Annotated in this window: 49 protein-coding genes, 3 tRNA genes and 3 pseudogenes (2 of these 55 running past the window's edge); 34 read left to right on the forward strand and 21 right to left on the reverse strand. The window is 71.4% G+C overall.

What is annotated here, in order from left to right; all coding sequences use genetic code 11:
* Together ACFYZJ_RS29550 and ACFYZJ_RS29555 are read left to right on the forward strand one after the other, a co-directional pair.
* Positions 1–133, forward strand: partial view of a GNAT family N-acetyltransferase gene (locus ACFYZJ_RS29550; protein ID WP_388572977.1) — the final stretch only. The gene continues 347 nt to the left of window position 1, outside the view; the window shows 133 of its 480 coding nt (coding positions 348–480); its start codon lies beyond the left edge, outside the window; the stop codon is at positions 131–133.
* Between the two features lie 18 nt (positions 134–151).
* A complete protein-coding gene (locus tag ACFYZJ_RS29555; RefSeq protein ID WP_388572979.1) occupies positions 152–973 on the forward strand; it encodes a serine hydrolase domain-containing protein in 822 nt (273 codons plus the stop codon).
* A gap of 125 nt (positions 974–1,098) precedes the next feature.
* On the opposite strand, the gene ACFYZJ_RS29560 is transcribed toward ACFYZJ_RS29555, so the two are convergent.
* Entirely contained in the window at positions 1,099–1,755 is a 657-nt protein-coding gene (locus ACFYZJ_RS29560) for a pirin family protein (protein ID WP_388573221.1), read from the reverse strand.
* 84 nt (positions 1,756–1,839) lie between these two features.
* Here ACFYZJ_RS29560 and fasR point away from each other — a divergent pair, with 84 nt between their 5' ends.
* The 5 genes from fasR (at position 1,840) to fabF (ending at position 6,841) form a co-directional block, all read left to right on the forward strand.
* A complete protein-coding gene (gene fasR, locus ACFYZJ_RS29565; RefSeq protein WP_388572981.1) occupies positions 1,840–3,045 on the forward strand; it encodes a fatty acid biosynthesis transcriptional regulator FasR in 1,206 nt (401 codons plus the stop codon).
* Positions 3,046–3,134: 89 nt separating this feature from the next.
* Positions 3,135–4,049, forward strand: a complete 915-nt coding sequence (locus tag ACFYZJ_RS29570; RefSeq protein ID WP_388572983.1) for an ACP S-malonyltransferase — start codon at positions 3,135–3,137, stop codon at positions 4,047–4,049.
* Between the two features lie 16 nt (positions 4,050–4,065).
* Positions 4,066–5,097, forward strand: a complete 1,032-nt coding sequence (locus tag ACFYZJ_RS29575; RefSeq protein WP_388572985.1) for a ketoacyl-ACP synthase III — start codon at positions 4,066–4,068, stop codon at positions 5,095–5,097.
* A gap of 103 nt (positions 5,098–5,200) precedes the next feature.
* Positions 5,201–5,449: an acyl carrier protein gene (locus ACFYZJ_RS29580; protein WP_043440034.1), complete on the forward strand. Its 249-nt coding sequence runs from the start codon at positions 5,201–5,203 to the stop codon at positions 5,447–5,449.
* Between the two features lie 120 nt (positions 5,450–5,569).
* Positions 5,570–6,841: a beta-ketoacyl-ACP synthase II gene (gene fabF / locus ACFYZJ_RS29585; RefSeq protein WP_388572987.1), complete on the forward strand. Its 1,272-nt coding sequence runs from the start codon at positions 5,570–5,572 to the stop codon at positions 6,839–6,841.
* A 137-nt stretch (positions 6,842–6,978) separates the two neighbouring features.
* On the opposite strand, the gene ACFYZJ_RS29590 is transcribed toward fabF, so the two are convergent.
* Positions 6,979–7,473, reverse strand: a complete 495-nt coding sequence (locus ACFYZJ_RS29590) for a DUF3145 domain-containing protein (RefSeq protein WP_388572988.1) — start codon at positions 7,471–7,473, stop codon at positions 6,979–6,981.
* A gap of 204 nt (positions 7,474–7,677) precedes the next feature.
* Between ACFYZJ_RS29590 and ACFYZJ_RS29595 the strand changes: the two genes are divergently transcribed.
* A complete protein-coding gene (locus tag ACFYZJ_RS29595; RefSeq protein ID WP_388572990.1) occupies positions 7,678–8,553 on the forward strand; it encodes an SGNH/GDSL hydrolase family protein in 876 nt (291 codons plus the stop codon).
* Positions 8,554–8,562: 9 nt separating this feature from the next.
* Complete coding sequence (locus ACFYZJ_RS29600; RefSeq protein ID WP_388572992.1) at positions 8,563–9,534, forward strand: aldose epimerase family protein; 972 nt, start codon at positions 8,563–8,565, stop codon at positions 9,532–9,534.
* A 247-nt stretch (positions 9,535–9,781) separates the two neighbouring features.
* Here ACFYZJ_RS29600 and ACFYZJ_RS29605 read toward each other — a convergent pair whose 3' ends face one another.
* On the reverse strand, positions 9,782–9,979 hold the full coding sequence (locus ACFYZJ_RS29605; protein WP_388572994.1) for a Rid family hydrolase: 198 nt from the start codon (positions 9,977–9,979) through the stop codon (positions 9,782–9,784).
* Between the two features lie 194 nt (positions 9,980–10,173).
* Here ACFYZJ_RS29605 and ACFYZJ_RS29610 point away from each other — a divergent pair.
* Positions 10,174–10,455, forward strand: a pseudogene (locus tag ACFYZJ_RS29610) (LysR substrate-binding domain-containing protein); the annotation flags it as partial.
* Here the strand turns inward: ACFYZJ_RS29610 and ACFYZJ_RS29615 are convergent.
* The 3 genes from ACFYZJ_RS29615 to ACFYZJ_RS29625 form a co-directional block, all read right to left on the reverse strand.
* The gene (locus ACFYZJ_RS29615) at positions 10,439–11,239 is read right to left on the reverse strand and encodes an EI24 domain-containing protein (RefSeq protein WP_388572996.1); all 801 of its coding nucleotides are present in this window, start codon (positions 11,237–11,239) and stop codon (positions 10,439–10,441) included. The pseudogene ACFYZJ_RS29610 and the gene ACFYZJ_RS29615 overlap by 17 nt on opposite strands.
* 611 nt (positions 11,240–11,850) lie before the next feature.
* Positions 11,851–12,714 carry a hypothetical protein gene (locus tag ACFYZJ_RS29620; protein ID WP_388572998.1) on the reverse strand — a complete coding sequence of 288 codons (864 nt, stop codon included), beginning with the start codon at positions 12,712–12,714 and terminating at the stop codon, positions 11,851–11,853.
* A gap of 225 nt (positions 12,715–12,939) precedes the next feature.
* Complete coding sequence (locus tag ACFYZJ_RS29625) at positions 12,940–13,962, reverse strand: NADP-dependent oxidoreductase (protein WP_388573000.1); 1,023 nt, start codon at positions 13,960–13,962, stop codon at positions 12,940–12,942.
* A gap of 99 nt (positions 13,963–14,061) precedes the next feature.
* Between ACFYZJ_RS29625 and ACFYZJ_RS29630 the strand changes: the two genes are divergently transcribed.
* On the forward strand, positions 14,062–14,514 hold the full coding sequence (locus ACFYZJ_RS29630; RefSeq protein ID WP_388573002.1) for a MarR family winged helix-turn-helix transcriptional regulator: 453 nt from the start codon (positions 14,062–14,064) through the stop codon (positions 14,512–14,514).
* 230 nt (positions 14,515–14,744) lie between these two features.
* On the opposite strand, the gene ACFYZJ_RS29635 is transcribed toward ACFYZJ_RS29630, so the two are convergent.
* Positions 14,745–16,802, reverse strand: a complete 2,058-nt coding sequence (locus tag ACFYZJ_RS29635) for an ABC transporter ATP-binding protein (RefSeq protein ID WP_388573004.1) — start codon at positions 16,800–16,802, stop codon at positions 14,745–14,747.
* A 503-nt stretch (positions 16,803–17,305) separates the two neighbouring features.
* Positions 17,306–18,073 (reverse strand): hypothetical protein, encoded by a 768-nt coding sequence (locus ACFYZJ_RS29640; RefSeq protein ID WP_388573006.1) that lies wholly within the window; start codon positions 18,071–18,073, stop codon positions 17,306–17,308.
* A gap of 282 nt (positions 18,074–18,355) precedes the next feature.
* Between ACFYZJ_RS29640 and ACFYZJ_RS29645 the strand changes: the two genes are divergently transcribed.
* The 10 genes from ACFYZJ_RS29645 to ACFYZJ_RS29690 all read left to right on the forward strand — a co-directional run bounded on the left by ACFYZJ_RS29645 (position 18,356) and on the right by ACFYZJ_RS29690 (position 31,631).
* On the forward strand, positions 18,356–19,519 hold the full coding sequence (locus ACFYZJ_RS29645) for a mandelate racemase/muconate lactonizing enzyme family protein (protein ID WP_388573008.1): 1,164 nt from the start codon (positions 18,356–18,358) through the stop codon (positions 19,517–19,519).
* Positions 19,516–20,520: a zinc-binding dehydrogenase gene (locus ACFYZJ_RS29650; RefSeq protein ID WP_388573010.1), complete on the forward strand. Its 1,005-nt coding sequence runs from the start codon at positions 19,516–19,518 to the stop codon at positions 20,518–20,520. The genes ACFYZJ_RS29645 and ACFYZJ_RS29650 overlap by 4 nt, the downstream gene beginning before the upstream one ends.
* Before the next feature lie 123 nt (positions 20,521–20,643).
* Positions 20,644–21,612: a hypothetical protein gene (locus ACFYZJ_RS29655; RefSeq protein WP_388573012.1), complete on the forward strand. Its 969-nt coding sequence runs from the start codon at positions 20,644–20,646 to the stop codon at positions 21,610–21,612.
* Positions 21,613–21,683: 71 nt separating this feature from the next.
* Positions 21,684–22,793: a multiple monosaccharide ABC transporter substrate-binding protein gene (gene chvE / locus ACFYZJ_RS29660; RefSeq protein ID WP_388573013.1), complete on the forward strand. Its 1,110-nt coding sequence runs from the start codon at positions 21,684–21,686 to the stop codon at positions 22,791–22,793.
* A gap of 45 nt (positions 22,794–22,838) precedes the next feature.
* Positions 22,839–24,389, forward strand: coding sequence for a multiple monosaccharide ABC transporter ATP-binding protein (gene mmsA / locus ACFYZJ_RS29665; RefSeq protein WP_388573015.1), 1,551 nt, complete (start codon positions 22,839–22,841; stop codon positions 24,387–24,389).
* The gene (gene mmsB, locus ACFYZJ_RS29670; protein ID WP_388573017.1) at positions 24,386–25,630 is read left to right on the forward strand and encodes a multiple monosaccharide ABC transporter permease; all 1,245 of its coding nucleotides are present in this window, start codon (positions 24,386–24,388) and stop codon (positions 25,628–25,630) included. Before mmsA ends, mmsB begins: the two co-directional genes overlap by 4 nt.
* Positions 25,631–25,774: 144 nt before the next feature.
* A complete protein-coding gene (locus tag ACFYZJ_RS29675; protein WP_388573019.1) occupies positions 25,775–26,929 on the forward strand; it encodes an aldose epimerase family protein in 1,155 nt (384 codons plus the stop codon).
* 113 nt (positions 26,930–27,042) lie between these two features.
* Positions 27,043–28,689: a pyridoxal phosphate-dependent aminotransferase gene (locus ACFYZJ_RS29680; protein ID WP_388573021.1), complete on the forward strand. Its 1,647-nt coding sequence runs from the start codon at positions 27,043–27,045 to the stop codon at positions 28,687–28,689.
* 392 nt (positions 28,690–29,081) lie between these two features.
* Complete coding sequence (locus ACFYZJ_RS29685; RefSeq protein WP_388573022.1) at positions 29,082–29,798, forward strand: LysM peptidoglycan-binding domain-containing protein; 717 nt, start codon at positions 29,082–29,084, stop codon at positions 29,796–29,798.
* A gap of 252 nt (positions 29,799–30,050) precedes the next feature.
* The gene (locus ACFYZJ_RS29690; RefSeq protein ID WP_388573024.1) at positions 30,051–31,631 is read left to right on the forward strand and encodes a substrate-binding domain-containing protein; all 1,581 of its coding nucleotides are present in this window, start codon (positions 30,051–30,053) and stop codon (positions 31,629–31,631) included.
* 82 nt (positions 31,632–31,713) lie between these two features.
* Here ACFYZJ_RS29690 and ACFYZJ_RS29695 read toward each other — a convergent pair whose 3' ends face one another.
* Positions 31,714–32,172 (reverse strand): RrF2 family transcriptional regulator, encoded by a 459-nt coding sequence (locus tag ACFYZJ_RS29695; RefSeq protein ID WP_388573026.1) that lies wholly within the window; start codon positions 32,170–32,172, stop codon positions 31,714–31,716.
* Positions 32,173–32,211: 39 nt separating this feature from the next.
* On the opposite strand from ACFYZJ_RS29695, the gene ACFYZJ_RS29700 reads away from it, so the two are divergent.
* A complete protein-coding gene (locus ACFYZJ_RS29700) occupies positions 32,212–35,184 on the forward strand; it encodes a beta-galactosidase (RefSeq protein WP_388573028.1) in 2,973 nt (990 codons plus the stop codon).
* 87 nt (positions 35,185–35,271) lie between these two features.
* Here ACFYZJ_RS29700 and ACFYZJ_RS29705 read toward each other — a convergent pair.
* Positions 35,272–35,425, reverse strand: a pseudogene (locus tag ACFYZJ_RS29705) (ABC transporter permease); the annotation flags it as partial.
* Between the two features lie 5 nt (positions 35,426–35,430).
* Between ACFYZJ_RS29705 and ACFYZJ_RS29710 the strand changes: the two are divergent.
* A pseudogene (locus tag ACFYZJ_RS29710) lies at positions 35,431–35,544 on the forward strand (phosphatase); the annotation flags it as partial.
* Positions 35,545–35,592: 48 nt separating this feature from the next.
* Here the strand turns inward: ACFYZJ_RS29710 and ACFYZJ_RS29715 are convergent.
* The 3 genes from ACFYZJ_RS29715 to ACFYZJ_RS29725 all read right to left on the reverse strand — a co-directional run bounded on the left by ACFYZJ_RS29715 (position 35,593) and on the right by ACFYZJ_RS29725 (position 38,892).
* Positions 35,593–37,137 (reverse strand): alpha-N-arabinofuranosidase, encoded by a 1,545-nt coding sequence (locus tag ACFYZJ_RS29715; RefSeq protein WP_388573030.1) that lies wholly within the window; start codon positions 37,135–37,137, stop codon positions 35,593–35,595.
* A gap of 139 nt (positions 37,138–37,276) precedes the next feature.
* The gene (locus ACFYZJ_RS29720) at positions 37,277–38,122 is read right to left on the reverse strand and encodes an SMP-30/gluconolactonase/LRE family protein (RefSeq protein ID WP_388573032.1); all 846 of its coding nucleotides are present in this window, start codon (positions 38,120–38,122) and stop codon (positions 37,277–37,279) included.
* Entirely contained in the window at positions 38,119–38,892 is a 774-nt protein-coding gene (locus tag ACFYZJ_RS29725; RefSeq protein WP_388573034.1) for an IclR family transcriptional regulator, read from the reverse strand. The genes ACFYZJ_RS29720 and ACFYZJ_RS29725 overlap by 4 nt, the downstream gene beginning before the upstream one ends.
* A gap of 154 nt (positions 38,893–39,046) precedes the next feature.
* Here ACFYZJ_RS29725 and ACFYZJ_RS29730 point away from each other — a divergent pair, with 154 nt between their 5' ends.
* A complete protein-coding gene (locus ACFYZJ_RS29730) occupies positions 39,047–39,625 on the forward strand; it encodes a hypothetical protein (RefSeq protein WP_388573035.1) in 579 nt (192 codons plus the stop codon).
* Here the strand turns inward: ACFYZJ_RS29730 and ACFYZJ_RS29735 are convergent.
* Positions 39,609–40,478: a RimK family alpha-L-glutamate ligase gene (locus ACFYZJ_RS29735; RefSeq protein WP_388573037.1), complete on the reverse strand. Its 870-nt coding sequence runs from the start codon at positions 40,476–40,478 to the stop codon at positions 39,609–39,611. The two genes, ACFYZJ_RS29730 and ACFYZJ_RS29735, sit on opposite strands and share 17 nt — an antisense overlap.
* Before the next feature lie 405 nt (positions 40,479–40,883).
* On the opposite strand from ACFYZJ_RS29735, the gene ACFYZJ_RS29740 reads away from it, so the two are divergent.
* The 5 genes from ACFYZJ_RS29740 to ACFYZJ_RS29760 all read left to right on the forward strand — a co-directional run bounded on the left by ACFYZJ_RS29740 (position 40,884) and on the right by ACFYZJ_RS29760 (position 46,200).
* A complete protein-coding gene (locus ACFYZJ_RS29740) occupies positions 40,884–42,371 on the forward strand; it encodes an acyl-CoA synthetase (protein ID WP_388573039.1) in 1,488 nt (495 codons plus the stop codon).
* Positions 42,364–43,716, forward strand: coding sequence for a carboxyl transferase domain-containing protein (locus tag ACFYZJ_RS29745; protein ID WP_388573041.1), 1,353 nt, complete (start codon positions 42,364–42,366; stop codon positions 43,714–43,716). Before ACFYZJ_RS29740 ends, ACFYZJ_RS29745 begins: the two co-directional genes overlap by 8 nt.
* 155 nt (positions 43,717–43,871) lie before the next feature.
* A complete protein-coding gene (locus tag ACFYZJ_RS29750; RefSeq protein WP_388573043.1) occupies positions 43,872–44,909 on the forward strand; it encodes a rod shape-determining protein in 1,038 nt (345 codons plus the stop codon).
* 83 nt (positions 44,910–44,992) lie between these two features.
* Entirely contained in the window at positions 44,993–45,421 is a 429-nt protein-coding gene (locus ACFYZJ_RS29755) for a DUF6153 family protein (RefSeq protein WP_388573045.1), read from the forward strand.
* 107 nt (positions 45,422–45,528) lie between these two features.
* The gene (locus ACFYZJ_RS29760; RefSeq protein WP_388573047.1) at positions 45,529–46,200 is read left to right on the forward strand and encodes a DUF305 domain-containing protein; all 672 of its coding nucleotides are present in this window, start codon (positions 45,529–45,531) and stop codon (positions 46,198–46,200) included.
* Positions 46,201–46,325: 125 nt separating this feature from the next.
* Here the strand turns inward: ACFYZJ_RS29760 and ACFYZJ_RS29765 are convergent, their stop codons facing one another.
* Positions 46,326–47,162, reverse strand: coding sequence for a helix-turn-helix domain-containing protein (locus tag ACFYZJ_RS29765; RefSeq protein ID WP_388573049.1), 837 nt, complete (start codon positions 47,160–47,162; stop codon positions 46,326–46,328).
* A 113-nt stretch (positions 47,163–47,275) separates the two neighbouring features.
* On the opposite strand from ACFYZJ_RS29765, the gene ACFYZJ_RS29770 reads away from it, so the two are divergent.
* On the forward strand, positions 47,276–47,869 hold the full coding sequence (locus tag ACFYZJ_RS29770) for an NADPH-dependent FMN reductase (RefSeq protein WP_388573051.1): 594 nt from the start codon (positions 47,276–47,278) through the stop codon (positions 47,867–47,869).
* Positions 47,870–47,955: 86 nt separating this feature from the next.
* Here ACFYZJ_RS29770 and ACFYZJ_RS29775 read toward each other — a convergent pair whose 3' ends face one another.
* A complete protein-coding gene (locus ACFYZJ_RS29775) occupies positions 47,956–48,165 on the reverse strand; it encodes a hypothetical protein (RefSeq protein WP_388573052.1) in 210 nt (69 codons plus the stop codon).
* Positions 48,166–49,211: 1,046 nt separating this feature from the next.
* On the opposite strand from ACFYZJ_RS29775, the gene ACFYZJ_RS29780 reads away from it, so the two are divergent.
* Positions 49,212–51,629: a helicase C-terminal domain-containing protein gene (locus ACFYZJ_RS29780; protein ID WP_388573054.1), complete on the forward strand. Its 2,418-nt coding sequence runs from the start codon at positions 49,212–49,214 to the stop codon at positions 51,627–51,629.
* A gap of 117 nt (positions 51,630–51,746) precedes the next feature.
* Here the strand turns inward: ACFYZJ_RS29780 and ACFYZJ_RS29785 are convergent, their stop codons facing one another.
* The 5 genes from ACFYZJ_RS29785 to ACFYZJ_RS29805 all read right to left on the reverse strand — a co-directional run bounded on the left by ACFYZJ_RS29785 (position 51,747) and on the right by ACFYZJ_RS29805 (position 53,088).
* Complete coding sequence (locus ACFYZJ_RS29785) at positions 51,747–52,154, reverse strand: PIN domain nuclease (RefSeq protein WP_388573056.1); 408 nt, start codon at positions 52,152–52,154, stop codon at positions 51,747–51,749.
* Positions 52,151–52,384 carry a type II toxin-antitoxin system VapB family antitoxin gene (locus ACFYZJ_RS29790; protein ID WP_388573058.1) on the reverse strand — a complete coding sequence of 78 codons (234 nt, stop codon included), beginning with the start codon at positions 52,382–52,384 and terminating at the stop codon, positions 52,151–52,153. The genes ACFYZJ_RS29785 and ACFYZJ_RS29790 overlap by 4 nt, the downstream gene beginning before the upstream one ends.
* A gap of 299 nt (positions 52,385–52,683) precedes the next feature.
* A tRNA-Ile gene (locus ACFYZJ_RS29795) sits at positions 52,684–52,760 on the reverse strand.
* Between the two features lie 177 nt (positions 52,761–52,937).
* Positions 52,938–53,010: transfer RNA gene (locus ACFYZJ_RS29800), tRNA-Asn, on the reverse strand.
* Positions 53,011–53,015: 5 nt separating this feature from the next.
* Positions 53,016–53,088, reverse strand: a tRNA-Asn gene (locus ACFYZJ_RS29805).
* A gap of 165 nt (positions 53,089–53,253) precedes the next feature.
* Here ACFYZJ_RS29805 and ACFYZJ_RS29810 point away from each other — a divergent pair.
* The 3 genes from ACFYZJ_RS29810 to ACFYZJ_RS29820 all read left to right on the forward strand — a co-directional run.
* Positions 53,254–53,559 (forward strand): YtxH domain-containing protein, encoded by a 306-nt coding sequence (locus ACFYZJ_RS29810; protein WP_388573060.1) that lies wholly within the window; start codon positions 53,254–53,256, stop codon positions 53,557–53,559.
* Between the two features lie 90 nt (positions 53,560–53,649).
* On the forward strand, positions 53,650–55,104 hold the full coding sequence (locus tag ACFYZJ_RS29815; protein WP_388573062.1) for an FGGY-family carbohydrate kinase: 1,455 nt from the start codon (positions 53,650–53,652) through the stop codon (positions 55,102–55,104).
* A 371-nt stretch (positions 55,105–55,475) separates the two neighbouring features.
* A protein-coding gene (locus ACFYZJ_RS29820) for an ABC transporter ATP-binding protein (RefSeq protein ID WP_388573063.1) crosses the window boundary here: on the forward strand, positions 55,476–56,285 show its 5' portion. The gene runs 924 nt beyond the window's last position; only the first 810 of its 1,734 coding nucleotides appear in the window; its start codon is at positions 55,476–55,478; the stop codon falls past the right edge of the window.

Below are 56,285 nucleotides of genomic sequence, written 5' to 3' on the forward strand. Positions count from 1 at the left end.
GGAACTGCTGGACTGGTTCCGTGAGCAGGGTGTCCCCCAGGTCGACCTGAACGCGTCCGCCGAGGCGGAGCCGTTGTACGCGTCGCTGGGCTTCGTCCGCAAGCCGGACCCCTCGATGCGGCTGCAGCTGTGAGCCGCTTAGGCTCGGGTCATGCCCCTGCAGAGCCTGGCCTTGATCGCTGACTGGCCCGTCCCCACCGCCGCCGCGGCGGTCGTCCGGGCGGACGGCACCGTGCTCGGTACGCACGGTCCGGTCGACCACTGCTTCCCGCTGGCCTCGGTCACCAAGCCGCTGGCCGCCTACGCGGTGCTCGTCGCGTACGAGGAGGGGGCGATCGAGCTGGACGAGCCCGCCGGGCCGCCCGGCGCGACGGTGCGTCATCTGCTCGCGCACACCTCCGGGCTGGCCTTCGACGAGCACCGGGTGACGTCGGCGCCCGGGGAGCGGCGGCTGTATTCGAACGCTGGGTTCGAGGTGCTGGGCGACCATGTGGCGAAGGCGACGGACATCCCGTTCGCCGAGTACGCCCGGCAGGCGGTGCTGGAGCCGCTGGGCATGACGTCCACGACGCTCGACGGCTCCCCGGCCAAGGACGGCGTCTCGACGGTGGCGGACCTGGCGCGGTTCGCGGCGGAGGTGCAGGCGCCGCGGCTGCTGGATGCGCGGACGGTGGCGGAGGCGATGACGGTGCAGTACCCCGGGACGAAGGGGGTGCTGCCCGGGTACGGGCACCAGAACCCGAACGACTGGGGGCTGGGGTTCGAGATCCGCGACTCGAAGTCGCCGCACTGGACGGGTACTTCGTCCTCGCCACGGACCTTCGGGCACTTCGGGCAGTCGGGGACGTTCCTGTGGGTCGATCCGGATGCGGGGGCGGCGTGCGTGGCGCTGACGGAGCGCGCCTTCGGCCCGTGGGCGATCGAGGCGTGGACGCCGTTCACGGACGCGGTGCTGGCGGAGCTGCGGGGCTGACGGCGCCCTCGCCCGCGCGCGGCACCGTGGCCGGACACTCGAACCACACCGTCTTGCCGCTCCCGTCCGATCTCGGCGTCACGCCCCACCGATCGGCGACCGCCTCGACGTGGAGCAGACCGCGATCAGCGATCCGTCATCTCCCACACCAGCAGTTCCGCCCCCGTCACCGCCACCGCCTCCAGGTCCTTGGCGTCAGTGATCCGCGCCGCGTCCCCCGGCCCCAACTCCTCCCGGTCCAGCCGCACTTCGCCGCGCACCACGTGCACGTACAGATACGGCGCATCCGGGACCGCCGTCCGCTCCCCCGCCCCCAGGCGTCGTACATGGAGCATCGCGCCCGCCTCCGGGACCGCGTACGGGGTCGAGTCGGCGATGCCGTGGACGACCTCGTAGACGGGGTCGCCCCCCGGTTCGCGGGGGGCCAGCCACATCTGGACGAAGACCAGCGGAGCCTCGGCGTCGTTGCGTTCCACGTGGCGGACGCCCCCACCCGCGCTCAGGCGCTGCACGTCTCCGGGGCCGATCACCGACGTGTGCCCCGTGGAGTCGCGGTGGGTCAGTTCGCCCTCCACCACCCATGTGACGATCTCCGTGTGGCTGTGCCGGTGCTCGTCGAAGCCGGCGCCCGGTGCGAGCCGCTCCTCGTTGCAGGCGATCGCGGAGCCGAAGCGGAGATTGTCCGGGTCGTAGTGCGGGCCGAAGCTGAAGGCGTGCAGGGACTCGATCCCGGCTGCCGGGTCCCCTCCGCGGTAGCGCTCGCCGGCGCGCCGTACGTCCATCACGTCCCCCACGGTAGCCCCGTGCCACCCGCCCTCCGGGACCCCCGCCACACGGTCCCGTCCCGATAAGGCAGTCTTGTCCCCGTGCCCGAACCCGAAGCCCGCCTCACCGAGCCCGCAGCGCATTCCATCCATCCGCACGCCGCGACCCTGAAGCGGCTGGAGAAATCGTCCGGAAGCCTCGCCGCGCAGGCCATCGCGCGCATGGACGAGACGCTGCCGTGGTACCGGGCGATGCCTCCGGAGAACCGTTCCTGGATCGGGCTGGTGGCGCAGGCCGGTATCGCCGCCTTCACCGAGTGGTTCCGGCACCCGGACGCCCCGCAGGCCATCTCCACCGATGTGTTCGGGACCGCTCCGCGCGAACTGACCAGGGCGATCACCCTGCGGCAGACCGTGGAGATGGTGCGCACCACCATCGAGGTCATGGAGTCCGCCATCGACGAGGTGGCCGCGCCCGGTGACGAGTCCCTGTTGCGCGAGGCGCTCCTCGTGTACGCGCGGGAGATCGCCTTCGCCACCGCGCAGGTCTACGCGCAGGCCGCCGAGGCCCGCGGTGCCTGGGACGCACGGCTGGAGTCGCTCGTCGTGAACGCCGTGCTGAGCGGGGAGGCCGACGAGGGCGCCGTGAGCCGGGCCGCCGCACTTGGCTGGAACTCGCCTGAACATGTGTGCGTGGTGCTGGGTACGGCACCCGACGGTGACAGCGAGTTGACCGTCGAGGCCATCCGGCGGGCCGCCCGGCACGCCAAGCTGCAGGTGCTCACCGGGGTGCTCGGGGACCGGCTCGTCGTGATCGCGGGAGGCAGCGACAATCCGCTCGCCGTCGCCAAGTCGCTGATCGGGCCGTTCGCCGCCGGGCCCGTCGTCGCCGGGCCGATCGTGCCCGATCTGCTCGCCGCCACCCGGTCCGCGCAGGCCGCCGCGGCGGGCCTGAAGGCGTGTTCTGCCTGGCAGGACGCACCGCGCCCGGTCCTGGCGGACGATCTGCTGCCGGAGCGCGCGATCGCCGGTGATCCGAGCGCGCGCGAGCAACTGGTGGAGGAGATCTACAGACCGCTGGAGGAGGCGGGCTCCGCGCTCCTGGAAACGCTCAGCGTGTATCTGGAGCAGGCGTCCAGTCTGGAGGGTGCCGCGCGCATGCTCTTCGTTCACCCGAACACCGTCCGCTACCGGCTCCGACGTGTGACTGATGTCACCGGTTGGTCACCCTCTGATGTACGCTCCGCGTTCACGCTGCGGATCGCGCTGATCCTGGGGCGTCTGGCCGAGGGTGATCCCCAGACCTAGTCTTTTGTCGGGGGCCCACAAAACCCCCTGCGGTTCTTCGTCCTTGTCCCCACGGGCGGCCCCGGCCGTCCCCAAGAGAGAGTGTGAGAGTGCTCGTACTCGTCGCTCCCGGCCAGGGCGCCCAGACGCCCGGCTTCCTGACCCCCTGGCTCGACCTCCCCGGCGCCGCCGACCGCGTCGGCGCCTGGTCGGAGGCCATCGGACTGGACCTCGTCCACTACGGCACGCAAGCCGACGCGGACGCCATCCGGGACACCGCCGTGGCGCAGCCCCTGCTGGTGGCCGCCGGGCTGCTGTCCGCCGCGGCACTCGGTGACATCGTGCCGGGCGCTGTCGCCGGGCACAGCGTCGGTGAGATCACCGCGGCGGCCTTCGCCGGCGTCCTCGGCGACACGGCGGCGCTGACCCTCGTCCGCAAGCGGGGCCTGGCCATGGCGGACGCCGCGGCGATCACGCCCACCGGCATGTCGGCCCTGCTCGGCGGCGATCCCGAGACGACGATCCCGCACCTGGACAAGCTCGGCCTGACCCCGGCGAACGTGAACGGCGCCGGGCAGATCGTGGCCGCCGGCACCCTGGAGCAGCTCGCCGCCCTGGACGCGGACAAGCCCGAGGGTGTGCGCCGGGTCGTTCCGCTGAAGGTGGCGGGCGCCTTCCACACCCACCACATGGCCCCCGCGGTCGACGCCCTCGCGCACGCCGCCGAGGCGCTGAGGCCCGCCGACCCGAAGGTCACGTACGTCTCCAACAAGGACGGGCAGACCGTGGAGACCGGTGCCGAGGTGCTCAAGCGCCTGGTCGGCCAGGTCGCCAACCCGGTCCGCTGGGACCTGTGCATGGAGACCTTCGAGAAGCTGGGAGCGACCGCGCTGATCGAGGTGTGCCCCGGCGGCACCCTCACCGGCCTCGCCAAGCGCGCGCTGCCGGGCGTCAAGACCCTCGCCCTGAAGACCCCCGACGACCTCGACGCGGCTCGCGAACTCATCGCCGAGCACAGCGCCTGATCAGGAGAGCGAGAGCATGTCGAAGATCAAGGCACGCAAGGGCGCCCCGTACGCGCGCATCCTCGGCGTCGGCGGGTACCGCCCGGTCCGGGTGGTGCCGAACGAGGTGATCCTGGAGAAGATCGACTCCTCCGACGAGTGGATCCGCTCCCGCTCCGGCATCGAGACCCGGCACTGGGCGAACGACGAGGAGACCGTCGCCGCGATGTCGATCGAGGCGGCCGGCAAGGCGATCGCCGACGCCGGGATCGCCGCCGACCAGATCGGCGCGGTCGTCGTCTCGACCGTCTCGCACTTCAGCCAGACCCCGGCCGTCGCCACCGAGATCGCCGACAAGCTCGGCACGGACAAGGCCGCCGCCTTCGACATCTCGGCGGGCTGCGCGGGCTTCGGCTACGGGCTCACGCTCGCCAAGGGGATGGTCGTCGAGGGCTCCGCGGAGTACGTCCTCGTCATCGGCGTGGAGCGGCTGTCGGACCTGACGGACCTGGAGGACCGGGCGACCGCCTTCCTGTTCGGTGACGGTGCCGGCGCGGTCGTCGTGGGCCCCTCCGAGGAGCCGCACATCGGTCCGACCGTGTGGGGTTCCGAAGGCGACAAGTCCGAGACGATCAAGCAGACGGTGCCGTGGAACGAGTTCCGGCTGGGCGACGTCTCCAAGCTCCCGGTGGACAGCGAGGGCAACGTCAAGTTCCCCGCGATCACACAGGAGGGCCAGGCGGTGTTCCGCTGGGCCGTGTTCGAGATGGCGAAGGTCGCCCAGCAGGCGCTGGACGCGGCCGGGATCACCGCGGACGACCTGGACGTCTTCATCCCGCACCAGGCCAACGTGCGGATCATCGACTCGATGGTGAAGACTCTCAAGCTGCCGGAGCACGTCACGGTCGCCCGTGACATCCGCACCACCGGCAACACCTCGGCCGCCTCGATCCCGCTCGCGATGGAGCGGCTCCTGGCGACCGGTGAGGCGAAGAGCGGCGACACCGCGCTCGTCATCGGCTTCGGGGCGGGTCTCGTCTACGCCGCCACGGTCGTTACCCTCCCCTAGGCACTCCGTGCCGGATCATGCGGTCCGGTGCGGGAACTGCACCACCTGCCGCTGACGCGGCGGGCGCCACACCCTGATGGATATCTACGAAGGAGCGCCTGACATGGCCGCCACTCAGGAAGAGATCGTCGCCGGTCTCGCCGAGATCGTGAACGAGATCGCCGGGATCCCCACCGAGGACGTCCAGCTGGACAAGTCCTTCACCGACGACCTGGACGTCGACTCGCTGTCCATGGTCGAGGTCGTCGTCGCCGCCGAGGAGCGCTTCGACGTCAAGATCCCCGACGACGACGTCAAGAACCTCAAGACGGTCGGTGACGCCGCCGAGTACATCCTCAAGCACCAGGCCTGATCGACCGATCACCTGGGCAGACAGCTCAACCCCGGGCCGTAGGCCCGGACATCGGGCCGTTGCCCCGCCACCCGGCGGTGGCGCCGCTTAATCCTCGTATCCGTTGGAGAAAGAATTCCCGTGAGCTCGACCAATCGCACCGTGGTCGTCACCGGTATCGGCGCAACCACACCGCTGGGTGGCGACGCGGCCTCTACCTGGGAGGGCCTGATCGCCGGCAAGTCCGGTGTCGGACCCCTGGAGCAGGAGTGGGCCGCCGAGCAGGCGGTCCGCATCGCCGCGCAGATCGCCGTGGAGCCCTCCGAGGTCATCCCGCGGCCCCAGGCCCGCCGGCTGGACCGCTCGGCGCAGTTCGCGCTGATCGCCGCCCAGGAGGCGTGGAAGGACGCCGGCTTCACCGGCAGGGCCGGGGAGGACGGAAGCGTCGACCCGGACCGACTCGGTGCGGTCATCGCCTCCGGCATCGGCGGTGTGACGACCCTGCTCGACCAGTACGACGTGCTCAAGGAGAAGGGCGTCCGCCGCGTCTCCCCGCACACCGTCCCCATGCTGATGCCGAACAGCCCCTCGGCCAACGTGGGCCTGCTCGTGGGCGCCCGTGCGGGCGTGCACACGCCGGTCTCCGCCTGCGCGTCGGGCGCGGAGGCCATCGGCTACGCCATCGAGATGATCCGCACCGGCCGCGCCGACGTCGTCGTCGCGGGTGGCACGGAGGCGGCGATCCACCCGCTGCCGATCGCCGCGTTCGGCAACATGATGGCGATGTCCAAGAACAACGAGAACCCGCAGGGTGCCTCGCGTCCCTACGACGTCGACCGTGACGGTTTCGTCCTCGGCGAGGGCGCCGGCGTGATCGTCCTGGAGTCCGCGGAGCACGCCGCCAAGCGCGGGGCGCGGGTGTACGCCGAGGCGGTCGGGCAGGGCATCTCGGCCGACAGCCACGACATCGTGCAGCCCGAGCCGGAGGGTCGGGGCATCGCGCACGCCCTGCAGAACCTGCTGGAGCGCACCGACCTGGACCCGGCGGAGATCGTGCACGTCAACGCGCACGCGACGTCCACGCCGGCCGGCGACGTCGCCGAGCTGAAGGCGCTGCGGAAGGTGTTCGGTGACGACACCGACCACATCGCGGTGTCCGCGACGAAGTCGATGACCGGTCACCTGCTGGGTGGCGCGGGCGGCATCGAGACGGTCGCGACCGTGCTCGCCCTGTACCACCGGGTGGCTCCGCCGACCATCAACATCGAGACCATCGACCCGGAGGCGGAGGCCAACGCGGACGTCGTCCGCGGCGAGGCGCGCAAGCTGCCGGTCGAGGGCCGGATCGCCGCGCTGAACGACTCGTTCGGGTTCGGTGGGCACAACGTGGTGCTCGCGTTCCGTACGGTCTGACGCAGCCGGGCGCCGGTTCTCTCCGGTCACACGCTGTAGGGCCCCCACCGTTCGGTGGGGGCCCTACACGTTGTGTCAGGGGTTCTCGGGATCACGCGGTGTCGGGGTCCTTGGGATCACGTGCTGTCGGGACCCCTTCAGACGACCTGGTGCAGCCAGCGCACCGGGGCGCCCTCGCCCGCGTACCGGAACGGTTCCAGTTCGTCGTCCCACGGCTTGCCCAGGAGGCGGGCCAGTTCCGCCTCCAGGTCGCTCTCGCCGCGCTGGGAGCGGATGAGGGCCGCGCGCAGCCGGTCCTCGGGGATCAGGATGTCGCCGTGGAGGCCGGTGACCGCGTGGAAGATGCCGAGGTCGGGGGTGCAGCTGTAGCGCTCCCCCTCGGCCGTCGGGCACGGCTCCGCGGTGACCTCGAAGCGCAGCAGCTGCCAGCCGCGCAGCGCCGAGGCGAGCTTGGAGGCGGTGCCGGCGTCGCCCTGCCAGGAGAACTCCGACCGCCAGGTGCCGGGGGCGGCGGGCTGCCGGATCCAGTCGAGATTGACGCGGGTGCCCAGCACGCCCGCGACGGCCCACTCGACATGCGGGCACAGTGCGCGGGGCGCGGAGTGCACGTACAGGACTCCACGTGTCGTCACCTGAACCTCCGGGCAGAGCGCCACATCTTGTAACTTTACGGAACCGGGCGTGGCAAGGGCGGCCACGGGGCGAGGCTACCGTGCGCCGGGCCGAGGAGTGTGACGTACCGTCGGTCCCGTTGCCCGGGAATGCCGAGGTTTCACCCAAGGGGACGCGGGGCTGACCGAGCGTGTTCGAAGCGCTGCCGAACGAGGGGACCAGGGATGCGGAAGCGAAGCCACCGCTTGAGGGCCGTCGCCGCGGTCGCGGTCGCGGCCGTCCTCGGCCTGGCCGGATGCGACGCCTCCGGCGGCGGGGCGCCGTCGTCGCGGCCGTCCCCGAAGCCGGTCTGGAACCGCTCCCCCGACTCGATCGCCGCCGTCGGCGACTCCATCACGCGCGGCTTCGACGCCTGCACCGTGCTGTCCGACTGCCCTCAGGTGTCGTGGGCGACGGGCACCGACACGGGCGTCGACAGCCTGGCCGTACGGCTGCTCGGGCCGGCCGGGGCCACGGAGCGCAGCTGGAACTACGCGGTGACCGGCGCGCGGATGGCCGACCTGGCCGGGCAGATCGCGCAGGCGGTGCGGCACAGGCCGGAGCTGGTGACGGTGATGGTGGGCGCCAACGACGCCTGCCGCTCCTCAACCTCGGCGATGACACCGGTCGGTGACTTCCGCGAGCAGTTCGAGGACGCGATGGCGGTGCTGCGCCGGTCGCTGCCGAAGGCGCAGGTCTACGTCTCCAGCGTGCCGAACCTGATGCGGCTGTGGTCCGAGGGCCGGACCAGCGCGCTCGGCAAGCAGGTGTGGAAGCTGGGCATCTGCCCGTCGATGCTGGGCGACGCGGACGCGCTGGACGCCGCGTCCACTCGGCGGCGGGCTGCGGTGCAGTCCCGGGTGGAGGCGTACAACCAGGTCCTGAAGGAGGTGTGCGCGAAGGACCGGCGGTGCCGCTTCGACGGCAACGCGGTCTTCGACTACCGCTTCGGGCCCGCGCAGTTGAGCCCCTGGGACTGGTTCCACCCGAGCACGAACGGTCAGGCACGACTCGCCGAGATCGCCTACCGCACCGTCACCGCCAAGGACCCCGTGACCTAGGGTTCCCACATGAGCGAACTTTTCGGCACACTTCCCGACGGCACGGCGGTCCACCGCTGGACGCTGGAGCGGGGCGGGGTCCGGATGCGCGTCCTGTCGTACGGCGGGATCGTGCAGTCGGCCGAGGTTCCGGACCGGGACGGGGGCCTGGCGGACGTGGTGCTGGGCTTCCCGGACCTGGACGGCTATCTGCGCCATCCGGAGCCGTACCTCGGAGCTCTGGTCGGGCGGTACGCCAACCGCATCGCGGGCGCCCGTTTCTCGCTCGACGGCCGGACCTACGCACTGGAGCCGAACAACGGCCCCAACTCGCTGCACGGCGGGTCGCAGGGCTTCGACAAGCGGGTGTGGGACGTGCAGCCGGTGGAGCACGGCGTCCGGCTGTCCCGGGTGAGCCCGCACGGCGAGGAGGGCTTCCCGGGCCGGCTCGAGGTCTCGGCGACGTACACCCTCGACGCGGACGGCGCGCTGCGCATCGCCTACCAGGCGGTCACGGACGCGCCGACCGTGGTGAACCTGACGAACCACTCGTACTGGAACCTGGCGGGCTCGGGGAACGCGGGCGGGCACGAGTTGGGCATCGCCGCCTCCCGGTACACCCCGGTGGACGCGGACCTGATCCCGACGGGAGCGCTCGAGACCGTCGAAGGCAGCCGCTTCGACTTCCGGGAGTCCCGGAAGGTGGGTTCCGGCTACGACCACAACTTCGTGCTCGACAAGGGCGTGACGCGCACCCCGGTGGCGGTCGCCGAACTGCACGACCCGGCGTCCGGACGCCTGCTCACCGTGTCCACGACCGAGCCCGGCCTCCAGCTGTACACCGCCGACCACCTCGGCGCCCCCTTCGCCCCCGGCGACGGCATCGCACTGGAGACCCAGCACTTCCCGGACTCCCCGAACCGCCCGGACTTCCCGAGCACACGGCTGCGGCCGGGCGAGGTGTACCGGTCGGAGACGGTGTACGGCTTCTCGGTGCGCTAGCCCGGCACCGAGCGACGAGCCCCGGTCCGGCCGTCAGGTCCCGGACCGGGGCTGTTCGTCGAGGGACTCCGTCCCGTGTCCGACGTTAATCGTCGTCGCGACTCGATGGTCGGCGATCGAGCGCCCGGGCCGGATTTCGTACGAACCTTTCACAACCGTCCACGCGTGTCGCGCACTCCTCCAGGACGTCGATGACGCGGCGCGGCAGGACGACGACGGCCTCGACGCTCTTGCCGGGTACGGCGGCTCACTTCCCCACCGCGGGGGCCGGTACCGCGGCCACGACCTCCACCTCGATCTGCGCCTCGGGGCGGAACAGGCGGGGCACTTCGAAGGTCATGCTGGTGGGCGGGGTCCCGGGCAGGAACTCCCGTCGTACGGCGGCGTATTCGGCGAGTTTGCCGATGTCCGTCAGATACGTACGGATGTTGATGACGTCCGCCATGCGCACCGTGCGCCTTGAGAAGAGCGTCGATCGTCTCGAACACACCGCGGCTCTGCTCGGCGAGCGTCGCCCCCTCGGCGATCCGCCCGGCGAGGAGCAACAGGGCACTGTCATCGGCGTGTTGGACGCGGGCGACCTGGGAGTAGTACGGGCTGAGGGGCTGGGGCGCGGAGGCGGGGTTGTCCAGCGTGATGGGCTTCCGCCCACGGGTCGCGCACGTGGTGGCCGAGTGGACCGCCAAGCTGGGGTACGTCGCCGCCGGGCTCGGGGTGGCCCTGGTGCCGGCGCTCGCCGCGGAGTCCGTACGGCCGGATGTCTCCCTGCTTCCGGTGCTGGACGAGGGCGGGCCGGGGCGGGCGGTGTACGCGGCGACGGTGCGGGGGCGGTCCCTGTCTCCGGCCGGGGAGGCGTTCGTGGCGGCCCTGCGGGAGGCGGCGGCGTACGTTCCCGGAGCCGCCGTCAGGGGAGGTGGCTGATCGGCTCGTCCTCGGAGACGTCCTCCGCCTCCCCGGCGTTCTCCTCGCCCAGCAGGTCCCGGGCCAGCAGCGTGGCGCCCGCGACCGCGCCCGGCATCAGGAAGACGGCGACGAACGGGACGAGGAAGGCGAGGCCGAGGGGCGTGCCGAAGCCCCAGACGAGCGGCTTGCGGGAGCGCAACAGGGCGAGGCGCTCGCGGAGTTCGATGCTCCGACGCTGGAGCGCGACGGCGGTGAGTTCCTCGGTGAGGAAGAAGCCGGTGACGAAGAACCCGACGACCGGGACGACGGTCTGACCGACGAACGGCAGGAAGCCGAGGGCGAAGAGGAGCACGCCCCAGAGGGCGGCCCGTATGAGGATGCGGAGGCTGTCGCGGGCCGATATCCACAGCTCCCGGTGGAGGGGCAGGCCCGACTCGGGTGCCGTGCCGTCCGGGGAGACGTCGCGGTCGACCTTCTCCGAGAGGTTCTCGTAGAAGGGCTGGCCTATGAGGAGGGTGACCGCGGTGAAGGTGAGGACGGCGAGGAGGAGGGCGAGGGCGAACAGCACGACGGTGAGGAAACCGCGGAAGAGCCCGAGCCAGGGGTCCGGCCAGCTGTCGGCGAAGGGAGTGGCCCAGGTGACGAGGTCGTCGCCCCACAGGGCGAGCGCGACGAGCGCCGCGGCGTACAGGACGAGGGTGATCAGACCCGGCACGAGGCCGAAACCGTACTGTTTGCCGTGACGGGCCACCCATCGTTGGCCCTTGAGGAGATAGCCGAGTCCCGCGCCCAGATCATGCATGGGAGAACCCTATCGGCGGCCGGCATGTCGATTGTCATGCCGGTGCCACCATCGCCCGTCACGCCGGTCGCCCGCCATGCGGGTGCCACGCTCGCCCGTCACCCCGGTCGCCCGCCATGCGGGTGCCACGCTCGCCGGTCACGCCGGTCGCCCGTCACCCCGGTGCCAGGCCGGCCGGTCACGCCGGCCGCCCCGGTGCCACCCTCGCCCGTCACCCCGGTCGCCCGTCACCCCGGTGCCACGCCGGCCGGTCACGCCGGCCGCCCCGGTGCCACCCTCGCCCGTCACCCCGGTCGCCCGTCACCCCGGTCGCCCGCCACGCCGGTGCCACGCCGGCCGGTCACGCCGGTCGCCCGTCACCCCGGTGCCAGGCCGGCCGGTCACGCCGGTCGCCCCGGTGCCACCCTCGCCCGTCACCCCGGTCGCCCGTCACGCCGGTGCCACGCCGGCCGGTCACGCCGGCCGCCCGTCACCCCGGTGCCACGCCGGCCGGTCACGCCGGTCGCCCCGGTGCCACCCTCGCCCGTCACCCCGGTCGCCCGTCACGCCGGTGCCACGCCGGCCGGTCACGCCGGCCGGTCACGCCGGTCGCCTGTCATGACGGGCGCCCGTCATGCGGGTGCCACCGTGACCACGACCGCCCGTTCCGCCGCCGGGCTCATCGCCGCCGACACCCGTACCGCCGTCGCTCTGGTCACGCGGCCGGCGCGCGAAGCCGCCGCCAGGAGCAGCGGCTGGATCTGTTCCAGCCCCGAGACGAGGAGCTCCTCGCCCGCCAGCAGGACCGGGTGGGCCGCCTTCGTCGTCGCGGCGGCCGCTTCCGTGAGGTCGGCCAGGGGTGGCAGGGCCGCCCGGACCAGGGTCGACCCCGTGGCCGCGACCCGTTCCGTCAGGTCCTCCTGGAGCGGCAGCAGGGGGGCCAGCGCGGCCGTCAACGCCTCGGCGATCCGCGTCAGTTCGGGCGCCGAGTCCCGCAGGACCTCCGCCGCGGCACGGACCAGCGGGGTCAGGGCGAGCAGCGTGCCCGCCGCGAGGCCGGTCGCCGTCGGCAGCAGCGGGGAGGCGGCCTCCATCAACTCCCGGACGACCGCCGCGACCTCCTCCATCGCCGGTTCGACGGCGTCGAGCACCGGCAGCAGTCCCTCGCCGAGGGCGGCCAGCAGGACCTGTGCCGGTTCGCTCACCGGGTGCACGGCCAGCGGCGCGCCGGTGGCGCCCAGCCGGGTCAGGGTGTCGACGATCCGGTAGAACGCCTCCTGCGCCTGCGGGGACGCGCTCACCTCCGCCAGCTCCGCCGTGGTCTCCCGCAGCACGCGCAGCGCCTCGGCGCCCGACCCGTCGCGCGGATCGAGGGTGTTGACGGCGATCCTGGTGATGTTCCCGGCCGTGTCGAGGAGCTGGCCGGCGACGTCGGTGGTGCCGCGCGCCAGGCGCAGCACGTCGTGCCAGTGGGGGAGCGACGGAATCGGGGACATGGGCAGCCCTCCTCGCCCCTCAGCATGCCCCCTCCGGCCCGCCGCGGCAGCCGAGTTCGGGCATCCGTCACCGCCGGGCCATCTCCGCGTCTTCCGGAGGCGGTGATTCCCCCCAGGTGGACGACGCGGCGGAGGCCGCACCCCACGTCCAGGGATGCGGCCTCCGCCGTACGCAACGACCTTCGTCAGGCGGGCGTCACGGTGATGCGGGTGGTGTTCCGCCGCTCAGAGCTTGACGATCATCTTGCCGACGTTGTCGCCGCGCAGGACGCCGAAGAACGCCTCCAGGTTGTTCTCGATGCCCTCGACGACGGTCTCCCGGTACTTCAGCTCGCCGGAGCGGACCCAGGCACCGACCTCCTCGACGAACTGCGGCTGCAGGTCGTAGTGGTCGCCGACCAGGAAGCCCTCGATCCGGCCACGGGTCTGGATGAGCCGGGCGAGGTTCCTCGGACCGGGGGCGGGCTCGGTGTTGTTGTAGACGGAGATCATGCCGCAGACGGCGATGCGGCCGCCCCGGTTGAGGGAGCCGATGGCGGCCTCCAGGTGGTCGCCGCCGACGTTGTCGAAGTAGACGTCGATCCCGTCGGGGGCGGCGGCGCGGAGCTGCTCGCTCACCGGGCCGTTCTTGTAGTTGAAGGCGGCGTCGAAGCCGTACTCCTCCAGCAACAGCTTGACCTTCTCGTCCGAGCCCGCGGAGCCGATGACCCGGGAGGCGCCCTTGAGCTTGGCGATCTGGCCGACCTGGCTGCCTACGGCGCCCGCGGCACCGGAGACGAAGACGGAGTCGCCCTCCTTGAAGGCGGCGGTGCGCAGCAGGCCGGCGTAGGCGGTGAGCCCGGTCATGCCCAGCACGCCGAGGTAGGTGGACAGCGGCGCGGCGTCCGGGTCGACCTTGACGGCCTGCTTGGCGTCGACGACGCCGTACTCGCGCCACCCCATGAAGTGCAGGACGTGGTCGCCGGCGGCGATGCCGTCCACGTTCGAGGTGACGACCTCGCCGACCGCGCCGCCCTGCATCGGCTGGTTCAGCTCGTAGGGGGCGACGTAGGACTTGGCGGCGCTCATCCGGCCCCGCATGTACGGGTCCACGGAGAGGTACTTGTTCCGCACCAGCACCTGGCCCTCGCCGGGCTGTGGTACCTCGGCCTCGACGAGCGCGAAGTCCTCGGGCTTCGGCCAGCCGACGGGGCGGCTGAGCAGGTGCCATTCGCGGCTGACGGCGGGGGGCGTGGGGGTGTCGGTCATGGCGCCTTTCCTCACGTGCGGCTCAAATTAATTCAGTACCTGAAACAACCATGCTCCTGAATATTTCATGCTGTCAAGTAAAGAGGTAGCCTGGACGGCATGGCCGCGCAGCAGACTTCTCGTATCGACCCCGTGACGTTGGAGGTCGTGGAACTCATCGGCAGCGTCGTGGCGCGCTACCACCAGGAGTACGAGGAGGCGGCGGCCGAGCACGCGCTGACCGGGGCGCAGGCGCGGCTGCTGAGCCTGCTGTCGCTGGAACCGCTGCCGATGCGGCGGCTGGCCCAGAAGCTGAAGTGCGAGCCGTCGAACGTCACCGGGATCGTGGACCGACTGGAGGCCCGGGGCCTGGTGGAGCGCCGCCCGGACCCGGCGGACCGCCGGGTGAAGCTGGCGGCGGCGACGGAGGAGGGGCGCCGGGTGGCCCGCGGCCTGCGCGACTCGCTGGACTTCGCGCGGGAGCCGCTGGCGGGGTTGTCCCGGGAGGAACGGCTGTCCCTGCGGGACCTGCTGCGCCGCATGCTGGACGGGTCCGCCGTCGGTGCCGACTGACGGGGAGCCGGCCCCGGGTGCCGACTGGCGGGCCCCGGGTGCCGGCTGTCCGGGGCTCGCCCCCGGTACCGCCTGACCGGGGCCCGTCCCAGCACCGCCTGACCGGCACCCGCTCCCGGTACCGATCGACGGGGGCTCGCCCCCCGTTTTTCGCCCCCGCCGCCTCTACCCTTCCCGTACCTGGGGGCTGCCGCCCCCAGACCCCCGCTTGGGCCTGAACGGCCTTGTGCTCAAACGCCGGACGGGCTGGATGTACCGCTGGACGGTTTGCAAGTGCCCCCGGAGGTGCCCACGGACGGGCTGGACGTACCCCCCTGCGCGGGCACCTTGGGGCCGTCCAGGCGGTACTGCTCGGACTGCACCAGGTACATGCGGCGGAACAGGCCCGGGCCGGTCCCGTCCGGTCGCATGAGGTCGGTGAAGGTGCCGTGCTCCGCCACGCGGCCGTGCTCCAGGACATAGATCTCGTCCGCGTGCCGGACGCTGTGCAGGCGGTGCGTGATCAGGACGATCGTCTGGCCCTCCGCCGCGAGATCGCGGATCCGGTCGAAGACGCGCTGCTCGGCCTCCGCGTCGAGGGCGCTGGTGGGCTCGTCCACCACGAGGATCCGCGCGTCGCGGTGGCGGGCCCGGGCGATGCCGAGGCGCTGCCACTGGCCGCCGGAGATCTGGTGGCCGCCCTTGTAGCCGCGGGCCAGCAGGGTGTCCCAGCCCCGGGGCAGGGAGGCGACGGTCTCGTCGGCACCGGCGTACTCGGCGGCGGTGTACAGCAGTTCGTCGTCGTACGGTGCCTCGGGCCGGCCGATGGCGACGTTGATGCGCGCGGTGAAGGGCCAGCGGTAGAAGTCCTGGGCGACGACGGCGATGCGGTCGAAGAGGTCGGCGCGGTCGGCTTCCGTGGCGTCCACGTCGTCCCAGAGGATCCGGCCGCCGTCCGGGGCGTACAGCCCGCACAGCAGCTTGGCCAGCGTGCTCTTGCCGCTGCCGTTGTTGCCGACCAGGGCGATGATCCTGCCCGCCGGGATGGTGACGCTCACGCTGTCCAGGGCGGGCCGGCTGTCGGTCGTGCCCGGGTAGGTGAACGTGACGTTCTCGAAGCGGATGGCGGCGACCCGCGCCGGCAGCGGGCGGCCGGTGGTGGGGATGAGGCGGCGGTCGGCCTCCTGGCACAGCCGGTCCAGGTCGGCGACGAACAGGCTTTCCTCGTACAGGTAGTTGAGCTGGACGACCAGGGCTTCGAGGTTCGCGGAGCCGGTGCGGATGGCGATGACTGCAGTGCCGGCGACGGCCAGGCCCATGGCGCCGGTCCACAGCAGCAGGCCGAGCACGGCGTAGGTGGCCAGGGTGGCAAGACCCGTCCAGCCGGAGGCGACCAGGCCGGTACGGGCGGCCAGGGACGCCAGCCGGGTCTGTTCCCGCTCGCCGGTCTCGGCCATCGTGCGGAAGTGCCTCAGCAGGAACGGGCCGATGTTGTGCACCCGTACCTCGGGTGCGGCCTGGACGTCGATGAGCAGCCGCCCGAGGAGCTGCCCGGCCCGGGCGTGCTGGACCCAGGTGTGGAAGGAGACGTAGCGGCGGCGGGCGATGGTCAGCGCACTCCAGGCGCTCGGCAGGGTCATCGCCGCCAGCAGCGGCAGCAGCGCCGGGTGCAACGCGGTCAGCACACCGGCCGCAGCGACCAGCGCGATCGCCGCGGTGATCACCGACGCACAGAACTTGATCATCCGGCGGGCTGACTCGGCGCCCCACTGGGCGGAGTCGAGCAACTTGTGGAACTCCTCGTCCTCCACCGCCGCCAGCTCCACCCGGGCCACCCGCTCCAGGTACTCCTCGGTCGCCACCCGGAACACCTTCGGCTCCAGCCTCCCGGTGCCCGCCGTGGACAGGGACTTCAGCAGAGCGCCGGCGACCGCCGTGACAGCCACCGCGACCAGCGCCGGCCCGGCGGCGGCGAGTCGCTGGGCGGTCTCCCCCTGGCCGAACAGCTGGGCGAGGACCCGGTTGACCGCGACCAGGCCGACCGCCTGCGCGATGCCACCGCCGATCTCCGCCACGGCGACCTGTCGCAACGCCCGCGGGTCCGCGCGGTGGGCCAGCCGGACCGTGGAGCCGATCAGCCGGGGCATCCGCGCGACCATGGCGCGCAGCCCCAGTTCCAGGAACGAGCCGTCGTGCCGGCTCCACCCCATGTCGTACCGGAGCGGACCGCCGAACAAGAGCTGCTCCGACTCCGAGACGCCCTCCTCGGGGTGCCCGTTCCGGGCCGCGCGCTTCGTCCGTGCCTTCATACGAGCCGGTCTCCCTTCAGCAGCCGGCCGAGGAGCACCCGGCCCGCCCGCTCGAACACCAGGTGAATGCCGATGACGTTGGGATGTGGGCGCATGGAGCTCCTCCGCTGACGACGACTGGGGCATGCGCCTGCACAACGCTGCTGATCAGCGCCACGTAACGGACGATTCACCGAGCAAAAGTCCGAGCACTGGCCGGGATGTCCGTCAGGACCGCATACGGCTGCCGTGATGCGTAGTTCGAATCACCCGAGCGGAATGCCTCACTCGATCCGGGGATCGCCTGGCAGGAGGCAGGGAGGAGGCAGGGATGACCGTCGTGCGGCTCCCGGCGGCCTACGTCCGCGCGCGGCGGTCGGGTCGGCGATCCGCACCAGCGGGTGCGGTCACTCGCACCCGCACGAGGTGAGCAGCCGTCGGAGCGCACGCGTCATCGGCTGAAGCGCGCGCTGCGTCAGCTGACGGACGCCCCGGAGACGGGGCGCGGTCCGCCCCGTCGAGCGCTATGTGCACCACCACAGGAACCGATTGCACGTTTTCGATGGCGAAGGTGTCGGTACCGGGCCCGTCCTCGTCGGCGCCGGTGTCGGACGGGTGCTCGGCGCCGTGGTGGCCGTCGCCGCGGGAGGCGGCGCCGACTGCTGCGCAGGCCCCGTCGTGGGCGCCGGCTCCGTGGGGCTCTCCGACGCGTGCTTCTTCCCGTCCGCCTTCTTGTCCTTGGACTTCGACGACGGGGACGCCGCGACGGACGCCGAGACCGAGATCGCGCCCGAGCCCGTGCCACCGGCGGCACCCGGCGCGCCCGTGGTCTGCGCCGCCGAGGCCCCGCCGTTCGCCGCCTCGTCCCCGGCCGTCGCCGTCTTCGGTGTCGACCCCGGCACCTCGATGCCCAGCTCCGCCAGGCTCAGCGCGCCCGCCGCCAGCAACAGCCCCGCTCCGGCGAACAGCACCCGCCGTCGGCGCCTGCGATGCGCCGCGGCCTTGCGATCGCGACGCGCCGCCCGGGGCCCGGGACCGGGGGACGCACCGCGGCGCCGACTCTGCGCCCGCCCGGGCCGCACCCCGCCGTCGTCCGCGGCCGACGCCTCGGCGACACCCGAGCCGCCGAAACCGTCCGGGGGAAGACCCGCGTCGCCCGCGTCCGCGTACATCTCCGCGTCCGGGTACATCTCCGCGTCCGCGTACGCGCGTAGCTCTTCGACCGGCGTACCGCACCCCGGGCAGGCGAGGGCGCCATTCAGGTGCCGTCGGCACGGGTGGCAGTAGTCCATGACGCGGGAAGGGTAAGGTCCGGCCGGATAACGTTCCTAGAGGTGCCCGTGAAGGTTGTGTGCGGAACCGGCCGACATGATGTGGCGGGCCGAACGCGGCACGGCGAAACAGCTCTCGAAAGCCTTGCCGAAACCGTTATGCGTTCGACCCATTGACACTCCCACTGCGGCGTCCTTACTGTCACGCCAGCATTTCGAACGTGTGACGAAATTTCGAACACGCCGAAGCGCTACCCACCCGAGCCGACGTACGCACCGACGAAGCAACAAGGGGCAACTGCCGTGCGCATCACCGGAATCAGCACACATGTGGTCGGAACGCCGTGGCGCAACCTGACGTACGTGCAGGTGCACACCGACGAAGGAATCACCGGTGTCGGCGAGACCCGCATGCTGGGCCACACCGACGCGCTGATCGGCTATCTGCGAGAGGCGGAGGCCAACCACATTCTGGGCTCGGACCCGTTCGCGGTGGAAGACCTCGTCCGCCGGATGAAGTACGGCGACTACGGCCGTGCCGGTGAGATCGTCATGTCCGGTATCGCGGTCGTCGAGATGGCCTGCTGGGACATCAAGGGCAAGGCCCTCGGCGTCCCGGTCTGGCAGCTGCTGGGCGGCAAGGTCACCGACAAGGTGAAGGCGTACGCCAACGGCTGGTACACCACCGAGCGCACCCCGGAGGCCTACCACAAGGCCGCCCAGGGGGTCATCGAGCGCGGTTACAAGGCGCTGAAGATCGACCCGTTCGGTACCGGGCACTTCGAACTCGACCACGAGCAGACCCTCTACTCGGTCTCCCTCATCGAGGCCGTGCGCGACGCCATCGGCCCGGAGACCGAGCTGATGCTGGAGATGCACGGCCGCTTCTCCCCCGCCACCGCGGTGCGGCTGGCCAAGGAGATGGCCCCGTTCAAGCCGGCCTGGCTGGAGGAGCCGGTGCCGCCGGAGAACCTCAAGGCGTTGCAGAAGGTCGCCGAGAAGGTGGACATGCCGGTCGCCACCGGTGAGCGCATTCACGACCGCATCGAGTTCCGCGAGCTGTTCGAGAGCCAGGCCGCGGACATCATCCAGCCCGACCTCGGCCACATCGGCGGCATCTGGGAGACCCGGAAGCTGGCCGCCACCGCCGAGACGCACTACATGCTCATCGCCCCGCACAACGTGGGTGGGTCCGTGCTGACGGCCGCCTCACTGCAGGTCGGCTTCACCTCCCCGAACTTCAAGATCCTGGAGCACTTCAACGACTTCGCGGACGCGGAGATCAAGAAGGTCGTCAAGGGCGCCCCGCAGGTGAACCCGGAGGACGGCTGCTTCCACCTCTCCGACGCACCCGGTCTCGGCGTGGAGCTGGACACCGACGCGGCGGCCGAGTTCCCGCAGCAGCGGGCCCACTTCGACCTGTGGGCCGAGGGCTGGGAGAAGCGCAACCCGAAGGACGAGCAGTGAGCACCGCCGTCGTCGTCGAGGCGCCCGGCACCCACCGGCTCGAAGCGCACACACCGCGCGAGCCCGGCCCGGGCGAGGCGCTGGTGCGGGTCCACGCCGTCGGTATCTGCGGCAGCGACCGCGAGGTCTACCAGGGCAACCGGCCCGAGGGCTATGCGCGCTACCCGCTCACCCCCGGCCACGAGTGGTCCGGCACGGTGCAGGCGGTCGGCGCCGGGGTGCCCGCGTCGCTGATCGGCCGCAAGACCGTCGGGGAGGGCTTCCGCAACTGCCAGGTCTGCGACCGCTGCCACGCGGGCGAGACGACCCTGTGCACCTCGGGCTACGAGGAAACCGGCTTCACCCAGCCGGGCGCGATGGCCACCACCCTCACGCTCCCGGCCCGGCTGCTGCACCTCCTGCCGGACGACGCCGACCTCACGGCGGCGGCCCTGCTGGAGCCGGCCGCCTGCATCGCGGCCGCCGCACTGAAGGGGAACGCCCAGCCTGGCGAGCGGGTCGCGGTCGTCGGCACGGGCACGCTGGGCATGTTCGCCGTGCAGTTCCTGAAGGCGATCTCGCCGTCGGAGCTGCTGGTGGTGGGCACCCGCAACGACCGCGAGGCACTGTCCCGGCAGTTCGGCGCCGGCGACTTCCGCACCAGGGACCAGGAGCTGCCCGACGACTTCGACGTCGTCATCGAGACCGCCGGGTCCGCGTCCGCCGCGCGCACCTCCGCCTCGCTGCTCCGGCGCGGCGGGCGGCTCGTCCTGACGGGCATCCCGGCGCCGGGCGCCGAGGGCCTGGACCCGACCGACCTCGTCGTACGGCAGCTGGAGGTGCACACCGTCTTCGGTGCGCCGCCGGACGCCTGGGGGCATGCGGTGCGGGTCTTCGGCGCCGGGCTGCTCGATCCGCTGCCGCTGGTCACGCACGAGCTGCCGCTCACCGAGTTCCCGCAGGCCATCGAGCTGGTGGGGTCCGGCGACCCGAAGGTCGGCAAGGTCCTGCTGAGACCGTGACACCCCTGAGAGCCGTACGCCGGTACGGAGTTACCTGACGAGCTCCGTACCGGCGTACCACCAGACCCACCCACACCCTGAGCCGCGAACTTCGTCCGAAATACCGAACATGAAGGACTCCTCGTGACCACCGACTCCGCTACGGCAGCCCGCAGGCCCGGTGAGCAGGCACTCGCCGCGCTCGGCCTGGGCGCGCCCGACCTCTCCCCCGCCGACGCCTCGCCGCACACCTTCCCCGGAGGCGGCCGCTGGCGCACCGAGATCCCCTCGTGCGAGGGACCCGAGGCGCTCGCGGCGGTCCTGAAGGAGTCCTCCCGGCTCGACGTGCCGATCCACCGGATCAGCCAGGGCAGCGGTGTGTGGATGCTGACCGACGCCGAGATCACCGAGATGGTCGAGGCCACGGCCGAGCGTGACATCGAGCTGTGCCTGTTCACGGGCCCGCGCGGCACCTGGGACATCGGCGGCTCGGTCCGCTCCGACTCGCGCGGCGGGGGCCTGAGGGCCCGCGGCCACGACGCGGTCGCCGGCTGTGTCGAGGACGCGATCCGCGCGACCGAGCTGGGTGTGAAGTGTCTGCTCGTCGCGGACGAGGGCGTGCTGTGGACGCTGCACCGGGCCCGTGCGAAGGGCATCATCCCGGCCGACACCACACTGAAGGTCTCGGCGCTGATCGGCCCGGTCAATCCGGCCTCGTACGCCGTGTACGAGCGGCTGGGCGCCGACTCGGTCAACGTGCCCAGCGACCTGACGCTGGATCACCTCACCGAGATCCGGCGGGTGTCGGGCGCCCCCATGGACATGTACATCGAGGCCCCCGACGACCTGGGCGGCTATGTGCGGATGTACGAGGTCGCCGAGCTGATCCGGCGCGGCGCACCGCTGTATCTGAAGTTCGGTCTGTCCAAGGCGCCCGGGATCTACCCGTACGGCGCGCACCTGCGGGACCTGACCCTGGACACCGCCCGGGAGCGGGTGCGGCGCGGCCGACTCGCTCTCGACCTGCTCGCCCGGCACGGCGCGGACGGCGACATGGCGCCGCTCGGCTCCCGGCTGCCCGGCTCACTCAACCGCTTCCCCACCGGCGACTGACGACCGCCGGGAGCACTCCGCCCCTCTCTCCCGCCCATCTCAACGACGAGAACACACAAGGACTGATCACCATGCGCACTCGCAGAGCCGCACTCACCGCGATAGCCGGAGCCGCGTCCCTCGCCCTGACCCTGACCGCGTGCGGCCAGAACAGCGCGGGCGGCAGCAAGGAGAAGGCGGGCAGCGCCAAGGGGGGCACCATCGGCATCGCGATGCCGACCAAGTCCTCCGAGCGCTGGATCAACGACGGCAACAACGTCGTCAAGGACCTCGAGGCCAAGGGCTACAAGACCAAGCTGGTCTACGGCGAGGACAACCCCGACACCCAGGTCTCGCAGATCGAGAACCTGATCACCCAGGGCGTCAAGGGCCTGATCATCGCGGCCATCGACAACAAGTCCCTGAACAACGTCCTCCAGCAGGCCGCCGACGCGCACATCCCGGTCATCTCCTACGACCGCCTCATCCTCGGCACCAAGAACGTCGACTACTACGCCTCGTTCGACAACGAGAAGGTCGGCGTACTCCAGGGCACCTACATCGTGCACAAGCTCGGCCTGGACAGCGGCAGGCAGGGCCCGTTCAACATCGAGCTGTTCGCCGGCTCCAACGACGACAACAACACCAAGTACTTCTTCGGCGGCGCGATGAAGGTGCTGCAGCCGTACATCGACAAGAAGCAACTGGTGGTCAAGTCCGGGCAGACCCAGCTCAACCAGGTCACCACCCTGCGCTGGGACGGCACCACCGCGCAGAAGCGCATGGAGGACATCCTCACCTCCGCCTACAAGAGCGGCAAGGTCGACGCGGTGCTCTCGCCCTACGACGGCATCTCCATCGGCATCCTGTCCGCGCTGAAGTCGGACGGCTACGGCTCCGCGAGCAAGCCGCTGCCGGTCATCACCGGCCAGGACGCCGAGCTCGCCTCGGTGAAGTCGATCATCGCCGGTCAGCAGACGCAGACCGTCTACAAGGACCTGCGCAAGCTCGCCGATGTCGCCTCGACGATGATGGACGACGCCCTCAACGGCAAGAAGCCTCAGATCAACGACACCAAGACCTACGACAACGGCACCAAGGTCGTCCCCGCCTACCTGCTGCAGCCGGTGAGCGTCGACAAGTCGAACTACGAGGACGTGCTGGTCAAGGGCGGCTACTACACCGACGCCCAGCTCAAGTAACCGGCGCACACCCCCACCGACCGCACACGACTGGAAGGCACGACCATGGCGGGACCCGTCCTGGAAATGCGCTCGATCGTCAAGACCTTTCCCGGCGTCAAGGCGCTGTCGGACGTCAATCTGACCGTCCGTCAGGGCGAGGTCCACGCCATCTGCGGGGAGAACGGCGCCGGCAAGTCGACCCTGATGAAGGTCCTCTCCGGCGTCCACCCGCACGGCACCTACGAAGGGGAGATCCTCTTCGAGGGGGAGGTCTGCCACTTCAAGGACATCCGGGCGAGCGAGCAGCACGGCATCGTGATCATCCACCAGGAGCTGGCGCTGGTGCCGTTTCTCTCCATCGCCGAGAACATCTTCCTCGGCAACGAACACGCCACGCGCGGGTTGATCAACTGGAACGACACGCTCAGGCACGCCACCGAACTGCTGCGCCGCGTCGGTCTCGACGAGCACCCGGAGACCCGGATCGCCGACATCGGCGTGGGCAAGCAGCAGCTGGTGGAGATCGCCAAGGCGCTGTCCAAGGACGTGAAGCTGCTCATCCTGGACGAGCCGACGGCGGCCCTGAACGACGAGGACAGCGGCAAGCTCCTCGATCTGATCCTGGAGCTGAAGAACCAGGGCATCACCTCCATCATCATCTCCCACAAGCTGAACGAGATCCGCAAGGTCGCCGACTCGGTGACGATCCTGCGCGACGGTCGCACCATCGAGACGCTGGACGTCAAGGCGCCGGAGACCACCGAGGAGCGGATCATCGCCGGCATGGTCGGCCGCGACCTCGACAACCGCTTCCCCGACCGCACTCCGCACCAGCCGGAGGAGGGCGCGGCGCCGGCCCTGGAGATCCGCAACTGGACCGTGTTCCACCCGATCGACCAGCAGCGCAAGGTGGTCGACGATGTGTCGATCCAGGTGCGGCGCGGGGAGATCGTCGGTATCGCGGGCCTGATGGGCGCGGGCCGCACCGAGCTGGCCATGAACGTCTTCGGGCGTACCTACGGCCGGTACGCGGGCGGCACGGTCCTCAAGGACGGCAAGGAGATCCGTACGAAGACGGTCGCGGAGGCGGTCGCGCACGGCATCGCGTACGTCACCGAGGACCGCAAGCACTACGGCCTGAACCTCATCGACACGATCAACCGGAACATCTCGCTGACCGCGCTGAACAAGGTCGCCAAGCGGGGCGTGGTCGACGAGCAGGAGGAGCGGCAGGTCGCCGAGGGCTTCCGCAAGTCCATGAACATCAAGGCGCCGACCGTGTTCGAGCCGGTGGGCAAGCTGTCGGGCGGCAACCAGCAGAAGGTCGTCCTCAGCAAGTGGATCTTCGCGGGCCCGGACGTGCTGATCCTGGACGAGCCCACCCGCGGCATCGACGTGGGCGCCAAGTACGAGATCTACACGGTCATCGACCAACTGGCCGCGCAGGGCAAGGCGGTCGTCTTCATCTCCTCCGAACTGCCCGAGCTGCTCGGCATGTGCGACCGCATCTACACCATGGCCGCCGGGCGACTGACCGGAGAGGTGCCGCGGGCCGAGGCCACGCAGGAAGTGCTGATGCGCCAGATGACGAAGGACAAAGAGGTAACCCGATGAGCACGGATGTGACCGCCAAGACCCCGGCCCCCGCGCCGCCGGGCAAGAGCGGATCGGCCACCGGTGACGGCCTGCTCCAGCTGGTGCTGAGCGGACTGCGCCGCAACATGCGGCAGTACGGCATGCTGATCGCACTCGGCCTGATCGTCATCCTCTTCGAGGTCTGGACCGGCGGCGACCTGCTGCTGCCGCGCAACGTCTCGAACCTGGTCCTGCAGAACAGCTACATCCTGATCCTCGCGATCGGCATGATGCTGGTCATCATCGCCGGGCACATCGACCTCTCGGTCGGTTCGCTGACGGCGTTCGTGGGCGCGTTCGCGGCCGTGCTGACCGTGGAACACAGTGTGGCCTGGCCCATCGCGCTGGTGCTGTGCCTGCTGGTGGGCGCGGTGGCCGGCTCGGTACAGGGCTACCTGATCGCGTATCTCGGCATACCGTCGTTCATCGTCACCCTCGCCGGGATGCTGCTCTTCCGCGGCCTGACGGAGATCCTGCTCAAGGGGCAGACCCTCGGCCCCTTCCCGGACGGACTGCAGAAGCTCGGCAACGGTTTCCTGCCGGAGGTCGGCCCGAACACCAACTACCACAACCTCACGCTGCTGCTCGGCCTCGTCATGATCGCGGCCGTGGTGTGGCAGGAGGTCCGGGACCGGCGCCGGCAGCAGGAGTTCTCCCTCGACGTGCTGCCCGCGCGGCTGTTCGCGCTGAAGCTCGTCGCCATCGTCGCCGCGATCCTGGCCCTCACGATGCTGCTCGCCAGCTACCAGGGCGCGCCGATCATCCTCATCGTCCTGGGCGTCCTGGTGGTCGGCTACGGCTACGTCATGCGCAACGCCGTCTTCGGCCGCCACATCTACGCGATCGGCGGCAACCTGCCGGCCGCGAAGCTGTCCGGCGTCAAGGACAAGCGGGTCACCTTCCAGGTGTTCCTGAACATGGGCGTGCTCGCGGCCCTGGCGGGTCTGGTGGTCGCCGCCCGTCTGAACGCGGCCTCGCCGAAGGCGGGCGTGAACTTCGAGCTCGAGGCGATCGCCTCCTCGTTCATCGGCGGCGCGTCCATGAGCGGCGGTGTCGGTACCGTCCTCGGCGCGATCATCGGTGGTCTCGTGCTCGGCGTGCTGAACAACGGCATGAACCTCCTCAGCGTCGGCACCGACTGGCAACAGGTGATCAAGGGCCTGGCCCTGCTGGTGGCGGTTGGGTTCGACGTGTGGAACAAGCGCAAGTCCGGTTCGTAAGTCGGTAAGGCCCCCACCGGGAGGTGGGGGCCTTCACCTTCCTCGTAGGCAAGTGAGCCGAAGGGCCGCCACCCGGCGGTAGCCGCACAACTGGCAGGGCGGCGCACCGGAGGCGAATCTGGCACCAAGAAAAGGGAGCCGCACATGGAACTGAACAGACGTACGGTCATTGCGGGCGCCGCCGCCGCGGGCATCGCCGCAACCACACTGGGCGGGCCCGCCGAGGCCGCCGCTTCGGGAAGCAGGAAGCCCGTGAAGGAACTCTTCGGCAAGCTCGCCGACGGCACCAAGGTCTACCGCTGGTCCCTGGAGAACGGCGGCACCCGGCTGAAGGTCCTCTCCTACGGCGGCATCGTCCAGTCCCTGGAGATCCCGGACCGCCACGGCCGCTACAAGAACGTCTCCCTCGGCTTCGACAACATCGACGACTACGTCGCCAAGAGCCCGTACTTCGGCGCCCTCATCGGCCGCTACGGCAACCGCATAGCCAAGGGCCAGTTCACCCTGGACGGCAAGAGCTACCAGCTCTCCGTCAACGACGGCGTGAACAGCCTGCACGGCGGCAAGCAGGGCTTCGACAAGCACGTCTGGGACGTCGAGCCGTTCACCAGGGGCTCCGACGTCGGCCTGATCCTGCACTACACCAGCGTCGACGGCGAGATGGGCTACCCGGGCACCCTCAAGGCGAAGGTGACGTTCACCCTCGACCGGCACGGCGACTGGCGCATCGACTACGAGGCCACCACCGACAAGCCGACCGTCGTCAACCTCACCAACCACACCTACTGGAACCTGGCGGGCGAGGGCAGCGGCACCATCGAGCACCACGAGCTCGAGATCGCCGCCTCCCGCTACACGCCCACCGACTCGGGCCTGATCCCCACCGGCGAGCTGGCGAAGGTCGCCGGCACCCCGTTCGACTTCCGCCACGGCAAGGCGATCGGCCGGGACATCCGCGCCGGCCACCCGCAGCAGGTCCAGGCCAAGGGCTACGACCACAACTGGGTCCTCGACAAGGGCATCACCGCCAAGCCCGAGCACGTGGCGACCCTGCGCGACCCCCACTCCGGCCGCACCCTGAAGATCTTCACCGACCAGCCGGGACTGCAGTTCTACTCGGGCAACTTCCTCGACGGCACCCTGGTCGGCACCGGCGGCCACACCTACCGCCAGGGCGACGCGCTGTGCCTGGAGACGCAGCACTTCCCGGACTCGCCCAACCACCCGAACTTCCCGTCGACCGTGCTGCGGCCCGGGCAGACGTACCGGACGACGACGATCCACTCGTTCAGCGCGTAAACGCGAGCGAACTCACACTCGACGCACACCAGTTGAACAACGCCACGTCCGTATCCGTATGAGTGGGTGGCCCGTGCTCCCCCGCACGGGCCACCCACCGTACGGAGGTTGCCTTGGCAGACAACGTCACCTCGCTGTTCCGCAGCTCCGCGGCGCACAGCCCCTCGATGGCCGCGCTGACACGTGAGAGCGACGGGGTCGGCCCGGTGGACTTCTGCGTTCCGTGCAACCCGTACTTCCCCACGCCCGCCATGTTCGAGGAGATGGCGGGCAGGCTGCGTGAGATCCTCACCTACTACCCGAGCGGCGCCGAGACGATCACGGCCGAGCTGTGCGGTCTGCTCCAGCTGCCGCCGCAGTGCGTCGCCATGGGCAACGGCTCCACCGAGCTGATCACCTGGATCGACCACCTGCTGGTCCGCGAGTCCCTCGCCGTCCCCGTCCCCACCTTCGGCCGCTGGACCGACCAGCCCATGGAGACCGGCAAGCGGGTCGACATGTTCCCGCTCCAGGAGTCCAGCGGCTTCTCCCTGGACCTCGCCCAGTACGGCGAGTTCATCCGCAAGCGCGGCACCCGGGTCGCCGTGGTGTGCAACCCGAACAACCCCGACGGCGGCTACCAGTACAAGCACGCCCTGGTGCAGTTCCTGGACCAGATGGCCGACCTCGACCTGGTCGTCGTCGACGAGTCCTTCCTGGAGTTCGCGGACGCCGAGGCCGACCCGAGCGTCGTGCAGGAGGCGATGCTGCGGCCCAACGTGGTCGTGCTGCGCAGCCTGGGCAATAACTTCGGCCTGCACGGCGTCCGTTTCGGCTACCTGGTCGCCAACCCGGCGCTCGCGGGCCGGATCCGCTCGATGCTGCCGAAGTGGAACCTCAACTCCTTCGCCGAGCACGTGGTGTTCATGCTCAAGGAGCACGGCGCGGAGTACCGGCAGAGCCTGCAGCAGGTGCGCCGCGACCGCCTGGAGATGGCCAGCCACCTCGCGGCGCTGCCCGGCCTGACGGTCTACCCGTCCCAGGGCAACTTCCTCTTCGTGCGCCTGCCCGTGGGTGCCGAGGGCACCGTGGTCCGCGACCGGCTGCTCACCGAGCACCGGATCCTGGTCCGCGAGTGCGGCAACAAGATCGGCTCCTCCAGCCGCTTCCTGCGACTCGTGGTGCGCCCCGAGGTGGACGTGCGTCGCCTGGTGTCCGCCCTGGAGCAGGTGCTCTACGGGTCCAGGAGGGGAGCCGCCGTGCCCGAGCCGAGCCAGGGGACCGGCTACAGCTCGGGTACGGCGGCGGTGGACCGCCTGGTCAGCGAGACCAACGGGGCCGGGATGCGGGGGCTCGCCGCCCAGGCCGCGGGGTCCGCTGCGGGGCTCCCGGCCGCCGCACCGCTCCCCGCCGCACAGCCGGCCGTCGGCGGCACGCCGATGCCGGCGGCGGCCCAGGCCGCTCCCCGGCCGACGGCCCCCGCGGCACTGCTCACGCCGGCAGTCGCTCCGGCCCCGGCCCCGCTGCCCGCGCCTGCACCCGCGCCGGCCCCGGCTCCGTTCCCGGCGCCCACCCCGGTCCCCGCCCCGGTCTTCGCCCCTGCCGCGGCGACCGGACCCACCCCGCCGGGCGTCCCTGCGCGCGGCGGCCTGACCGCGGCCCAGGTGCGCGGCATGACCGCCCCCGCCCCCGGCACCCCCGGCCTGGCGCCGGCCCCGGCCACCGGCTGGCCGAGCCCGCCCGCGTGGCCCAACGCGGCGGGGATGGGGCAGGCGGGGTGAGGCCACGCCGCGGTAGCGCATGGAGTGACACAAAAGCAACCGAGTCATTCCATGATGTCCGATTCGCTCACATAAGAGCGAATGAATAACTAATTCACCGTTTCTCCTGTCGAGCCGCTTCATCGAGAATGCCGCTCAACCCTGCGTGACGCACTTCACTTACGATGCGCGTTAGTGCTTTACCCGGTCCTTAACCGCCCCGGATTCCGCACATTGGCAATCCAAAGCCACGGACACACAACTACCCCACTTAGTAAAAACGGTAATTGTTTAGTTATTCCCGGCGGCTAAGAATGTCCCCGCCGCAGCGCACCGCAAACCGAATGCGGTGCGGATTGTCGAGGGGAGACGGCAACTGCGGGCAATGCATTCCGCTGACCAAGGACCGCTCTATGCCCAAACACGCCGCCAACCGCCCGTCCCGGGCGCGCCGATTCGCCACCGGTCGCGCAGTCGCTCTCGGCTCGTTCGCCCTCGCGTGCACGGTCACGCTGGGGACCGCCCAGGCCGCCCACGCCGCTCCCGCCACCCCGGCCGTCGCATCCGCCGCGTCCACCACGTACGTCGTCCGGGCCGGAGACCACCTGGCCTCGATCGCCCGGGCCCTCCACGTGCCGGGCGGCTGGCCGGCCATCGCAGCGGCCAACCACCTCTCCAGCCCCTACACCGTCCGGCCGGGTCAGGTCCTGAAGCTTCCCACCGCGTCCTCCGCGGCGCCGAAAACCGCGCCTTCCCCGGCCGCGAGGACCGCCGCCAAGACCGCCTCTTCCGCCACTGTCCAGAGCTACCCCAACAATCTGGACGGCTGGATCAGGCACTCGCTGGCCGTCATGGCGAAGAACGGCATCCCGGGTTCGTACAACGGCATCTACCGCAATGTGATGCGTGAGTCCTCCGGAAACCCGAACGCCATCAACCTGTGGGACTCGAACGCCGCGAAGGGCATCCCGTCGAAGGGCCTTCTCCAGGTGATCGACCCGACCTTCCGCGCGTACCACGTGCCGGGCACCTCGTGGAACATCTACGACCCGGTCGCCAACATCACGGCCGCGTGCAACTACGCGTACCACCGTTACGGCTCGATCGACAACGTCAACGGTCCTTACTGAGCCACCTGATCCGCACCTCGGGGCGGTGGCCGCGCAGCGCCGCGCGGCCACCGCCCCGTCCGCGTTCAGTGGGCGACGGACCGGCCGCTGCCGAAGTTCGGGTGGTGCGCCGAACGGCCGGGAAACGCCGGGTGCCCAGGGGTGACATGCCGGTGAATTCACCACAGAAGACGACCTTTCCCTCTCGCCGGAACCCGTCCGCGCTGGTCACTATGACCTCCCCATCCACCTTGCTCCGTCTGGGAGTTGGCCGTGAACGGCTTCCCCTGGGACACCGCGTTGGCCGTCATCGGTCTGGCCGTCTCCGGCGCCGCGGCGCTGTGGGAGTTCGTCGTCGGCAGCCGGAAACTCCTCGGCTACCGCGTGCAGATGGACACGACCGCGCAGGACGCCGCCGCCGCTCCGTACGCGGGAGTGCTGCGGCAGATGCAGCACAACGGCACTTCCCTGCACGACCCGTCGTTCGTCCTGCTGCGCATCGAGAACAGCGGCCGGGCCCCCATCGTGGAGAGCGACTACCTCGCGCCCGACGGCGCCCGGGCCGGCATCCAGGTGAAGTTCGAGGGCCGCCGCGTCGTCGGCATGGTCGTGACCGAACTCAGCCGCAGCGAACTGCGCGGCTTTTTCGTCCCCGCCGGCGACGGCCGGGGCACCGCGCAGTCGGTGCCGGGCCTCGGGGTCACCGACGGTCTCATCGAACTGCCCAAGGTGAAGCTCAACCGCCGCGACCACTACAAGGTACTGGCGGTCCTGGAACGCGAGCAGGGCTTCACACAGCAGACGTTCCCCGACCCGGAGGTGGTCGGCGGCATCGTGGGCGGAGTGCGCCGCGGCAGGATGCGCAGGACCGAGTACTACCCGTTCGCCTCCCAGCCGGTCCGGGTGCTGCTCGTCCTTCTGGTGTTGGTGCTCATCGGTCAGTCCCTCTTCATGCTCTTGCGCACCGACCCCAGGCCCGCGCCGCTGGACTGCGCCAAGGGCACGCTCACGCTGTCCGGGTCCACCGCGTTCGCACCGGTGCTGCGGGAGGCCGCGAAGCAGTACGAGAAGACATGCCCCGACGCGCACATCCCCATATCGGACGACACCTTCAAGGGCAGTGTCCCCGGCCTCGACGCGCTCGACGCGGCGGGGAAGAACGCGAAGCCGGCGGGAAGCAAGGGCCTCGGCGACCGGCTGGCGTTCAGCGACGGCTCGAAGAGCGAGGACGGCCGCCCGCAGCTGCTGCCCCGCCCCGTGGCCCTCTCCCTCTTCACGCTGGTCGTCAACCCGGACACGGGCGTGAAGGACCTGTCCCTGAAGCAGGTCCGGGACATCTACGCGGGCCGGATCACCAACTGGAACCAGGTCAACGGCAACAACCTGCCCGTCCACCTCGTCAGCCGCAATCCCGGATCCGGAACCCGGACCACGCTCGAACGCCACGTACTCGCCGGCAGACCCCTCCTTGCGGTGACAGCGAGCGACTGCGCCGCCATGGACACCTCCAAGCCGGGCCGCTGCGAGGTCGGCGACACCCGGACGCTCCTCGACACCGTGGCCTCGACCCCGGGCGCCCTCGGCCACAGCGAGGTCGGCGCGGCCACGGCCCACAGCGGCATCCAGCCGGTCCGCATCGACGGCTTCCCGGCCACCCTGGAGGGCGTCGACGGCGGCGAGTACCCGTACTGGCAGACGGAGTACGCCTACACCTACGGCGAGCCGCCCGCCGACTCCCTCGCCGCCGGCTTCCTGCGCTACCTGGACGACGAGGTCGGCAAGGACATCATCCGCTCCCACGGCGACCGCCCCTGCGCGGAACTGGCCAAGCCGTTGCTGTGCCGCCCGAGTTGATCGAGCACTTGGTCGGCGACGAGCACGCTCGCACCGCCTTCCTGGGCTCGGGGATTCCCCGTGGCGCCGGAACCGGCCGCCCTCAGGGGTTCTCCCAGGACGCCGGTTCCGCGGCCAGGCGGCGGACCGGTTCCGGGAGGGTGTCGGTCGCGATGTCGGCCAGGGTGACGCCCTCCAGGATCTTGCGTACGTTCGCCCGCAGGGCGATCCACAGGGGCAGGAGCGGCTGCGCCGAGCCCGTGTAGGTGAGGCCGGTCGGTCGCTCCCCCCGCACCGACACGATCGGCCCGTCCACGGCGCGGATGACGTCCGCCACGGTGATCGCGGACGGCTCCCGGGCCAGGGCGTAGCCGCCGGTTCCGCCCCGTCGGCTGGTGACCAGGCCCGCGCGGCGCAGGTCGCCCAGGATGCCCTCCAGGAACTTGTGCGGGATGCCCTGCGCGGCCGCGACCGTCTCCGCCTTCACCGGGGCGGTGCCCTCGCGCACGGCCAGCTCCAGCGCCGCCCGTACCGCGTAATCCGCCCGTGCCGAGATCCTCATGCGGCCATTGTCGTGCCTGCCACCGGTGACAATCCTGACGTGGCGATGAGCAGACGTACATTCTATATGATCACCGGCACCGCCGCGCTCGGTCTGGCGCTCGGCGGCAGCGGTGAGGTGCGCGCCGCCATGAGCGCCGCCCTGAGCGCCCCCACCGGGCCGCCCCCGGACACGCCGCGGGCGGACGGGCGGACGCACACCGTCGGCTTCGACCGGTACTCGATGCTCGTCGACGGCCGGCGGGTCGTGCTGTGGTCGGGCGAGATGCACCCGTTCCGGCTGCCGAGCCCGTCGCTGTGGCGGGATGTGCTGCAGAAGTTGCGCGGCCACGGGTACAACACCGTCAGCGTCTATGTGGCATGGAACTTCCACTCCGCCGCGCCCGGCCACCACGACTTCACGGGCGTGCGTGACCTCGGTCTGTTCCTGCGTACCGCCGCCGAAACCGGTCTGTACGTGACCCTGCGCCCGGGCCCCTACATCAACGCCGAGGTCGACGCGGGCGGCTTCCCCGGGTGGCTGACCGCGACGCCGGGCACGGCCCGCACCTCCGATCCGACGTACCTGGCGTACGTCGACGAATGGCTGACGGCCGTCAATCGGATCGCCGTACGGCACCAGTACACCGAAGGCGGCGGCACGATCGTCCTCTACCAGCTCGAGAACGAGTACGCGAACCACGTCACCGAGGCCACCGGGCGCGCGTACATGGCCCACCTGTACACCAAGGTCCGCGCCGACGGCATCGATGTGCCGCTCTTCCACAACGACAAGGGCCGCAACGGCTACTGGGCGCCCGGCACCTTCGACACCGGCGGGGAGAAGGGGCGCTGGCTGTACGGCTTCGACGGCTATCCCTCGCCGCTTCGTCCGCCGCCCGACTGGGGGTACTTCGGGCCGGGCGGGACGACGGGCGGGTCCACCGCGAGTCCCGGCACCCCGGGGTTCCTGGCCGAGTTCGGGGGCGGCTGGTTCGACCCGTGGGGCGGGGTGGAGTTCGGCGGGAAGGGGTACGCGGAGTCGCGCCGTACCCGGGACGCTGCGTACGAGCGGCGTTTCCACCTGACCAACCTCGCCAACGGCATCCGGATCCACAACGTGTACATGGCGTTCGGCGGCACGTCGTGGGGATGGCTGCCCGCGCCGGTCGTCTACACGTCGTACGACTACGGCGCCGCCCTCGACGAGGCCAGGCAGCCGACCGCCAAGCTGGTCCCGATGCACCAGCTCGGGCACCTGCTGCAGACCGTGCCGGACCTGGCCGAGCTGGACCGGGCGGAGGACGTCGACGTCGGCGGCGGCTCCGCGCTGAAGGCGTATCACCTTGTCAATCCGGACACCGAAGCGCACGTCTACGTGCTGCGCAACGACTTGGCCGGCGAAGCCGAGGCCGTCGTCCCCATCGCCGGGGACACCGTCCGGGTACCCGTGCCCGGCCTGGACGCACGACTGCTGGCCGCCGGGATCTCGCTCGGGCGGCGGATCCTGCGGTACTCCTCCGCGCAGCCCATGCTGCGGCTGGCGGTGGGGCGGCAGGACATCGCCGTGTTCACGGGCCGTTCGGGCGAGGCGACGACGACCGTCCTGGAGTGCGCGCGCGAGCCGGGGGTCACCGTGCTGGAGGGGGACGCGGCGCACGCGTACGCCGACGGCGCCCTGCGCCTGGACGTCCGGCTCGGCGGGCTCGTCCGGGTGCTGGTGGAGGGCGGAGGCGTGGCGCGTCCGCTGCTGCTGCTCCTCGCGGACGATGAGACCTCCGTACGGCTGTGGCCCCACCACACACCGGTGGGGCCGTTCCTGGTGTACGGGCCCGCCCTGCTGCGCACCGCCGAGCGTCACGGCACCACCGCGCGGCTCACCGGCGACACCGTCGACGCCGCGGATCTGGAGGTGTGGGCGCCACCCGGGGTGACCGAGGTCGTCTGGAACGGGGCTCGGGTGCCCACCCGTGTCACCCCCTCCGGCAGTCTGCGCGCCACCCGACGGCTGCCCGGCGCGGCACCCGTCCGGCTGCCCGCGCTGACCGGGTGGCGCCGGAAGGCGGAGAACCCCGAGGCGGCGGTCGGCTTCGACGACTCGGCGTGGCGCACGGCCGACCGGACCTCGTCGTACGCCACGACCCCCGTGCCCGTGGGTCAACCCGTCCTCTTCGCCGACGACTACGGCTTCCACTACGGGGACGTCTGGTACCGGGGCCGCTTCGAGGACGCGGCGGGCGCCGAGGCCGTCTCGCTGTCGTACGTCACCGGCACCCAGGGGCTGCTGATGGCATGGCTGGACGGGAAGCCGCTGGGCACGCACCGGATGCCGGTCCCGGACACGAAGACGGTACGCAAGGGGACGTGGTCGGCCACGGCGACGTTCCCCATCGCGCCGGGTGCGGCACCGCATGTGCTGTCCGTGCTGGTCCGGCGTATGCAACACGACGAGGACGGCGGGGCGAACGACAGCCACAAGGCGGGCCGGGGCCTGGTCTTTGTCGCCTTCGAGGGGGCGTCGCCCGCGGTGCGCTGGCGGATCCAGGGCGAGGCCGGGCCCGATCCGGTGCGCGGCCCGCTGAACAACGGCGGCCTGTACGGGGAGCGGCACGGCTGGCATCTGCCCGGCTTCCCGGACGGCGACTGGGAGGCGGTCCGCCTGCCGCGTGCCGAGCGGGGGCAGGGCGTGGTCTGGTACCGGACGCGGTTCCGGTTGGCCGTCGATCCCGGCACGGACGCGTCCATCGGGCTCACCCTGACGGACGACCCGGCCCGCGCCTACCGGGTGCAGATCTTCCTCAACGGCTGGAACATGGGCCAGTACGTCAACGATGTGGGCCCCCAGCACACCTTCGTCCTGCCGAACGGTGTGCTCGACACCCGGGGCCCGAACACGCTCGCGCTCGCGGTCCTCGCCGACGGGACCACCCCGTCGGGGCCGGACGGCGTCGAGCTGACGCTGCTGGCGCGGGCGGCCGGAGGAGTCCCGGTGACGCCGGTGGACTCCCCCGGCTTCCCGGGCGCGGGCTGGTAGGGCTTCGTCAGGTGTGGCTGCCTGCGGACAGCAGTGACCGCCGCTTCCGAGGAAGCGGCGGTCACTTGCGTGTCCTGTGGTGTGGCTTCACACGTCGGTGCGCTTGAGCCGGTACGCCGCTCCCGCGAGTGTCAGCGCCGTCCAGCCGAGGAAGACCAGCAGGCGTGGGAGAGAGGGCGGTGGAGTCGTGGGTGAGGGCGAACATCGACTGTCCGGCGTTGCCGGGCAGGTAGAGGCTGACGCCGCTGCGTTGTCACAGGGCTCGACGGTGCCCCGAGCGGGGAGGCAGGTCGTGGGTTCGTGGCCGCCGCCGACGACGAGACCCACGGGCTGCTGATGTCGATGATGCGCGGCCACAGCCGGCGCTGTGACCGCACGGGTTGGATGTCGTCCTGGACGGCCGCAGCCCTAGGCGAGCCGGATCACGTTCCAGGACAGCGGCTCGAGTACGGTGCTGAGGGTGCCGTCGCCGATGCTCGTCCCGGAGACCTGGTGCGGGGCCACCCGCTCCGGGTCCGTGAGGGTGTTGCGGGCGTCGGGGTCGGCGTCGGCGAGCGCGCTGTGCTCGACGACCGACGTCAACGCCAGCCCGTTCAGGGCGACTTCGAGGGGCAGGGGTTCGGTGCGGCTGCGGTTGACGGCGAAGACGGTGACCGAGCCGTCCTCGGCGCGCACGGCGGTGGCGTGCAGCAGGTCGGCCTCGCCGTACTTCTCCGTCTGGTACGTCGGCGAGTCCACCCGCACGTCGAGGACCTGCCCGCGGCCGTGCTTCGAAGCCTGCGCGAAGGGGAAGAACGTCGTCTGACGCCAGGCCGGGCCGCCCGGCTCCGTCATGATCGGGGCGATCACGTTGACGAGCTGGGCGAGGCAGGCGACGGTCACCCGGTCCGCGTGGCGGAGCAGGGCGATCAGGAGCGAGCCGAAGACGACGGCGTCCAGGACGCTGTAGTTGTCCTCCAGCAGCCGCGGCGCCTCGGGCCAGTCCTCCGGGTCGGCGGTCTCGGCGTGCTGCTGCCACCGGGACATGTACCAGACGTTCCACTCGTCGAAGGAAAGGTTGATCTTCTTCTTCGACTTGAGCCTCGCGCCCACGTGGTCGCAGGTGGCGACCACGTTCTCGATGAAGGACTCCATGTCGACGGCGGAAGCGAGGAAGGAGTCGACGTCGCCGTCGGTGGGCTCGTAGTAGGCGTGCAGGGAGACATGGTCGACCAGGTCGTACGTCTCCTTCAGGACCGTCGCCTCCCACTCGGCGAAGGTGGGCATGCCCTGCCCGGAGGAGCCGCAGGCGACCAGCTCGACGGACGGATCGAGCTGGCGCATGGCGCGGGCGGTCTCGGCGGCGACGCGGCCGTATTCCTCGGCGGTCTTGTGTCCGGTCTGCCAGGGGCCGTCCATCTCGTTGCCGAGGCACCACAGCCGGATGCCGAACGGGTCCTTGTCGCCGTGGGAGATGCGGAGGTCGGACAGGGCCGTGCCGGCCGGGTGGTTGGCGTACTCCTGGAGTTCCAGGGCCTCGGCGACGCCGCGCGTGCCGAGGTTCAGCGCCATCATCGGCTCGGCCTGGGGACCGATCTTCTTCAGGAAGGCGATGTACTCGGACAGCCCGAAGCGGTTGGTCTCGGTCGACCGCCAGGCGAGGTCCAGGCGGCGCGGCCGCTCCTCGGCCGGGCCGACCGAGTCCTCCCACTTGTAGCCGGAGACGAAGTTGCCCCCGGGGTAGCGGACGGCGGTGACGCCGAGTTCGCGGACCAGGTCGAGCACGTCCGTCCGTATGCCGGTCCGGTCGGCGGACGGGTGGCCCGGCTCGAAGATTCCGGTGTAGACGCAGCGGCCGAGGTGTTCGACGAAGGAGCCGAAGAGGCGGGGGTTGACCTCGCCCACGGTGAAGGCGGGGTCGAGGGTGAAGCGGGCCGGGCGGGTGGGAGCAGCCTCGGCGGTACGGTTGCTCATGGGGTCCTTTCAGCAGGGCTACGTGAGCGTGGGCCAGCCGTCGCGCGTCCGACCGAGCTGGTTCAGGCCCAACTCGGGCGGGCGGTGGAGAACAACGGAGGGCTCCCGCCGGCGACCGGACGGGAGCCTCTGCAGGTGATCAGCCGGCGAACGCGGGCTGGACCAGGCCCTTTCCGGCGCCCGGGACGACGAGCAGCGAGCCGGAGAGCGGGTGCGGGGCGTCCAGGCCCGTGCGGGCCGTCGTGATGTACAGGTCGGCCAGGTCGGCGCCGCCGAACGCGCAGGCGGTGGGGCGCTTGACGGGCAGTTCCAGGACGCGGTCCAGATCCCCGGACGGGGTGTAGCGGTGGATTGCGCCACCGTCCCACAGGGCGACCCACACACAGCCGTCGGCGTCGACGGTCAACCCGTCCGGGAAGCCGCGGTCGACGTGCGCGAGGGCGCGCCTGCCCGCGGGGAGCCCGTCGTCGCCCACGTCGAAGACGTCGACGCGGCGGGTCGGCGAGTCGATGTGGTACATCAGCCGGCCGTCGGGGCTCCAGCCGGTGCCGTTGCTGACGGCGACGTCGTCGAGGACGGTGCGGACGGCGCCGCCGCCGGTGATCCGGGACAGGGTGCCGCCGCCCGGCGCCTCGTCGTAGCGCATGGTGCCCGCCCACAGGGAGCCGTCCGGGGCGACGGCCGCGTCGTTGCCGCGGCGGCCGGGGACCGGCTCGTGGTGCAGCCAGCGGAAGGTGCCGTCGGCCTCGCGCAGGCCCACGCCGTCGCGGAGGTTGAGCACCAGGCCGCCGCCGGCGCGCGGCTTGGCGGCGCCCACGTGCTGCTCGGTGGTCAGGACCGTGCGATGCCCGGTGGCGGGGTCGTACGTGTGCACCCGCGAGCCCAGGATGTCGACCCAGATCAGTCGCCCGCCGTCGGCGTCCCACGTCGGGCCCTCGCCGAGGGCCGCCTCCTCGCGTACGGCGAGCTCGTACGCCGCGGTCATACGACGCTCCGGTGGCCGAGCCGCTCGGAGAGTTCCGCGGCGCCCTTCGCGGCGAGCTGCTCCAGCTCGGCGAGGCGCTCGTCGCTCCAGCGGATCATGGGGACGGAGATGGACAGCGCGGCGACGACCTGTCCCGTGCGGTCGCGCACGGGGGCGGCGACGCAGCTGACGTCGGGGTTGGACTCGCGGGTCTCCACGGCGATGCCGCGGGCGCGGATCCCGGCCAGGGTCTCGCGCAGGGCCGCCGGGTCGGTGATGCTGTTGGGGGTCATCGCGACCAGCTCGGCGCCGTCCGGAATACGGGCGGCGAGTTCCGGCTCGGGCAGGGACGCGAGGAGCATCTTGCCGACGGAGGTGCAGTGGGCGGGGAGCCGGCGCCCGGCCGCCGACACCATGCGGACGGCGTGCGTGGAGTCGACTTTGGCGATGTATATGACGTCGGTGCCCTCGAGGATGGCCACGTGGACGGTCTCGTCGCAGGTCTCGGCCACGGACCGGGCGACCTGCAGGCCCTCGGCGGCGAGGTCCAGCTGCTCGGCGTAGCGGCTGCCGAGCTGGTACGGGCGGACGCCGAGGCGGTAGCGTCCCGGCTGCCCCGGCACCTGGACGATGTACGAGCGCGCGGCGAGCGTGGTGACGAGCTCGTGCACGGTGGTGCGCGGCAGCTGGAGCTTGCGCACGATGTCGGGGGCGGACAGCGTGCCGTCCCCGTCGAGGAAGAGCTCCAGGATGTCGAGAGCCCGGGTGACGGCAGGTACGAGGCGTCCCACGACCGGCCCCCTCTCCATGTTCGAAATTTCAACTGTCGATCGGCATGACGAACACAGGCTAGTCATAGTGCGCTGGGGCGGCAATGGTCGTGCGAAGTCTGGGATTCCGCAGGGTTCGGTGAGTCGGCTCGGCGAGTCGGCGAGGATGGACCACATGCCGTCCGCCTTCACGCCCCGCGACTTCCAGCTGGTCCTGCTGCGCCGCATGGCCGACCACAATCCGGGCCTGGTGGAGGACGCCCGCCATGAACTGGGCGTCTCGATCGCGGACATGCGCGAGGCCAACAAACGCTGGCAGGCGATGGTCCGCTCCCCGCGCGCCCGTTCTCCCCTCTCCCGCTACCGCTCGGTCCTCGGCGAGCCTGAGTCGACGACCCCCCGCCGCATCGGCGACCTCGACTGCGACGCCCTGCTGTGGCCCGTCCCGCTCTGGCCCGACCTGCGCTTCGAGGTGCTGGTCGCGCCGAACGGCGTGGTGTGGAACGAGTGGCTGGTACGGGCCCCGGGCGCGCCGTCGCCCAAGCTGGAGACCCTGGAGGACCTGACCCCCTGGTCCTGCACGGTCGACGAGGCGGCCCGCGCCTTCGCCCCGGCCCGCCCGCTGGAGGGCACGGCGCCCACCCGGTGGGGTCTGGCCTTCACGGCACCGGACGCGCGCGGCGTACGCCACCAGGTCGCCGCCGAGTTCACGTGGGGGCTGTTGCAGCGGGTGGGCGTCAGCGGGCAGCGGTGAGGACCGCCTCCACCACCCGCGCCACCGAGCCCGTGTGCAGCGACAGGAACAGGTTCGGCTCCACCAGCTCCAGCTCCATCACGCACGGCCGCCCGTCCGCGCCGTCCACCAGGTCCACCCGGGCGTAGAGGAGCTCCGCCTCGCCCGGTACGGCGGCCAGGGCGCGCTCGGCGACGGCGAGTTCGGCCGGGGTCGGGGTCCAGGGCTCCAGGCCGGGGTGGGCCACCTTCTTCTCGTCGTACGGGGTGCCGGGCGCCAGGACGGCGCCCTTGCGGCTGGCGTGCAGCAGCCGCCCGCCGAAGAACTGCACCGCCCGCTCCCCGCTCACGTCGATGCCCTGCACATAGGGCTGCACGATCGCCGTGAACCCCTCGGCGTGCATACGGGCGAGCTGCCGTATGGCGGTGTCGTGCTCCCGGGGCGTGTAGCGGGCGGCGAACCGGGCGCCCGCGCCCGAGGTGGGCTTGATCACGTACTCGTGGTCGCGGGGCAGGTCGGCGGGGTCGCCGGGGGCGATGTACCGCGTGGGGACGACGGGGACGCCGGCGGCGGCCAGGTCGCCGAGGTACCGCTTGTCGGTGTTCCAGCGCACGACGTCCGCCGGATTGGCGAGCCGCGTGACCTTCCCGCACCGCTCGGCCCACGCGGTGAACTCGGCCGCCCGCCAGCTGTAGTCCCAGGTGGACCGGATCACCGCCAGGTCGTATCCGGCCCAGTCGACGTCCGCGTCGTCCCAGTACACGCCGTCGGCCTTGGCCCCCGCGGCCCGCAACTCCCGTATGAGCACCGGCAGATCACGGTCGACACTGACCTCGGGCCCGGGACGGCAGGTGACGAGGGCGACTCGGGCCACGACTGGACTCCTGTTCGTACGACGACGGGTCCGCGCAGGCTAACAACCGGGCGGGGAACCCGGTACGGGCCGTTGGCCTTGAGGCGTTGACGGGTGGCGACGACGCCGGTTCCGTACCCGAGCTGCGGCTGCACGACGCATTGCCCGGCGATCGGTATCTGCTGTGTTCGAACGGTCTGTTCGGGGTTGTGCCGGAGGAGGAGATCCACACCGCGCGGGCGTCGGCGCCCGCCCCCGACGAGGCGGTGCGGACGCTGGTGGGCGCGGCGAACGCAGCCGACGGGCCGGACGTCGTGAGCTGTGTGGTGGCGCACGTGGTGGAGGCCGCACAGCGGGCAGGGGCGTGCGGCACGATAAGTCCGTACGTCCCGTCCGTACGTCCGCCTCGACGCAAGGAGTGCCCGCGTGTCCTCCCTCTTTCCGGCGCTGTCCGATCCCTCGGCCGGGCGGCGGCCCGCCCTCCGGTTCGGGGCGCGGGGTCTGACCCATGCGGAGCTGGCCTCGGCGGCGGGGGCGCTCGCCGGTCGGATCGGCGGGGCGATGGGGGTCCCCCCTGCTCGAGCACAGTCGAGAGCTCGGGGGAGGGTGGCCGTGTGGGCCATGCCCTCCCTGGAGACCGCCGTGGCGGCGGTGGCCGCGCTGAGTGCCGGTGTGCCCTTCGTCCCGCTCAACCCCAAGTCGGGCGAGCGGGAGCTCGGGCACATCCTGGCGGACAGCGCGCCGTCGCTGGTACTCGCCGAACCCGGCGTCGAACTGCCCGGGGCGCTCGGCGGGCTGGAGCGCGTCGATGTGGATGTGCGGGGGTCCGGGGTTCTCCCGGAGGACCGCACCGGCGACGAGGATCCGGCCCTCGTCGTCTACACCTCGGGCACCACGGGTCCCCCGAAGGGCGCCGTCATCCCCCGCCGTGCCGTCGCCGCCACGCTCGACGCGCTCGCGGACGCCTGGCAGTGGACCGGTGACGACGTGCTCGTGCACGGGCTGCCGTTGTTCCATGTGCACGGGCTGGTGCTGGGGATTCTCGGGCCGCTCAGGCGCGGTGGGTCCGTGCGGCACCTGGGGCGGTTCAGTACGGAGGGTGTGGCGCGGGAGCTGAGCGAGGGCGCGACCATGCTGTTCGGGGTGCCGACGATGTACCACCGCATCGCCGAGGCCCTGCCCACCGACCCCGGGCTGGCCAAGGCACTCGCCGGGGCCCGGCTGCTCGTCTCCGGGTCCGCCGCGCTGCCCGTGCACGACCACGAACGGATCGCCGCCGCGACCGGCCGCCGGGTCGTCGAGCGGTACGGGATGACCGAGACGCTGATGAACACCAGCGTGCGGGTGGACGGGGAGGCGCGCGCGGGGACGGTCGGGGTCCCGCTGCCGGGTGTGGAGTTGCGGCTCGTCGAGGAGGACGGGACCGTCATCGACGCCTGGGACGGCGAGAGCGTCGGGGAGATCCAGGTGCGCGGGCCCAACCTGTTCACCGAGTACCTCAACCGGCCCGACGCCACCGCCGCCGCGTTCACCGCGGACGGCTGGTTCCGGACCGGGGACATGGCGGTGCGCGAGCCCGACGGGTATGTGCGGATCGTCGGGCGCAAGGCGACCGACCTGATCAAGAGCGGCGGCTACAAGATCGGGGCCGGGGAGATCGAGAACGCCCTTCTCGAGCACCCGGGCGTGCGGGAGGCCGCCGTCGCCGGGGAGCCCGACGACGACCTGGGCGAGCGGATCGCCGCCTGGGTGGTGCCGGTGGATCCCGCCGCGCCGCCCGGTGCGGAGGAGCTGGCCGATCATGTCGCCCGCCGGCTCGCCCCGCACAAGCGCCCGCGCGTCGTGCGGTACCTGGACGCCCTGCCCCGCAACGACATGGGGAAGATCATGAAGCGGGCGCTGCGGGATGCCTGAGCGGCTGTCCGCGCGGGAGGCCCTGGCCCTCGTCGCCGACGACTTCCGGGAACTGCCCCTTCCGGCACGCGACGCGCGGCCCGACGGTCCGCTGGCCTGGCCCGGCTACGACGCCTCCCGCGCCCGCGCCGCCGCGCGCACCGGCGAGGAGGAGTCCGTCGTCTGCGGGCACGCCACCGTCGGCGGCACCCCGGCCGTGCTGGTCGCGTTCGAGTTCGGCTTCCTCGGCGGCTCCCTGGGCGAGGGCACCGGCGACCGGCTTGAGGCGGCGCACACGTATGCCCGTGAGCGCCGGCTGCCCGTCGTCTCGCTGGTCGCGACGGGCGGCAGCCGGATGCAGGAGGGCATGCTCGCGCTCACCCAGTTGCAGCGCGTGGCCCGCCAGTCGGCACTCACCCGCGCGGCCGGCCTGCCCCAGCTCTCGGTGCTGCGGGACCCGACGACCGGTGGCGGCTGGGCCACGCTGGGCGCGGGCGCCGACGTGGTGCTGGCCCTGCCGGGCGCCCAGGTCGGCTTCGCCGGCTCCCGGGTGCGCCCGCCGGACGCGGACCCGACGGCGTACACCGCCGAGGCGCAGCTCACGGCGGGCACGGTCGACGCGGTCGTACGCACCGGCGAGCTGCGGGAGACGCTGGGCCGTTGGCTGGCGCTGCTGACGGCGCCCTCGGCCGAACCCGCGCCCGTGCCCGGCGCGCTCGGCCGGACGGACCTCCCGGCGACCGGCTGGGACGCGGTCCGCCGCGCCCGCGCCCCGGAGCGCCCCCGCGCGCACGCCTACCTGGACGCCTACTTCACCCGACGGGCGGACCTCGGCGGCGACCGCTCGGGCGGCAGCGACCCGGACGGCATGCTGTGTGGCTTCGGCACCCGTGACGGCCGCACGATCGCCTACGCCGCCCAGACCGGAACCGCGACCCGGCCCGCCGGATACCGGACGGCCGCCCGGCTGGTCCGTCTGGCGGACCGGCTGTCCATTCCCGTACTGACCCTGGTGGACACCCCGGGCGCCGCCAACGACGCCGAGGCCGAACGGCAGGGCGCGGGCGCCGCGATCGCGGACCTGTTCGCCGCGGTCGCCACCGCCGGTACGCCGGTCACCACGCTGGTCATCGGCGAGGGCGGCTCAGGCGGGGCCCTGGCGCTCGCCGCACCCGGCAACACGTGGGTCACCCCGGACAGCTACTTCTCCGTCATCGCACCGGAGCTCGCCGCCGCGATACTCAAGCGCCCGCCGGAGCAGGTACGGGCGACGGCGGACCAGCTGCGGGTGCGGCCCCAGGACCTGGTCGCCCTCGGGGTCGTACGGGGGGTCGCCCGCACCTGGTGCCGCGACCGGCCCACCTAGGGCGTGGCCCGCACCACGTTCTCCGTGTGCGACGCGCCCGGGACCACCCGCCCGGACCACCCCGAGCGGCGCGGCCCCGCGCCACGGCAGAGGATGCGGAGAAGAGGCCCGCCGCCCGGCGGCCTGCCCGCGGTCCGTTCTCGGGAGGTACCGCCATGACCGTCAGCCTGGACCAGCTGCGCCGCTGCCACTTCGCCGTCGACCTGGGCGCGGCGAGGACCCGCGTCTACGTCAAGGGCGCCGGTCTGGTGGTGGACCAGCCCAGTGCGGCGGCCGTGAACACCCGGACGGGCGCGCTGATCGCGGTCGGTGAGCTCGCCGAGAAGATGACGGGCCGCACGCCCTCGTACATCCGCGTCGTACGGCCCGTCTCCGGCGGCACCGTGGTCGACATCGAGATGGCCCAGCGCATGCTGCGGCATCTGCTCGGTGAGAAACTGCGCCGCAGCCTGCGCCGCAAGCCCCGGCTGCGGGCCGCCGCCTGCACCCCGCACGACGCGGACCCGTTGGCCCAGCGTGCGGCCGTGGAGACGCTGGTCGGACTGGGGGCGCGCCGGGTGGAGCTGGTGGACACGCTGGTCGCGGCGGCCGTGGGGTGCGGGCTGCCCGTCGAACAGCCCGAAGCCTCCATGATCATGGTGTGCGGGGCCGCGGCCACGCAGATCGCGGTGCTGTCGCTGGGGAACATCGTGACCGCCGAGCGGATCCCGGTGGGCGGTGAGGCCGTCGATCACGCCATAGTGCAACACCTGCGGCACGAGCACGCGTTGATGCTGCCGAGCCAGTCCGTACGGCCGCTGCGGCTCGCCCTGTGCGCGGGCGGGTTCACCTCGGACGGGCCCGACTCCACCGAGATCATGGGGCGGGACGTGGCGACCGGGCTCGCGCGTTCCGTGAAGGTCGACACGGCGGCCGTACGGAACGCCATCCAGACCCCGCTGACCGCCGTCCTCGACGGCATCGGCAAGGTACTGCGGGACTGCCCGCCCGATCTGGTGGCCGACCTCGCCGACCGCGGGATCATGATGGTGGGGGGCAGCGCGCTGCTGCCGGGTCTCGACGACATGCTGCGAGAGGCGACCGGCATGCCCGTGCACATCGCCGAACGGCCCGACGTCTGTGCGGTCCAGGGGCTGGGCGCGATGCTGGAGGGCAGGATCCAGCCGCTGACACTCGATCCGCTGGCGGCCTGAACATCCGGTGGCGGCCGGACGGTGTCCGGGTGGCCGATGGGCCTCCGCCGGGAGCGGTGGGCGGTGCCCGTACGATGGGCGCCATGACCTCCGGCGTGCGCACCCGCTCCTCGGTGAGCCGTGCCCGCTGGGTGCTGCTGGTGATGGTGGTGCTGGCCGGGGTGCTGGCCATGCACGCGCTGTCGCCGTCCGGGACGCCCTCGGCAGGGCAGCACGTCATGGTGGGCGCGCCGGACATGGCAGGGCAGCACACCGCGGCGGCACCCGCTCACGCGGACGACTGCGCGTGCCGTCATGCGTCGAACGCCGGTCATGACGGGACGGCCATGGACCACGCCGGCGGCACCTGCGCGGCCGGGGGCACCGCCGCCTCCTACGTCCCGCCCGCCCTGCTGCCCGCGCTCATGGTCCCCGGGGAGTGCGCCGCGGCCTTCCGCGGTCGTACGGTCGCGCGGACGGCCGACACCCGGGCCCCGCCCGACCTGTCCGAACTACAGCTTCTGCGGATCTAGAGGCGCCCGCACGACACCTCCCCCGAGAGGTGGCGTGCTCCGGTCCGTCTCATGATCCGTCCTTCCCGCGCGCCTGTCGCGGGCACTTCAAGGAGCTGTTACCTCTCATGGCAACTCGCCGTTCCCTCATCCGTCGTATCGCCGCCCCGGCAGCGGTCGTGACCGCCGCTCTGGTGCTGACCGCCTGCGGCGGCAGCGACTCGTCCTCCGCCCCGTCCGGGCACTCCGGCCACGGCATGGGATCGATGTCCCCGGCGGGCCCCTCGGGCTCCGCCTCCGCCACGAAGGGCGGCCACAACGCGCAGGACGTGACGTTCGCTCAGGAGATGATCCCCCACCACCGCCAGGCCGTGACCATGGCCGGCCTGGCCCCGTCGCGGGCCGCCTCCCAGGACGTGAAGGACCTCGCCGCGAGGATCGAAAAGGCGCAGGCCCCGGAGATCGCCACCATGTCGGGCTGGCTGAAGGCGTGGGGCGCCAAGGTCCCCGACGACAGCGGGTCGGGCATGGAGAGCATGCCGGGCATGGACCACTCCGGCTCGTCGATGCCCGGCATGATGTCGGACGGGGACATGAAGAAGCTGCAGAAGCTGTCGGGTGACGCCTTCGACAAGGCGTTCCTCCAGATGATGATCGGCCACCACGAGGGCGCGATCGCCATGGCGAGGACCGAACAGGCCAAGGGCGCCTACGGTCCCGCGCAGACGATGGCGAAGTCGATCGTCACCTCGCAGTCGGCGGAGATCACCGAGATGAAGAAGATGCTCGGCGAGCGGTAGCCCCTGGGGCTGGTTCGGGGCGGCGGCGGTCCGGCCGCTGCCCCGAACCGGCATCGCTTCCGAGCGTGCTCACCCGGCCCGGCGACGGCATGTCGAGTGACGGCGTGCAGCAGATGACGGCGATGTCAGACGACAGCCCGGAGCCTGCCGAAGGACTGCTGGCGGAGGTGATCGACGCGCTGGGCGGTCCGCTCGTCCGCGGGCAGGTGAACGACCAACTGCTGGGCGTCCGCAGCGAGTTCCAGCGTCTCCCGCCGGAACCGGAGTTCCTGTGCGGTGGGGTGCATGAGTCGCAGCACATCGCGCTTCGGGACCGTGTGACGGTTCAGGCGCCGGGTGAAGTCGGGACCGGCGAGGGGGGCGAGTTCCGCGGTGAACCACTCGGCGTTCTCGACGGACGGCGCCAGCCACAGGTCGAAGGCCTGCTCGTCCGCGACGTCGTCCCAGTCGGCGAAGAAGGTGCGGGCGCGCGGGTCGGTGAACACGTAGCGGGTGAGGTTCGGTGCGCCGGTCTCGAGCAGTCCGGTTCCGTCCATCAGCCACGCGTAGCCGCTGGTGTGGGCGAGGACGTCGCCCAGACGGTTCGTCACCACTGCGATGCCCGGCTCGAGGAGGTGAAGCGTCTCCCGTACGGACGGCCGGACGTCGCGCCGGGGTGGCGCGGGCCGGGTGTGGGCGGCACACACACCGCCGGTGATCTTCGCGAGGTAGCGCAGGTGGTTGCGCTCCGAGGGGTCGAGGCTGAGGGCGTCCGCGAGCGCGTTCACCACCGCGACCGAGGGGTTGCGGTCACGGCCCTGCTCGATCCGGGTCAGGTACTCGACGCTGATGCCGGCCCGCGCGGCCACGTCCGTGCGCCGCAGACCGGGTGAACGGCGGCGGCCGTGATCCGGTATCCCCAACTCGTCCGGCTGGATACTGTCGCGCTTGGCCCGGATGAAGTCCCCCAACGGTGTACCCATGCCGTGAGCATACGGTGGCGCGTCGCCGATTGCGGAGTGTTCAGGGTGGCCCTGCGGGGGCCAGCCTGGGCCCGGCCTGGTTGCGGTCGCCGCGGCGGCCGATCGTGGTGGGCATGGAGAACACGCACAAGCTGGTGATCATCGTCGGAAGCGTTCGGGAGGGCCGGTTCGGTCCCGTGGTGGCCTCATGGGTCGCCGATCAGGCCCGTGACCACGGGGGGTTCGACGTCGAGGTCGTCGATCTGGCCGATGTCGAGGTCCCGTTGACCCTGCCCGCCGTGTCACCGAAGTTCGCGGGCGACGACTATCCCCGCCCGGCCGGAATGGAGCCCCTGACGTCGGCACTCGACCGCGCGGACGCGTTCGTCATCGTCACGCCGGAGTACAACCACAGCTATCCGGCCTCGCTGAAGGCGGCCATCGACTGGCATTTCACCCACTGGACCGCCAAGCCGGTCGCCTTCGTCAGCTACGGCGGTGCGGCAGGCGGCCGGCATGCCGTACTGCACCTGGAGAACGTCCTGACCGAGTTGCACGCGGTGACGATCCGGGACGGGCTCGCCTTCCCGAACTACTTCACCGCGTGGCAGGACGGTGAGCCCCTCGACCCCCAGGCCGCCGGGTACGCCAAGACGTTGCTGGACCAACTCGGCTGGTGGTCGGGCGCGCTCCGGTCGGCACGCGAAGCCACTCCCTACCCGGCGTGAGCCGGGCGGGGACGACGGGAACAACAGGAAAGAGGCCGCCCGCCCGCGCGAGGAGCGCGAGCGGGCGGCCTTACGACCTGTGCCGGTCAGAAGGAGACGTTGACGCCGGCCTGGTGGTAGGCACCGACGGTGCCCAGGGCCACGCCCTCGACGGTGCCGACCTGAGCCAGGACGTCCGCGTCGCTGACCGCCGTCGGGCCGACGTTCGCGCTGGCGTGCGGGGCCAGGCCGCCGGAGACGCTGTCGAGCTCGGCGTCGGAGAGCTCGGCGGTGTGAACCTGGGGAGCGGAGTTCATGATGGAACTTCCCTTCGCATGTGTGTTCCACAAGGGGGCGTCCCGCTGGGGACAGGTGGCGGGCCGCGACCGCGGGCGTGCGGCATCCGTTGCCGGCCGCCCTTCGCACGACCCCGCGGCGCTGGAGATCAAAGCACGGAGTGCGCCGGCTATCCAATCAATCGGCGCTTCCACCAGGGCGGTTGGCCGCGCGGGCGACGCATCCGTAAAGGCGTGCGCACGACTTGGGGGCGGTTTCTCCACACGCCGCGCGAGGCCGGGACGGGATCGGCGTTCCCCCCGCGATACGGAACAAGACATTCCGCGCCAATGGAGCGCGCTCCGGCCGACCGGCGTGGAGATCCCTCGCACCTCGTGCCGTAGTTGCGCATTCGCGGTGCAGATTCACCGAACCCTCGGTGACCGACGGCCCGCCGCACCGGAAGAGGAGGACCCGGCCCGTCCCTGATCGGACAGCTCACCCCGGCCCGAGTCCGCCCGGGGGTTTGGGAACCTCCGAGCGAGAAGCCCTTCACCAGCGCGTGCACCGAAACCCACCACACCTGGCCCGGGGCTCCCGCCCGGCTCGAAGAGCCGGCGAACGGGGCGCAAAGCCACGCCGCACCGCATGACGCCTCAGCTCAACATCGGGGCCGACGGGAATGGTGGCTGTCACGGCATTGGGATGGGGTGTGGATCAGCGAGACGTCGTTCGAGCCTGAACCGGCCACCCACGCTCGACGACGCTCGCGGGACACCGCCACGCCGATACAGGCTTTGCACCGACGGGGATGACGTGTCCACTACGGGCCCACCGTGCAGCCCACCGCACGGCTACGGTCCCCTCTCGCCCTTCGTAACCGATCCCCCTCCGGCTTCTCCACCTGCCACACGGCGACGGCTTTGTGTGGGGACAGAGACCCTGTGCGGCCCTGTCCGCGAATCTCTGACGACGGCCCTGCGGCACCCGCCCGATGCGCCATGCTTGGAGGCCGTACGGCACAGCGCGTCTCGCCCAGCCTGTCGGCGCGAAGCGCGGCGTTTCCCTCAACGAGGTGCATTGATCAGTGAAATCCGGTGAGTCGACCCTCGCAGCATGGCTCCACCGCCTCGACGCCGAAGACTTGGAGCAGGTACTCGCGGCACGGCCGGATGCCGTGTCCCCGCCGGAGCCCCGCTCGGTGAGCGAACTGGCCGAACGCCTGCAACGCCCGGGCTCGGTCGCGCTCGCGCTGCCCTGGCTCACGCTGCCCGCCCTGCAGGCAGCCGAGGCATTGGCGGCGCTGAGTGCGCCGGCCTCTCGGGACGTCCTGGCGGGCCTGTTGGACGCGACGGAGGACGAGGCCGCACGCGGCCTGGAAGCGGCGCTCCAGACGCTGTCCACGTATGCGCTGGTCTGGCCGGACAGCGAGGGAGCCCTGCACATGGCCGCGCCCCTGCGGCAGGCGTGGGACACGCCGCTCGGACTGGACCAGCCGCTGGCGACGCTGTTGAAGGACACGACCTCCGAGGAGTTGCGCCGCATGCTCATGGCTTTGGGCCTGCGGCCTCCCGGCACCAAGCCGCAGCGCCTCGCGTCGCTCGTGGAGCACCACAGCGACCCGGTACGTGTCGCCGCAGTGGTCGCACAGGCACCGGCGGACGCCCGGAAACTGCTGGAACGCAAGGCGGACCCCGCATACCGACCGCAGCCGTTCGTCCACTTCGGGGGGCAGTCCGCCCCCGAACCGGGTGCGCGCTGGGCGCTGGAGCGGGGACTGCTGGTCCAGGGTCGATACGACTACGGCCCTGTACGGATGCCCTCCGAGGTGGCGCTCGCGCTGCGCGGGGCAGGCCGGCAAGCTCCGTTCGACCCCACGCCGCCCGTCACACCTCTGGTACCCGTCTCCCCGGCGGAGGTCGACAGTGAGGCGTCCGCCGCGGCCACGGCCTTCGCCGCCCACGCCGCCTCGGTCCTGTCGGTGTGTGCGACGGCTCCGCCCGCCCGGCTGAAGTCCGGCGGCGTCGGGACCCGCGAACTGGCCAGGATCGGCAAGGCGGCACGCTGCGAGGAGCCCTTCGTACGCCTCACTCTTGAGACGGCGTACGCAGCCGGTCTCGTGGCCCGTGACGGTGACCGGGTCACGACGACGGACGCCTACGAGACCTGGGCCGAGTCGGAGCCCGCAGAGCGACTTCCGCTATTGCTGCACGCTTGGTGGACACTTGGGCTCACCCCTTCGCAGGCCCGCGACAACGACGACAAGGCGCTGCCCGCCCTTGCCGGGACCCCGTCCTGTGCCGGCTGCCTCCAGGCCCGAAAGGGGTTACTCACCGCCGCTTCCCGTCTCCCGGCCGGACAGGGCGCGAAGAACGCGTCCGAACTCGGTCCTCTCACCCACTGGTCCCGGCCGCTCGCCGAGGCCCTGCCACAGGACGTGACGCCGTTCGCCACCGTGATCCGGGAGGCGGAACTGCTCGGTGTCCTCTCCCGCGGCGCCCTCTCCCCGATCGGCGCCGCCCTGCTGGCCGACAGCACCGAGGAACTGGCCGCCGCCTGCCACCGCCTGCTTCCCGCTGCCACCACGACTGCCCGCTTCGGCAGCGACCTGACCGCCGTCGTCACCGGCACACCCGCCGCGCGGCTGGGCACGCTGCTGGACTCGGTCGCCGACCGGGAGACCAGCGGCTCGGCCTCGGTGTGGCGGTTCAGCCCGGCGAGCGTCCGCCGCGCCCTGGACGCCGACCGTAGCCCGGACTCCATCGAGGCCGACTTGGCCGCCGTCGCCGCCAACCCGCTGCCTCAGCCTCTGGTCTACCTGATCACGGACACGGCGCGCAGCCATGGCCGGATCCGCATCGCCTCGGCCGCCTGCGTCATCCACGGCGAGGAACCCGCCCTGCTCACCGAGATCGCCGCCCACCGCAAACTCTCCAGGCTGGGCCTGCGGCACCTCGCCCCGACCGTCCTCGTCAGCCGCACCCCGCTGGAGAAAACCCTCGCCGCACTGCGGACCGAGGGCTACGCGCCGGTCGCGGAGACAGCCGACGGAACCGTGCGCGTCGAACGGCCCCGCACCCACCGGGTGACGGCGCCGGTACCACCCCCGCGCACAGCGGTCGGCGGGCCCGGTGCCCGGTGCCGTACGGCTGCCGCCCCGGAGCGAGCCGAGCTGACTGCGCTGGCCGCCCGACTCGCGGGCGCCCCGCTCGCCCACCCCGCCCCCGACCCGTACAACGGCGTCCCCTTCGCCACCGATACCGAAGAAATCATCGCCGGATGCGCGACCCAGCTCTCCCACGCCGATGTCCGTCAACTCGCCCACGCCGTCGACGACGGCACGGCGATCACCATCGAGTACGTCGCCACCACGGGCAGCCGCACGATCCGTACCATCAGCGGCCTGGACCTCGACCCTCCGTATCTGTACGCCTGGTGTCATCTACGCGACGCGGAGCGGGTTTTCACGCTGTCGCGGATTCACGAGGTGATGCCCCCGGCGTAGCGCCGGGACGGCGAGGACAGGACGTACGAGGCGCCGTACCCATCCCCAAGGATTGTCAGCGGGAACACGACCTCGCACTGTCGGTGGCCCGCCGCCCTGTCGCAGCGGTCGCCGGCATCAGGCGCGCGCGTCCCGCTGCTGCACTTCCTTCAGGGCCGCCGCCACAGTGGTGAAGTCGTTGTCCACATGGAGCACCGTGTGTCCGTGGTGTACCGCAGTGGCGCACACCAGGAGATCAATTGCCCCCGCGGAGCGATGCTGCCCCCGCTGCGTGAGTTTGTACTGCGCGGTGTCCACCCAGCGCCATGCGTTCTTCGGCACGGGCGAGAGCCGACACAGCGCATCCAACTCCTCGGCAAGCTCGTCGCGGTGAGCCGGGCCTGTGGCGCAGTAGAGGAACTCCGTCCTCGTGGGCTCACAGATGTGGAACACGCCCGCGGCAATGTGCCCTTCCCACGGCCGGATCGCGCCAGGCGTGCGGAAGAGGTGCCACAGGGCAGAGCTGTCGAGCAGGTAGGTGATCACTCGTGGGCTGCCTGCCGTGCGCGCTTGGCAGCGTCATGCGCGGCCGCCGCAGCCTCGAACTCACCCCGCTCGCCACGCGCGGCCAGTTTCTCGGCCGCCTCAAGCCGCTTGATGCGCGCCACGTAGTCCCGGAGAGCCGCGTTGACCGTGTCCTTCTTCGTAGTGGAACCCATGAGACGCATCGCCTCGGCGAGTGCCTCGTCGTCCAGGTCGATCTGCGTCACGGACATCTCCGCCACCACCCTGAAGTATGTGATGTACAAGACCACGGTACATCACCAACAAAGAGCGCGCCCAGAGGAGCAGTCCCCCTGTCAAGACAGGACGACACCATTCACGCCACACCCGACCGACTGAAGCGGCACATGTCGACCATGACCCAGATGTCGCCCGAACCGCGTCCACCCCGCGTCCACCCCGCGTCCACCGGATCTTGGTCTGATCGAATGAACGAGGGTCGCCACCTGGGAGTGGCGAACCTCGTTCTCACGTCCCTACAGGTAGAAACGGTCCTGCATCCACCTGCGACTGGTGGGGCGGGTGGGACTCGAACCCACGGCCGACGGATTATGAGTCCGCTGCTCTAACCGGCTGAGCTACCGCCCCGTCACGTCGCGTCGCGTACATGTGTGCGCGCCGTCTGCCGCAGCATAGCCGCTCATACGATCTCCTGCTTCGGATGGTCGTCTTCCGGCGGCCCTTCATGACCTTGAGGACTTCGCCGCGGACGCGGCGGTTCCTCCAGGCATGAAAAAGGACCCCGAAGGGTCCTCGTTCAGCATGCTCCCCCGACTGGACTCGAACCAGTAACCTGCCGGTTAACAGCCGGCTGCTCTGCCAATTGAGCTACGGAGGACCGAGCTCCCCCGACTGGACTCGAACCAGTAACCTGCCGGTTAACAGCCGGCTGCTCTGCCAATTGAGCTACGGAGGAATGCCTCGTTGCATCGAACGTACCTCCCGGGGTATCCGCCAGGGGGCGCTCGCTCGCTGCGACACATACATTAGCGCAAGCAGGGGGGTGCTCCGCCAACCGGTACTCCCCCGCGACCGGTGCCCACGCAAGGGACGACGCAGACGCAAGGGAAGGATGGCCGCCATGCGCTATCGGCTCACGTTCGTCGCCGGGCTGGTCCTGGGCTATGTGCTCGGCACACGGGCCGGGCGCGAGCGTTACGAGCAGTTGAAGAAGTCCGCCCGGCAGGTCGCGCAGAACCCTGCCGTGCGCAACACCGCCGAGACCGCCGCCCAGCAGGGCCGCGAGATCGCCGGGAAGGCCCTGCACGCGGTGGGGGCCAAGGTGGGCGACCACATGCCCGACTCGGTCGCCGACCGTGTGCGCTCGCTGCGTGAGCGCGGCACGAACGGCAGCGGCCCGGACGACTGGGGCAGCAACAACAGCTGACCCCGGGGATCGGTGACGGCGCGCCGGGAGGGCCTGTGGGCTCCTCCCGGCGCGGCACGTCCACCCCCCTGCGTGCGGCAGAATTTCCGCATGGGGATAGTCGCCGGGTTGGACAGTTCGCCCGATTTCACTCGTATCGTCGTCTGTGACACGGACACGGGGGCCGTGCTCAGGCAGGGGTATGCACCGCATCCGGTGGAGGCTCCCGAGGGTGGCGGCCGTCCCTCCGACGTCGATCCGCAGGCATGGCTGCTGTCCCTGGGGGAGGCGGCCGGCGGCGGGCTGCTGGAGGGCGTGCAGGCCATCGGCGTCTCCGCGCAGCAGAACGCGCTGGTCCCGCTCGACACACAGGGCGCCACCGTGCGGCCCGCGCTGGTGGGCGGCGACAAGCGGGCGCAGGTCGCGGCCGCCGACCTGATCGACGCGCTCGGTGGCCGGCAGGCCTGGGCCGAGGCCGTCGGCTGCGTCCCGCAGGCCGCGCAGCCCGTGACCAAGCTGCGCTGGCTCGCCAAGACCGAACCGGACAACGCGCTGCGCACCGCCGTACTGATGCAGGCGCACGACTGGCTGGTGTGGCAGCTGCTCGGGCGTCCCCTGAGACGGACCACCGACCGGGGTGGCGCCTCCGGGACCGGGTACTGGTCGGCGGCGACCGGCGCCTACCGCCCCGACCTCGTCGAGCTGGCCCTCGGCCACCAGGCCATGGTGCCCGAGGTGATCGGTCCCTCCGAGGCGGCCGGTACGACGCCGGAGGGGCTGCTGATCTCCGCCGGTACCGGGGAGACGATGGCCGCCGCGCTGGGCCTGGGGATCGGGCTCGGCGACGCGGTGGTCTCGCTCGGCGCCTCCGGTTCCGTCATGGCCGTCCACCCCGAGGCGCTCGTCGACCCGTCCGGAATGATCACTTCGCTGGCGGACGCGACGGGCATGCACCTGCCGGTGGTCACCACCCTCAACGCCGTGCGCACCCTGCGCGGCGCCGCCGAACTCCTCGGCCTGCCGGATCTCGAGTCGCTGTCCGACCTGGCGATGAAGTCGACGCCCGGCTCGCACGGCCTCGTCCTGCTGCCCTACCTGGAGGGCGAGCGGACCCCGAACCTGCCGCACACCGCGGGCACCCTGGCCGGGCTGCGCCGCGAGTCGATGAAGCCGGAGCACCTGGCGCGGGCCGCGTTCGAGGGCATGCTGTGCGGGCTCGCGGACGCGCTGGACGTGCTGCGCGGGCGCGGCGTGGAGGTGCGGCGGATCTTCCTGCTGGGTGCCGCGGCGGAGCTGCCGGCCGTGCAGGCGGCGGCGCCCTCGCTGTTCGGCGCGCAGGTCGTCGTCCCCCAGCCCGCGGACTACGCGGCCATCGGCGCGGCCCGGCAGGCGGCCTGGTCGCTCGGCGTCTCCCAGGGCACCCTCGACCCGCGCACCCCGCCCCCGTGGCAGGGTGCGGCGGCGCAGGTCCTGGAGCCGGGCGAGGAACTCGCCGTGGGCCAGGCCGTACGGCAGCAGTACGTGTCGGTACGCGAGCAGACGCACCCGGGAGCGTTCCGCCCCTAGACGCCGGAGCCTCGGCCCGTAGACGCCGGAGCCTCGGCCCGTAGACGCGGAAGCCCTCCGCCCGTGGACACGGGAGCATGCCGCCCGTAGACACGGGTTCGCCGCGGCCGTGGACGCGGAACGCTGCGGCCGCACAGGCGGACGTGTCGCCCATCTCACACGGCGTCACCCACACGGTGTCACCCACACGGCGGCCGCCCGGGGTGACGCACTCACCGCCCTTGAGGACTACGTCCGAAGGCCGAGTCCGCTCGGTCGTATGACCGCTGTCGGCTTAATCGGTTGAGGTAACGCGGGTGGAGTGTCCGACGATAGGGGGTGGTGCACCACCGACCGCCTCCCCTTTCGTCGACCACTCCGAGAGACCTCGCGTGCTCATACGACTTCTGAGGGCCCATCTGGGTCCGTACAAGAAACCGATAGCCCTGCTGGTGCTGCTGCAGTTCCTGCAGACCTGCGCCACGCTCTATCTGCCCACCCTCAACGCGCACATCATCGACAACGGTGTCGTGAAGGGGGACACGAACTACATCCTGACCTTCGGCGGCCTCATGATCGGGGTCTCGCTGGGCCAGGTGGTGTGCAACATGGGCGCCGTCTACTTCGGAGCCCGTACCGCGTCGGCCGTCGGCCGGGACATGAGGGCGGCCGTCTTCGACCGGGTGCAGTCGTTCTCCTCGCGGGAGGTCGGTCACTTCGGCGCACCGTCGCTGATCACCCGCACCACGAACGACGTGCAGCAGGTGCAGATGCTGGCCCTGATGACGTTCACCCTGATGGTGTCGGCACCGATCATGTGCGTGGGCGGCATCGTCCTGGCGCTCGGCCTGGACGTGCCGCTGTCCGGTGTCCTGGTCGCCGTGGTGCCCGTGCTCGGCATCAGCGTGACGCTGATCGTGCGCCGGCTGCGGCCGCTGTTCCGCACCATGCAGGTCCGCCTCGACACCGTGAACCGGGTGCTGCGCGAGCAGATCTCCGGCAACCGGGTCATCCGCGCCTTCGTCCGCGACGAGTACGAGAAGGACCGCTTCAAGGGCTCGAACACCGAGCTCACCGAGGTCTCCCTCGCCACCGGCCGCACGCTGGCGCTGATGTTCCCCATCGTGATGACCGTGGTGAACCTCTCCTCGATCGCCGTGGTCTGGTTCGGTGCGCACCGCATCGACAGCGGCGGCATGCAG

The organism is Streptomyces sp. NPDC001848 (assembly GCF_042891915.1).
Taxonomy (GTDB): domain Bacteria; phylum Actinomycetota; class Actinomycetes; order Streptomycetales; family Streptomycetaceae; genus Streptomyces.

Coding starts and splice junctions, on each gene's coding strand:
- ACFYZJ_RS29555 (WP_388572979.1), top strand. CDS start 152: ATGCCCCTGCAGAGCCTGGCCTTGATCGCTGACTGGCCCGTCCCCACC.
- ACFYZJ_RS29560 (WP_388573221.1), bottom strand. CDS start 1,755: ATGGACGTACGGCGCGCCGGCGAGCGCTACCGCGGAGGGGACCCGGCA.
- ACFYZJ_RS29575 (WP_388572985.1), top strand. CDS start 4,066: ATGTCGAAGATCAAGGCACGCAAGGGCGCCCCGTACGCGCGCATCCTC.
- ACFYZJ_RS29580 (WP_043440034.1), top strand. CDS start 5,201: ATGGCCGCCACTCAGGAAGAGATCGTCGCCGGTCTCGCCGAGATCGTG.
- ACFYZJ_RS29595 (WP_388572990.1), top strand. CDS start 7,678: ATGCGGAAGCGAAGCCACCGCTTGAGGGCCGTCGCCGCGGTCGCGGTC.
- ACFYZJ_RS29600 (WP_388572992.1), top strand. CDS start 8,563: ATGAGCGAACTTTTCGGCACACTTCCCGACGGCACGGCGGTCCACCGC.
- ACFYZJ_RS29605 (WP_388572994.1), bottom strand. CDS start 9,979: ATGGCGGACGTCATCAACATCCGTACGTATCTGACGGACATCGGCAAA.
- ACFYZJ_RS29615 (WP_388572996.1), bottom strand. CDS start 11,239: ATGCATGATCTGGGCGCGGGACTCGGCTATCTCCTCAAGGGCCAACGA.
- ACFYZJ_RS29620 (WP_388572998.1), bottom strand. CDS start 12,714: ATGTCCCCGATTCCGTCGCTCCCCCACTGGCACGACGTGCTGCGCCTG.
- ACFYZJ_RS29625 (WP_388573000.1), bottom strand. CDS start 13,962: ATGACCGACACCCCCACGCCCCCCGCCGTCAGCCGCGAATGGCACCTG.
- ACFYZJ_RS29630 (WP_388573002.1), top strand. CDS start 14,062: ATGGCCGCGCAGCAGACTTCTCGTATCGACCCCGTGACGTTGGAGGTC.
- ACFYZJ_RS29635 (WP_388573004.1), bottom strand. CDS start 16,802: ATGAAGGCACGGACGAAGCGCGCGGCCCGGAACGGGCACCCCGAGGAG.
- ACFYZJ_RS29640 (WP_388573006.1), bottom strand. CDS start 18,073: ATGGACTACTGCCACCCGTGCCGACGGCACCTGAATGGCGCCCTCGCC.
- chvE (WP_388573013.1), top strand. CDS start 21,684: ATGCGCACTCGCAGAGCCGCACTCACCGCGATAGCCGGAGCCGCGTCC.
- mmsA (WP_388573015.1), top strand. CDS start 22,839: ATGGCGGGACCCGTCCTGGAAATGCGCTCGATCGTCAAGACCTTTCCC.
- mmsB (WP_388573017.1), top strand. CDS start 24,386: ATGAGCACGGATGTGACCGCCAAGACCCCGGCCCCCGCGCCGCCGGGC.
- ACFYZJ_RS29675 (WP_388573019.1), top strand. CDS start 25,775: ATGGAACTGAACAGACGTACGGTCATTGCGGGCGCCGCCGCCGCGGGC.
- ACFYZJ_RS29685 (WP_388573022.1), top strand. CDS start 29,082: ATGCCCAAACACGCCGCCAACCGCCCGTCCCGGGCGCGCCGATTCGCC.
- ACFYZJ_RS29695 (WP_388573026.1), bottom strand. CDS start 32,172: ATGAGGATCTCGGCACGGGCGGATTACGCGGTACGGGCGGCGCTGGAG.
- ACFYZJ_RS29715 (WP_388573030.1), bottom strand. CDS start 37,137: ATGAGCAACCGTACCGCCGAGGCTGCTCCCACCCGCCCGGCCCGCTTC.
- ACFYZJ_RS29720 (WP_388573032.1), bottom strand. CDS start 38,122: ATGACCGCGGCGTACGAGCTCGCCGTACGCGAGGAGGCGGCCCTCGGC.
- ACFYZJ_RS29730 (WP_388573035.1), top strand. CDS start 39,047: ATGCCGTCCGCCTTCACGCCCCGCGACTTCCAGCTGGTCCTGCTGCGC.
- ACFYZJ_RS29745 (WP_388573041.1), top strand. CDS start 42,364: ATGCCTGAGCGGCTGTCCGCGCGGGAGGCCCTGGCCCTCGTCGCCGAC.
- ACFYZJ_RS29750 (WP_388573043.1), top strand. CDS start 43,872: ATGACCGTCAGCCTGGACCAGCTGCGCCGCTGCCACTTCGCCGTCGAC.
- ACFYZJ_RS29755 (WP_388573045.1), top strand. CDS start 44,993: ATGACCTCCGGCGTGCGCACCCGCTCCTCGGTGAGCCGTGCCCGCTGG.
- ACFYZJ_RS29760 (WP_388573047.1), top strand. CDS start 45,529: ATGGCAACTCGCCGTTCCCTCATCCGTCGTATCGCCGCCCCGGCAGCG.
- ACFYZJ_RS29765 (WP_388573049.1), bottom strand. CDS start 47,162: ATGGGTACACCGTTGGGGGACTTCATCCGGGCCAAGCGCGACAGTATC.
- ACFYZJ_RS29770 (WP_388573051.1), top strand. CDS start 47,276: ATGGAGAACACGCACAAGCTGGTGATCATCGTCGGAAGCGTTCGGGAG.
- ACFYZJ_RS29775 (WP_388573052.1), bottom strand. CDS start 48,165: ATGAACTCCGCTCCCCAGGTTCACACCGCCGAGCTCTCCGACGCCGAG.
- ACFYZJ_RS29790 (WP_388573058.1), bottom strand. CDS start 52,384: ATGTCCGTGACGCAGATCGACCTGGACGACGAGGCACTCGCCGAGGCG.
- ACFYZJ_RS29810 (WP_388573060.1), top strand. CDS start 53,254: ATGCGCTATCGGCTCACGTTCGTCGCCGGGCTGGTCCTGGGCTATGTG.
- ACFYZJ_RS29815 (WP_388573062.1), top strand. CDS start 53,650: ATGGGGATAGTCGCCGGGTTGGACAGTTCGCCCGATTTCACTCGTATC.